This window comes from Amycolatopsis orientalis DSM 43388 (genome assembly GCF_000411975.1).
Taxonomy (GTDB): domain Bacteria; phylum Actinomycetota; class Actinomycetes; order Mycobacteriales; family Pseudonocardiaceae; genus Amycolatopsis; species Amycolatopsis orientalis_D.
The window spans coordinates 115,127-170,876 of the sequence record NZ_ASXG01000124.1 but is presented as its reverse complement, the minus strand read 5'-3'; the positions used below and the strand labels follow the sequence as shown (position 1 = coordinate 170,876).

At 70.4% G+C, this 55,750-nt stretch carries 59 protein-coding genes, 1 tRNA gene and 1 pseudogene (2 of these 61 cut by a window edge); 22 read left to right on the top strand and 39 right to left on the bottom strand.

Going from position 1 to position 55,750, the window contains the following annotated elements; all coding sequences use genetic code 11:
* The 8 genes from L942_RS24905 to L942_RS24870 all read right to left on the bottom strand — a co-directional run.
* Window positions 1–33 carry the start of a F0F1 ATP synthase subunit B gene (locus L942_RS24905; RefSeq protein WP_037364817.1) on the bottom strand. Its footprint begins 516 nt before the window's first position, so only the first 33 of its 549 coding nucleotides appear in the window; its start codon is at window positions 31–33; the stop codon falls past the left edge of the window.
* A 27-nt stretch (window positions 34–60) separates the two neighbouring features.
* The gene (locus L942_RS24900) at window positions 61–315 is read right to left on the bottom strand and encodes a hypothetical protein (protein ID WP_009082593.1); all 255 of its coding nucleotides are present in this window, start codon (window positions 313–315) and stop codon (window positions 61–63) included.
* A gap of 58 nt (window positions 316–373) precedes the next feature.
* Window positions 374–1,159 (bottom strand): F0F1 ATP synthase subunit A, encoded by a 786-nt coding sequence (gene atpB, locus L942_RS24895; protein WP_037364814.1) that lies wholly within the window; start codon window positions 1,157–1,159, stop codon window positions 374–376.
* A 383-nt stretch (window positions 1,160–1,542) separates the two neighbouring features.
* Complete coding sequence (locus tag L942_RS24890; RefSeq protein ID WP_037364810.1) at window positions 1,543–2,022, bottom strand: hypothetical protein; 480 nt, start codon at window positions 2,020–2,022, stop codon at window positions 1,543–1,545.
* 51 nt (window positions 2,023–2,073) lie between these two features.
* Window positions 2,074–3,231: a glycosyltransferase family 4 protein gene (locus tag L942_RS24885; protein ID WP_037364808.1), complete on the bottom strand. Its 1,158-nt coding sequence runs from the start codon at window positions 3,229–3,231 to the stop codon at window positions 2,074–2,076.
* Window positions 3,232–3,322: 91 nt separating this feature from the next.
* Entirely contained in the window at window positions 3,323–3,973 is a 651-nt protein-coding gene (locus L942_RS24880; protein ID WP_037364805.1) for an L-threonylcarbamoyladenylate synthase, read from the bottom strand.
* A 264-nt stretch (window positions 3,974–4,237) separates the two neighbouring features.
* Complete coding sequence (locus L942_RS24875) at window positions 4,238–5,434, bottom strand: hypothetical protein (RefSeq protein WP_037364802.1); 1,197 nt, start codon at window positions 5,432–5,434, stop codon at window positions 4,238–4,240.
* Between the two features lie 114 nt (window positions 5,435–5,548).
* The gene (locus tag L942_RS24870; RefSeq protein ID WP_051166217.1) at window positions 5,549–7,489 is read right to left on the bottom strand and encodes a M6 family metalloprotease domain-containing protein; all 1,941 of its coding nucleotides are present in this window, start codon (window positions 7,487–7,489) and stop codon (window positions 5,549–5,551) included.
* Window positions 7,490–7,517: 28 nt separating this feature from the next.
* Here L942_RS24870 and L942_RS42150 point away from each other — a divergent pair, with 28 nt between their 5' ends.
* Window positions 7,518–7,730, top strand: coding sequence for a hypothetical protein (locus L942_RS42150; RefSeq protein WP_051166216.1), 213 nt, complete (start codon window positions 7,518–7,520; stop codon window positions 7,728–7,730).
* A gap of 338 nt (window positions 7,731–8,068) precedes the next feature.
* Here L942_RS42150 and prmC read toward each other — a convergent pair whose 3' ends face one another.
* Together prmC and L942_RS24860 are read right to left on the bottom strand one after the other, a co-directional pair.
* Complete coding sequence (gene prmC / locus L942_RS24865; protein WP_037364799.1) at window positions 8,069–8,935, bottom strand: peptide chain release factor N(5)-glutamine methyltransferase; 867 nt, start codon at window positions 8,933–8,935, stop codon at window positions 8,069–8,071.
* A gap of 75 nt (window positions 8,936–9,010) precedes the next feature.
* On the bottom strand, window positions 9,011–9,355 hold the full coding sequence (locus L942_RS24860) for a MerR family transcriptional regulator (protein WP_037364797.1): 345 nt from the start codon (window positions 9,353–9,355) through the stop codon (window positions 9,011–9,013).
* Between the two features lie 56 nt (window positions 9,356–9,411).
* Between L942_RS24860 and L942_RS24855 the strand changes: the two genes are divergently transcribed.
* The 3 genes from L942_RS24855 to wsfD all read left to right on the top strand — a co-directional run bounded on the left by L942_RS24855 (window position 9,412) and on the right by wsfD (window position 12,442).
* Window positions 9,412–10,149: an alpha/beta fold hydrolase gene (locus L942_RS24855; protein WP_037364794.1), complete on the top strand. Its 738-nt coding sequence runs from the start codon at window positions 9,412–9,414 to the stop codon at window positions 10,147–10,149.
* Window positions 10,146–10,919 (top strand): TIGR03619 family F420-dependent LLM class oxidoreductase, encoded by a 774-nt coding sequence (locus tag L942_RS24850; RefSeq protein WP_037364791.1) that lies wholly within the window; start codon window positions 10,146–10,148, stop codon window positions 10,917–10,919. Before L942_RS24855 ends, L942_RS24850 begins: the two co-directional genes overlap by 4 nt.
* A gap of 95 nt (window positions 10,920–11,014) precedes the next feature.
* The gene (gene wsfD, locus L942_RS24845; RefSeq protein ID WP_037364788.1) at window positions 11,015–12,442 is read left to right on the top strand and encodes a glycan biosynthesis hexose transferase WsfD; all 1,428 of its coding nucleotides are present in this window, start codon (window positions 11,015–11,017) and stop codon (window positions 12,440–12,442) included.
* 3 nt (window positions 12,443–12,445) lie between these two features.
* Here wsfD and prfA read toward each other — a convergent pair whose 3' ends face one another.
* A complete protein-coding gene (gene prfA, locus L942_RS24840) occupies window positions 12,446–13,516 on the bottom strand; it encodes a peptide chain release factor 1 (RefSeq protein WP_037364785.1) in 1,071 nt (356 codons plus the stop codon).
* An 81-nt stretch (window positions 13,517–13,597) separates the two neighbouring features.
* The gene (rpmE, locus tag L942_RS24835; protein WP_037364783.1) at window positions 13,598–13,822 is read right to left on the bottom strand and encodes a 50S ribosomal protein L31; all 225 of its coding nucleotides are present in this window, start codon (window positions 13,820–13,822) and stop codon (window positions 13,598–13,600) included.
* A 233-nt stretch (window positions 13,823–14,055) separates the two neighbouring features.
* Between rpmE and L942_RS24830 the strand changes: the two genes are divergently transcribed.
* Both L942_RS24830 and L942_RS24825 read left to right on the top strand, forming a co-directional pair.
* The gene (locus L942_RS24830; RefSeq protein WP_037364781.1) at window positions 14,056–14,580 is read left to right on the top strand and encodes a hypothetical protein; all 525 of its coding nucleotides are present in this window, start codon (window positions 14,056–14,058) and stop codon (window positions 14,578–14,580) included.
* 181 nt (window positions 14,581–14,761) lie between these two features.
* Complete coding sequence (locus tag L942_RS24825; RefSeq protein ID WP_037364779.1) at window positions 14,762–15,097, top strand: hypothetical protein; 336 nt, start codon at window positions 14,762–14,764, stop codon at window positions 15,095–15,097.
* A gap of 57 nt (window positions 15,098–15,154) precedes the next feature.
* Here the strand turns inward: L942_RS24825 and rho are convergent, their stop codons facing one another.
* The 6 genes from rho to argS form a co-directional block, all read right to left on the bottom strand.
* On the bottom strand, window positions 15,155–17,122 hold the full coding sequence (gene rho / locus L942_RS24820; protein WP_037364777.1) for a transcription termination factor Rho: 1,968 nt from the start codon (window positions 17,120–17,122) through the stop codon (window positions 15,155–15,157).
* Between the two features lie 406 nt (window positions 17,123–17,528).
* A complete protein-coding gene (thrB, locus tag L942_RS24815) occupies window positions 17,529–18,419 on the bottom strand; it encodes a homoserine kinase (protein WP_440201339.1) in 891 nt (296 codons plus the stop codon).
* Window positions 18,416–19,471 (bottom strand): threonine synthase, encoded by a 1,056-nt coding sequence (gene thrC / locus L942_RS24810; RefSeq protein ID WP_037364775.1) that lies wholly within the window; start codon window positions 19,469–19,471, stop codon window positions 18,416–18,418. The genes thrB and thrC overlap by 4 nt, the downstream gene beginning before the upstream one ends.
* Window positions 19,472–19,553: 82 nt before the next feature.
* Window positions 19,554–20,894: a homoserine dehydrogenase gene (locus tag L942_RS24805; protein WP_268745744.1), complete on the bottom strand. Its 1,341-nt coding sequence runs from the start codon at window positions 20,892–20,894 to the stop codon at window positions 19,554–19,556.
* A 12-nt stretch (window positions 20,895–20,906) separates the two neighbouring features.
* Entirely contained in the window at window positions 20,907–22,337 is a 1,431-nt protein-coding gene (gene lysA, locus L942_RS24800; RefSeq protein ID WP_037364772.1) for a diaminopimelate decarboxylase, read from the bottom strand.
* 3 nt (window positions 22,338–22,340) lie between these two features.
* Window positions 22,341–24,005, bottom strand: a complete 1,665-nt coding sequence (gene argS / locus L942_RS24795) for an arginine--tRNA ligase (protein WP_037364770.1) — start codon at window positions 24,003–24,005, stop codon at window positions 22,341–22,343.
* A gap of 202 nt (window positions 24,006–24,207) precedes the next feature.
* Between argS and L942_RS24790 the strand changes: the two genes are divergently transcribed.
* Together L942_RS24790 and L942_RS24785 are read left to right on the top strand one after the other, a co-directional pair.
* Window positions 24,208–25,044, top strand: coding sequence for a DUF3105 domain-containing protein (locus L942_RS24790; RefSeq protein WP_037364767.1), 837 nt, complete (start codon window positions 24,208–24,210; stop codon window positions 25,042–25,044).
* 146 nt (window positions 25,045–25,190) lie between these two features.
* Window positions 25,191–25,841: a DUF305 domain-containing protein gene (locus tag L942_RS24785; protein ID WP_106965012.1), complete on the top strand. Its 651-nt coding sequence runs from the start codon at window positions 25,191–25,193 to the stop codon at window positions 25,839–25,841.
* Window positions 25,842–25,879: 38 nt separating this feature from the next.
* Here the strand turns inward: L942_RS24785 and L942_RS24780 are convergent, their stop codons facing one another.
* From L942_RS24780 to L942_RS24770, 3 genes are all read right to left on the bottom strand, one after another.
* A complete protein-coding gene (locus tag L942_RS24780; protein WP_037364764.1) occupies window positions 25,880–26,476 on the bottom strand; it encodes a flavin reductase family protein in 597 nt (198 codons plus the stop codon).
* Window positions 26,477–26,486: 10 nt separating this feature from the next.
* Window positions 26,487–27,407: a cation diffusion facilitator family transporter gene (locus L942_RS24775; protein ID WP_037364761.1), complete on the bottom strand. Its 921-nt coding sequence runs from the start codon at window positions 27,405–27,407 to the stop codon at window positions 26,487–26,489.
* A gap of 133 nt (window positions 27,408–27,540) precedes the next feature.
* Window positions 27,541–28,662, bottom strand: a complete 1,122-nt coding sequence (locus L942_RS24770; protein ID WP_037364758.1) for an epoxide hydrolase family protein — start codon at window positions 28,660–28,662, stop codon at window positions 27,541–27,543.
* A gap of 104 nt (window positions 28,663–28,766) precedes the next feature.
* Here L942_RS24770 and L942_RS24765 point away from each other — a divergent pair.
* A tRNA-Arg gene (locus L942_RS24765) sits at window positions 28,767–28,839 on the top strand.
* A 586-nt stretch (window positions 28,840–29,425) separates the two neighbouring features.
* Here the strand turns inward: L942_RS24765 and L942_RS46205 are convergent.
* The 6 genes and pseudogenes from L942_RS46205 to L942_RS24735 all read right to left on the bottom strand — a co-directional run.
* A pseudogene (locus L942_RS46205) lies at window positions 29,426–30,484 on the bottom strand (recombinase family protein); the annotation flags it as partial.
* Window positions 30,484–30,948, bottom strand: a complete 465-nt coding sequence (locus L942_RS46200) for a recombinase family protein (protein WP_037364754.1) — start codon at window positions 30,946–30,948, stop codon at window positions 30,484–30,486. The gene L942_RS46200 and the pseudogene L942_RS46205, both read right to left, overlap by 1 nt.
* Window positions 30,949–31,041: 93 nt before the next feature.
* Complete coding sequence (locus L942_RS24750) at window positions 31,042–31,242, bottom strand: hypothetical protein (protein ID WP_037364751.1); 201 nt, start codon at window positions 31,240–31,242, stop codon at window positions 31,042–31,044.
* Window positions 31,239–32,003, bottom strand: coding sequence for a recombinase family protein (locus L942_RS42140; RefSeq protein WP_051166214.1), 765 nt, complete (start codon window positions 32,001–32,003; stop codon window positions 31,239–31,241). The genes L942_RS24750 and L942_RS42140 overlap by 4 nt, the downstream gene beginning before the upstream one ends.
* A gap of 328 nt (window positions 32,004–32,331) precedes the next feature.
* Complete coding sequence (locus tag L942_RS24740) at window positions 32,332–33,345, bottom strand: TRM11 family SAM-dependent methyltransferase (protein WP_037364748.1); 1,014 nt, start codon at window positions 33,343–33,345, stop codon at window positions 32,332–32,334.
* Window positions 33,345–33,959: a hypothetical protein gene (locus L942_RS24735; RefSeq protein WP_158684536.1), complete on the bottom strand. Its 615-nt coding sequence runs from the start codon at window positions 33,957–33,959 to the stop codon at window positions 33,345–33,347. Before L942_RS24735 ends, L942_RS24740 begins: the two co-directional genes overlap by 1 nt.
* 235 nt (window positions 33,960–34,194) lie before the next feature.
* Between L942_RS24735 and L942_RS44440 the strand changes: the two genes are divergently transcribed.
* The 10 genes from L942_RS44440 (at window position 34,195) to L942_RS24680 (ending at window position 46,288) form a co-directional block, all read left to right on the top strand.
* Window positions 34,195–34,401 (top strand): hypothetical protein, encoded by a 207-nt coding sequence (locus L942_RS44440; protein WP_158684535.1) that lies wholly within the window; start codon window positions 34,195–34,197, stop codon window positions 34,399–34,401.
* Between the two features lie 808 nt (window positions 34,402–35,209).
* Window positions 35,210–36,067, top strand: coding sequence for a hypothetical protein (locus tag L942_RS24730; RefSeq protein WP_235079384.1), 858 nt, complete (start codon window positions 35,210–35,212; stop codon window positions 36,065–36,067).
* Window positions 36,068–36,251: 184 nt separating this feature from the next.
* A complete protein-coding gene (locus L942_RS24725; protein ID WP_037364740.1) occupies window positions 36,252–36,623 on the top strand; it encodes a pilin in 372 nt (123 codons plus the stop codon).
* Window positions 36,624–36,992: 369 nt separating this feature from the next.
* On the top strand, window positions 36,993–38,687 hold the full coding sequence (locus L942_RS43875; RefSeq protein WP_063695801.1) for a conjugal transfer protein TrbL family protein: 1,695 nt from the start codon (window positions 36,993–36,995) through the stop codon (window positions 38,685–38,687).
* 23 nt (window positions 38,688–38,710) lie between these two features.
* Window positions 38,711–39,706, top strand: a complete 996-nt coding sequence (locus L942_RS24705) for a PrgI family protein (protein ID WP_063695800.1) — start codon at window positions 38,711–38,713, stop codon at window positions 39,704–39,706.
* A gap of 4 nt (window positions 39,707–39,710) precedes the next feature.
* Complete coding sequence (locus L942_RS24700) at window positions 39,711–41,591, top strand: VirB4 family type IV secretion system protein (protein ID WP_037364729.1); 1,881 nt, start codon at window positions 39,711–39,713, stop codon at window positions 41,589–41,591.
* A complete protein-coding gene (locus L942_RS24695; protein WP_037364726.1) occupies window positions 41,588–42,826 on the top strand; it encodes a hypothetical protein in 1,239 nt (412 codons plus the stop codon). The genes L942_RS24700 and L942_RS24695 overlap by 4 nt, the downstream gene beginning before the upstream one ends.
* A 26-nt stretch (window positions 42,827–42,852) precedes the next feature.
* Window positions 42,853–44,274 (top strand): type IV secretory system conjugative DNA transfer family protein, encoded by a 1,422-nt coding sequence (locus tag L942_RS24690; RefSeq protein ID WP_051166213.1) that lies wholly within the window; start codon window positions 42,853–42,855, stop codon window positions 44,272–44,274.
* 54 nt (window positions 44,275–44,328) lie between these two features.
* Window positions 44,329–45,270, top strand: a complete 942-nt coding sequence (locus tag L942_RS24685; RefSeq protein WP_051166212.1) for a replication-relaxation family protein — start codon at window positions 44,329–44,331, stop codon at window positions 45,268–45,270.
* Window positions 45,271–45,280: 10 nt separating this feature from the next.
* Complete coding sequence (locus L942_RS24680) at window positions 45,281–46,288, top strand: M23 family metallopeptidase (protein WP_051166211.1); 1,008 nt, start codon at window positions 45,281–45,283, stop codon at window positions 46,286–46,288.
* Window positions 46,289–46,314: 26 nt separating this feature from the next.
* Here the strand turns inward: L942_RS24680 and L942_RS24675 are convergent, their stop codons facing one another.
* The 4 genes from L942_RS24675 to L942_RS24660 form a co-directional block, all read right to left on the bottom strand.
* Window positions 46,315–46,815, bottom strand: coding sequence for a hypothetical protein (locus tag L942_RS24675; protein WP_037364724.1), 501 nt, complete (start codon window positions 46,813–46,815; stop codon window positions 46,315–46,317).
* A gap of 10 nt (window positions 46,816–46,825) precedes the next feature.
* Window positions 46,826–47,629, bottom strand: a complete 804-nt coding sequence (locus L942_RS24670; protein ID WP_051166210.1) for a hypothetical protein — start codon at window positions 47,627–47,629, stop codon at window positions 46,826–46,828.
* Between the two features lies 1 nt (window position 47,630).
* Window positions 47,631–48,137 (bottom strand): hypothetical protein, encoded by a 507-nt coding sequence (locus tag L942_RS24665; protein WP_037364722.1) that lies wholly within the window; start codon window positions 48,135–48,137, stop codon window positions 47,631–47,633.
* A gap of 160 nt (window positions 48,138–48,297) precedes the next feature.
* Window positions 48,298–48,729, bottom strand: coding sequence for a hypothetical protein (locus L942_RS24660; RefSeq protein ID WP_037364719.1), 432 nt, complete (start codon window positions 48,727–48,729; stop codon window positions 48,298–48,300).
* A 776-nt stretch (window positions 48,730–49,505) separates the two neighbouring features.
* Between L942_RS24660 and L942_RS24655 the strand changes: the two genes are divergently transcribed.
* The 3 genes from L942_RS24655 to L942_RS24645 all read left to right on the top strand — a co-directional run bounded on the left by L942_RS24655 (window position 49,506) and on the right by L942_RS24645 (window position 50,734).
* Window positions 49,506–50,090: a hypothetical protein gene (locus tag L942_RS24655; RefSeq protein WP_037364717.1), complete on the top strand. Its 585-nt coding sequence runs from the start codon at window positions 49,506–49,508 to the stop codon at window positions 50,088–50,090.
* 90 nt (window positions 50,091–50,180) lie between these two features.
* Window positions 50,181–50,438 carry a hypothetical protein gene (locus tag L942_RS24650; RefSeq protein ID WP_037364715.1) on the top strand — a complete coding sequence of 86 codons (258 nt, stop codon included), beginning with the start codon at window positions 50,181–50,183 and terminating at the stop codon, window positions 50,436–50,438.
* Window positions 50,435–50,734, top strand: coding sequence for a hypothetical protein (locus tag L942_RS24645; RefSeq protein WP_158684534.1), 300 nt, complete (start codon window positions 50,435–50,437; stop codon window positions 50,732–50,734). Before L942_RS24650 ends, L942_RS24645 begins: the two co-directional genes overlap by 4 nt.
* A gap of 180 nt (window positions 50,735–50,914) precedes the next feature.
* On the opposite strand, the gene L942_RS42135 is transcribed toward L942_RS24645, so the two are convergent.
* The 8 genes from L942_RS42135 to L942_RS24610 all read right to left on the bottom strand — a co-directional run.
* Complete coding sequence (locus L942_RS42135) at window positions 50,915–51,661, bottom strand: hypothetical protein (protein WP_051166209.1); 747 nt, start codon at window positions 51,659–51,661, stop codon at window positions 50,915–50,917.
* Window positions 51,662–51,737: 76 nt separating this feature from the next.
* A complete protein-coding gene (locus L942_RS24635; RefSeq protein ID WP_037364711.1) occupies window positions 51,738–52,181 on the bottom strand; it encodes a hypothetical protein in 444 nt (147 codons plus the stop codon).
* Between the two features lie 407 nt (window positions 52,182–52,588).
* The gene (locus L942_RS24630; RefSeq protein ID WP_037364708.1) at window positions 52,589–52,945 is read right to left on the bottom strand and encodes a hypothetical protein; all 357 of its coding nucleotides are present in this window, start codon (window positions 52,943–52,945) and stop codon (window positions 52,589–52,591) included.
* Window positions 52,942–53,106 (bottom strand): hypothetical protein, encoded by a 165-nt coding sequence (locus L942_RS44435; protein WP_158684533.1) that lies wholly within the window; start codon window positions 53,104–53,106, stop codon window positions 52,942–52,944. Before L942_RS44435 ends, L942_RS24630 begins: the two co-directional genes overlap by 4 nt.
* Window positions 53,107–53,148: 42 nt before the next feature.
* A complete protein-coding gene (locus tag L942_RS24625) occupies window positions 53,149–53,391 on the bottom strand; it encodes a hypothetical protein (RefSeq protein ID WP_037364706.1) in 243 nt (80 codons plus the stop codon).
* A 40-nt stretch (window positions 53,392–53,431) separates the two neighbouring features.
* Window positions 53,432–53,848 carry a hypothetical protein gene (locus L942_RS24620; RefSeq protein WP_037364704.1) on the bottom strand — a complete coding sequence of 139 codons (417 nt, stop codon included), beginning with the start codon at window positions 53,846–53,848 and terminating at the stop codon, window positions 53,432–53,434.
* 27 nt (window positions 53,849–53,875) lie between these two features.
* Entirely contained in the window at window positions 53,876–54,223 is a 348-nt protein-coding gene (locus tag L942_RS42130) for a hypothetical protein (protein ID WP_051166208.1), read from the bottom strand.
* Between the two features lie 767 nt (window positions 54,224–54,990).
* A protein-coding gene (locus tag L942_RS24610) for a LysM peptidoglycan-binding domain-containing protein (RefSeq protein WP_051166207.1) crosses the window boundary here: on the bottom strand, window positions 54,991–55,750 show its end. The gene runs 2,201 nt beyond the window's last position; the window shows 760 of its 2,961 coding nt (coding positions 2,202–2,961); its start codon lies off the right edge, out of view — the gene reads right to left on this strand; it ends in the stop codon at window positions 54,991–54,993.

Sequence of the window (55,750 nt, the reverse complement as noted above, 5' to 3'; positions counted from 1 at the left end):
CTCTGATGCGAGCACCACTTGGGTCTTCAGCACAACGTCTCCTTAGCGAGAGCGGACGACTCAGGCGGAGGCGATGAAGTAGATGACGATACCGATCAGAGCCAGCACCTCGGTGAGCACGAAGGTGGCGTAACCGATGCCCTGCAGCTTGCTCTGGGCCTCCGGCTGACGCGCGGTGCCGTTGATCACCGCGGCGAAGATCAGGCCCACACCGATGCCGGGGCCGATCGCGCCCAGGCCGTAGCCGATCGCGGCGAGGCCCTTGTTGAGGTTGATGGTCTCGGCGGCGGCCTGGGCCAGAACGATGTTGCTCACGTGCGTTTCCCTTCACTTCGGTCCGCGCACTCACGCGGATCGGGGTCTTTAGGTGTTCTCAGTGCTCCGACGCCAGCGCGGCGCCGATGTACCCCGCGGACAGCAGGGCGAAGATGTACGCCTGGAGGCACTGGATGAACGCCTCCAGGAACGTCAGGCCGATGGCGAAGATCCACGCCACCAGCGACACCGGCTTCAGCGCGATGCTCGAGGTCTCGGTCAGCAGGAAGGTGCCGCCGAGGGTGAAGACCGCCAGGATCAGGTGTCCCGCGAACATGGCGGCGAAAACCCGGATGGCGAGCGTGAGCGGGTTGAGGAAGAACTTCTCCGCGAACTCGATCAGGGCGTACAGCGGCAGCACCGGGCCGGGGACGCCGGCCGGGGCGAGCTCCTTCTTGAAGTACCCGCCGAGGCCGTGCCTCTTGATCCCGACGTAGTGGTAGACCGGGTAGACCACGAGCACCGACAACGCGATCGGGAACCCGAACCGCGCCATGGTGGGGAACTGCAGGAACGGGATGACCCCGTACAGGTTGTTCAGCAGGATGAAGGTGAACAGCGCGAAGATGACCGGCACGAACCGCTTGAAGTCTTTCGAACCGATCTGCTCGCGGGCGATGTTGTTGCGCGCGAAGTCGTAGATGCCCTCGGCCACGAACTGGCTTTTGGTCGGCACGATCTTCAGCTTGCGCGTCGCCAGCAGGAAGTACCCCGCGATGATGATCACCGAGAGCACCACCAGGAGCATCGGCTTCGTGACGAAGCCGAACAACGGCGGCAGCTCAAAGCTTTCGGCGCCAGGGGGCGCGAAGGTCGCACCCTCGGTCAGTACCAGCGCGGCCACTGGGCTCCTCCCGGTTCTCCCGGCCGGCGTTCACTCCGCCGGGGGAATCGTCACGATCTGGACTTAACGTACCCGATACGCATCGGGACGCCGGAGGCGGCGGTACCCACCGCGCGCGGAGCCCATTCACCGGTCCGTGCACGAGGGATGTCTCGCGTGAACACTGCCCTGCGGTCTACTTCGGACCAGCTGGAGAGAGGCGGAACCATCCGGTCGCCACACTGCTGATCGCGGTTCGTCGTCGGGAGTGCGCGGCCGAGGCCGCCACCCATGACGCGGACCATACCAGCAGGTCAATCACTGCCGTACAGGCGTACTCCTTACCAGCCGAACGGTCCAGGACCTAAGTCCCGGATCCGGCTGGGACCCTTGTCCCGAACCCGTCAATTCGCGGCGGGAATGATGGTCGGAATACGCGCTTTGCGGAATGCGGCGAACTCCGCGGCGGCGGCCACGAGAATGGCGACGATCATCGTGATGCCCAGCGAAAGCGGGTGCAGCACGGTGACGCCCTTGAGCAGAGTGAGCGCGAGGAACAGCAGGATGACCTTCGCCGCGTACCCGCCGAGAGCGATGAGCATCACGAGCGAGGGGTCCTGTCCGGCGGATACCTTCATCATGCCCAGCGTCGACAGCGAGGCGATCATCGCCAGCACGCCGCCGACCAGGGCGCCGAGGAAGCCGTGCAGTCCGTTGAGGACGGTGAAAAGCACAATGCAGACCAGGATGAACGGCGGGGTGAACAGCAGCGAGGCCCGCGTCATGGAGCGCGCGAGCCGGCGCACCGGAGCGGCGTGCGGGTTCTCCGGAGCTGTGGCCTGAGCCGGTGCCTGGGACGTCTCGGGCGTCTCGGTGTCGCTCACTGCATTCGCTCCTCGTTCGGTTCGACCCGCCAGTATAGACCGCCCGCGGCCTCAGACGCCCGGGCGGTGCCGGGAACGCAGCCTCGGCACCAGGGAAACCAGCACCGCGACGAGCAGCGCGGCGCCAATGGCCCAGAACACGACCGGACTGTCGAAAATCGTGATGGAGACCGCGCCGAAAGACAGAATTCCGGCCCACAAATAGATCAACAGCACCGCGCGCCGTTGCGAATGGCCGATTTCCAGCAACCGGTGGTGCAGATGCATTTTGTCCGCGGCGAACGGGCTCTGCCCGCGCCGCGTGCGCCGGACGACGGCCATCACGAGGTCGAGCACCGGCACGAACAGCACCGCCACGACGACCACCAGCGGGGACAGCAGGGCCAGCGCGTCCGAGGCGGAGAACCGGGTGTAGTTGACCCGGCCGCTGGCCGAGGTGGTGGCCCCGGCGAGCATCAGCCCGATCATCATCGATCCGGAGTCGCCCATGAAAATTTTGGCCGGCTGGAAGTTGTACGGAAGGAAACCGAGACAGCCCCCGGCGAGCGCGGCGGCGATGAGCGCGGGCGGGTACGAGCCGAAGTCGCCGCCCGCGTTGTCGAGCAGGCCGAGCGAGAACACGCAGGTGGCGGCCGCGGCGATGAACCCGAGCCCGCCGGCCAGCCCGTCGAGGCCGTCGACGAAGTTCATCGCGTTGACCATCACCACGACCATCACCACGGTCAGCAGCGCGCCCTGGTTCTTGTCCAGCACCAGCACCGAGCCGATGGAATCGCCGTTGCCGCCCCACGGCACCCAGAACGACACCCACTGCACGCCGAAGATCACCAGGATCCCGGCGCACATGACCTGTCCGGCGAGTTTCGTCCACGCGTCGAGCTCGAACCGGTCGTCCAGGATGCCGATGAGCGAGATGACCCCGGCCGCGAGCAGCACGCCGACCGCGTCGTAGGAGACGTCGAACCCGTGGCTGAGCGCGGGAAGCTGGTGCGCGAGCCCCATCGCCGCGGCGATCCCGAGGTAGATGCCGACGCCGCCCATCCGCGGGATCGGCTTGACGTGCACGTCGCGCGCGCGGGGGTTGGCGATCGCGCCGATCCGGATGGCCACTCGCCGCACGACGCCGGTCAGCAGGTAGGTCACCGCGGTCGCGGTCAGCGCGACGAGCAGGTACTCCCGGATCGGGAGAAGTCCTTGGACTACAGGCATGACCGCGTCACGCCCGCCGGGAGGTCGGAGTCACCGCGCCACGCTACCGCGCCCGCGTGCGGTCGCGGTGAACGGCAGTCGCTTCCCCGGCTCAGTCCAGCGTCTCCTCGGCGACGCCGATCACCTCGGCGATGGCGGCCTTGCTGACCGCGCCCTCGCGCAGCACCAGCGGCCTGTCTCCGGTCAGGTCCACGATGGACGACGCCACCGTTTCCCCGCTCGACCCGCCGTCGAGATACACCGACACCGCGTCGCCGAGCTGCTCCTGCGCGTCCTCGACCGTCGAAGCGGGCGAACGCCCGGAGACGTTCGCGCTCGACACCGCCATCGGGCCGACGTCGCGCAGCAGCTCGAGCGCGACCGGATGCAGCGGCATCCGCAGCATCACGGTGCCGCGGGAGTTGCCGAGATTCCACTGCAGACTCGGCGCGTGCGGCAGCACGATCGACAGGTCGCCCGGCCAGAACGCCTCGATGAGCGCCCGCGCCTGCGGCGGAACGCCGAGCACCAGACCGTCCACAGTGGACCAGGAGCCGACGAGAACGCCGACCGGCATGTCCGGGCCGCGGTTCTTCGCCCGCAGCAACGCCTGGACGGCGCCGGAATCGAACGCGTCGGCGCCGATGCCGTACACCGTGTCCGTCGGCAGGACGACCAGCCGGCTCGACCGCACCGCGGCGGCCGCCGCGGACAGGCCTTCGGCTCGGGATTCGCGCTTGCCGCAGTCGTAGACCGCACTCATGGCAGCAGCCTATCCCCCGGCGCGGACTCTCTCGGAGCGCCCCGAGGCGGGTTCTTTCGCCGGCTAGGGGCGCTGACCGACCCATGACCGGCTGGCTGGCTCGGCGGCCTGCCCCAATGCCGCATTGGGTGCGTGAGATGCGCCCAATGCGGCATTCGGTGCGTGGTTGTCCCGAATGGCGGGGTCAGCAGCGCCGCGTTGAGCGGGTTCGCCGCCGCGCCGTGCGGCAGGCGATGCGGTGCACTGGCGCAGCCCGGCGGCGACTCAGCTGCCGTAGCTGGCCTGCTTCACCGCGAACACGTTCCGGTTCCCCTTCCCCTCCTGCAGGGACCACAGCAGATCCGCGTCCTTCGGGTCCTCCCAGTACGAGATGCTCTCCCCGCTGCTCACCCAGGCGTGCGTGGCCGGGCCCGCGGCCGGGGTCCAGTAGTAGAGCTGTTTCTGCGCCGAGGAGTTGAACCACCAGCGGCCGTTGTGCGAGGCGACGCCGTTGAGGTTGTACCAAGGCAGTTTCAGCGCCTGGCTCGCCGTCGTGGAGGCGGCGAACGTCGTCGCTCCCGACGCGAACGGGAAGCGCACCGCGCGCGGCGCGCGGTTCGGGTAGTCGGTGCAGTCGGCCTTGCAGGTGTACTCGGTCATCACGATCGACTTGCTCACCCGGTCCAGCGAGATGCTCGACCAGGCCAGGTTCGTCCCGGACGTCGTGTGCGCGGCGATCGTGCCGACCTGCGGAAGGACATAGCGGTAGTTGTGCGCGTAGTACTGGCCTCCGGAACGGCCGATCTGGTCGGCGGTGCCGCCGGAGTTGACCTCGAGGATCTTGCGCAGGTCGAAGACCCGCATGCCGCCGCCGGTGTCGGCGACGTACAGGTAGTCGCCGTACCACGAGACGCCGCCGGCGTGGATCGGGATGTCCCGGTAGTTCGGCGAAGCGCTCGTGCCGGTCGGTTCGACGAGCAGGATTTTGCGGTACTTGTTCGGGTACGTCGCGTCCCAGTCGGCGAGCGTGATCCGGCTGCGGACCTGTTTGCCGCCGCAGGCGTCGCGGGTGTACCAGCTGACCGCGACGAGCTGGTGCCCGTCGTAGTTCCCGCCGTTGTCGCCGCCGACTGCGTCGCGGCTGGTGGTGATGCCCTGCGGGTAGCTGGTGCAGTCGTCGTTGTCGCCGTCGTCGAACCGGAAACCGCCGGTGAGCCCAGCCGGTTGGAAGCTGGACGGCAGCGGTTTGCGGTCGTGGTTCGCGTTCTCCATGACGGTGTGCACCGGCACGGCGTGCAGCTTCGAGGAAAGACCGGAGTAAATCGCGTCGTACTTGTGGTAGTCCGAGGTCAGCGTGTACTCGCTGGCCGGGAGGGTGGTCGGGCCGGCCGCGGCGGACGCGCTGGTCGCGCTCGCGGTGAATGCGCTGGCGGCGATGAGCGCCGCGCCGCAACCGGCGGTGATCCGATGACGCAAGTCCATGACTCCCCCAGAGTCTGATCGTCGGCCGCCTCAAGGTAGGGGCTGGCTCGATAGCGGGCAACCCAGTCAAAAGGCGCCATCCGCCGTTCGGGACGGACGGCGCCTTTCCCGGTTTCAGAACCCGATCGCGGTACAGGCGGTCGTCGTGGTCTTCGTCGGGTCAGCGATCGACGTCGCGGTCAGCCGCACGCGAGCGGTGTGCGGTGCGCCTGCCGAGCGTTTCGCGTACGCCTGGACGTGCGCCGAACCGCCGAATTTCGCGGTGGCCAACGCGTTCGGAAGGCGGACTTCCCAGCCGCGGGTGTCGGTGGACGCGGTCAGCCGGTAGGTGTCCTGGTCATACGGGGCTGTCGCGCCGCGGGCCGAACCCGGGTTGGCGAGGCGGAAATCGCAGGTGGCGAGGCCGCTTTGGGCGAACGCGGGCAGTGCGGGCCACAACCACGCGCCGCGCGCTTGCGGTCCGGCACCGTCCAGCGACGCGACGGTGATCGTGTACGACAGCACGCCGCGGCTGTCCCGGTCGAGGTCGGTGACGAGGAACCGCAAGCGGTTGGCCTCGTCGGTGTACTCGTAACCGCTGGAAGCTCCGGTGCCCGCCTTGAACGTGGCGTCGTTGAGCTGCCGGTAGTCGCCGACGGTGATCTTGACCGGCGTGCCGTCCGGGCGGACGTAGTCGGTGAGGCCGATGTCCTGCGGGTTCGCGTCCACGATCCATTCGAACGGCGCGGCGTCGCGGTTTTTGGTCTTGGCAAGCAGGACACCGGAATCCGGCGCGAACGAGTCCGACCCCATCCGGTCGACGACCTCGACGCTGTAGTGGTCGTACCCGCCGCCGTCGCACTTCGGGTCCTTCGCCGGATCGCACTGGGGTGATCGGTCACCGCCGGTGAGCGCGATCGTGATGCCCGCGTACGCGCCTTGCTCCGGCACCGCTTCCCGCGCGGTCACGCGGGCGGTGACGGGACCGGTCGTGGCGAGTTGGTCGCGGTCGAGGTTCAGCACGGACTTCGGATCGACGATGCCGAGCTTGAGTTTGTTGCGCAGCATGTGGTGCGCGCCCATCGAACCGCCTTCGGTGGCCGGGATCTGCCACCGCGTGTGCGGGCCGCCGGGACCGTTGAAACTGCCGCGCGACAACATTTCCCACGGCCCGGTGTAGGACCGCCGCGGCGGATTGCCGAACGGGTTGTTGTAGTTGTCGCCGATGCCGAGGATGTGGCTGAACTCGTGCGCGAACACGGCCTGGCCGGAGCTTTCCGCCTGGGTCGAGGAGCCGTTGGCCGCGTTGGGCCAGATGCTCGCCGCCGAGGCCCACGACGTCCACGGCACGTAGCGGGTGTGCGCCCAGTTCCTCTCGCCCGGTTTGCTGCCCGGCGGGCCGAATTCGGCGGGCACGTTCTCCTTCGAGCCGAATTTCATTTCGCCGAATTCCTGCCACGTCGAGCTTTCGTCCTGGCCCGCGGAAAGGAAGAAGACGAAGTCGAACTGGCCGGCCGCCGGGCCGACGTCGGCGCGCCACGCGTCGCCCGCGTCCTTGCGCAGGTCCCGCGTGCAGTCGGCGTTCGCGGGGCAGTCCTGCGGTTGCATTTCCATGCCGTACTCGAAGGATTTGCCCGGCATCCGGTAGGGCCCGAACGCGGTGAGGTCGACGCCGAACCGGCCGCCGGAGTCTTCCATCCAGTACTCGTTGATGGTGTGGCCGTGGTTCAGGGTTCCGGGTTCGTTGAGGAATTCCTGGTAGTGCCGCGCGACTTTCTCCCGCGGCAGATTGCTCGCCGACGGCGACGGATTGCCGAAGACGGTCGAACGCGCCGGCTTGGTGACGACGAAATCCTCGTCCGGGTAGTCGGCCAGCACGACGGCGCCCTTGAACTTGCGCACGGTCGGCTTCAACGACGGATCGGCCCAGTTGGTCCCGGGCACGGCGCGGTAGTCGTGCCAGGTCATGCTCGCCTGGTCGGCCCAGCGCGCGGCGTCCAGCGGCGCGGGCCAGCCCGGGGTGACCGGATCGGCCGCGGCGGTCCCGGAGAGCAACGCGGGCCCCAGCGCCGCCATCGCCACGACGACAGCGAGTCTGGCGCGGGTGGTTCTGGCGCGGGCGATCCGGGTGCGGGTGGTCCTGATGCTGGTGTTCCCGGCGCGAGTGATCCGAGTGTGGGCGGCCCCGGTGTGGGCGATCCGCGTGTGGGCGATCCGAGTGTGGGCGATCCGAGTGTGGGCGGTCCGGGTGCTGGCGGCTTTGGTGCTGGCGGCTTCGGTGCGGGTGGTCTGGACATGGGTGGCCCGGGTGCGGTGATTCCGGCGGGGTAAGGGGGATCTCATCCTCGCTCCTCACAGTCCGCCGGTCCGCCCGGCGGTCCCGAGGCCCGACGCTAACGGTGATCGTTAGGCGAGCGAACGAAATCCACCCCGCTGCCGCACGACGAAAGTCGGGCAGGAGGAAGGAAAAGGTGCGAATGGCGCAGTGCTAGCGCGGCGCGGGGGGGGGTTCCGTGAGGGCCACCTTCACCGCGGCTGATTCCTTCAGGGTTCCCCCACGACCAACCAGCCAGCCGTGAGGGGCCCCTTCACGGACCTGAATTCCCCCAAGGAGCCCTTCACGACCCTCCACAAGGCAGGGAGAGCAGCGCGAGATCAGCCCAGCCGACGGGCGGTCACGAACCGGGCTCGGCCGCTGTAGTCCGGGTGGTCCTCCACCCCGGTCAGCACCCGCCGGGCGCGGACCAGCGCGGGGACCGCCGAGCCGTGCGTGTCGTCGTGTTCGATCGCCAGTCCGCCGCCTGGGCGCAGCAGCCGCGCGCCGGCCGCGATGGCGTGCCGGATCACTGCCAAGCCGCTTTCCTCCGCGAAGACCGCGCGCGCCGGGTCGTGTTCGCCGACTTCCGGCGGGACCGGCGTGCCCTCCGGCACGTACGGCGGGTTGCACAGCACCAGGTCGACGAGACCGTCGAGTTCGGCGAACATCGTCGGGTCGGCGATGTCCCCGGAATAGAGCCGGATCGGGGTGTTCCCCGCCGCGCTGTGCACGTCGGCGTTGTGCCGGGCCCAGGCGAGCGCCTGCGGGTCGACGTCGACCGCGTAGACCACCGCGTCCGGGCGCTCGTGCGCCACCGCCAGCGCGAGCGCGCCGGAGCCGGTGCACAGGTCCACCACCACCGGGTATTCGCGGCCCTGCAGGAATTTCACGCCCCATTCCAGCAGCAGTTCGGTCTCCGGCCGCGGGACGAACACGCCGGCGCCGACGTTGACCGTGATGTTGCCGAGGGCGGCCCAGCCGGTCAGGTACTGCAGCGGGATCCGCTTCGCGCGCTGGGCGACCAGCTGGCCGATCGCCTCGATCACCGGCGGGTCGACCAGCGGCACCATCGGCAGCCTGCCCCGGTCGACGCCGAGCACGTGCGCGGCGATGAGATCCGCGTCCGACCGCGGCGATTCCACGCCCGCCTCGGTGAGGATCCGGGTGGCCTCCATGATGGCCAGGCGCAGCGGCTGCCGATTCACTGGTCGTCCTTCACTCGTCGAAACTCCCCCCGGCGGGGGTGCTGCCCAGCGTATCGACCCCCGGCCGCGCGGGGGTCACGCCTGGCCGAGATACCCGGACAGGACTTCGCGCCGCTGAGCGAGATCCCCGATCCGGCGCTCCACCTCGGCCAGTTCCCCGCGCAGCCGGCGCACCAGGTCCGGGCACAGGTCGAGGTGTGCGGCGGGTCCGCTCGCACAGTCCAGCATCCCGGCGATCATCTCCGTGGTCAGGCCCGCGGCCAGCAGTTTCCGGATCTGCGCCACCCGGACGACGGCCTCCTCGTCGTACACCCGGTACCCGCTCGAATTGCGCGTCGAGGTCAGCAGCCCCTGCTCGCCGTAGTACCGCAGCAGCCGTGGCGCGACGCCGGTGCGCTGCGCGAGTTCGCCGATCAGCATCCGATTTTCCCCTGCTTCTGGCCTTCACACTGGTGTCAATCCTTAACGTCGCGCCCATGACAGAACATTTCGCTCCCCTGGTCCTCGGGCAGGGCCCCGGCCTGCTGCTCGCGCACGGCGCGGGCGGCGGCGTGACGGCCAACTTCGGCCCGCTTCTGGACGACCTCTCCCGCACGCACACCGTGGTCGGGGCCGACTACCCGGCCGAGGGCGGCACGCTCGACGAACTCGCCGACGGACTGGTCGCGACCGCCGTCGACGCCGGGGTCGAGAAATTCACCGTGCTCGGCTACTCGCTCGGCACGGCCGTCGCGGTCCGCGCGGCCACCCGCCATCCGGACCGCGTGACCGGGCTCATTCTCACCGCCGGTCTCGCCCGGCCGGACGCGCGGACGGAACTGGCGCTGGACCTGTGGGCGCACCTGCTGGAGGGCGACCGTACGCTGCTCGCCAAGTACCTGCTGCTGGTCGCCGCCAGCGAGCCGTTTCTCGCCGCGCTCGCGCCGGACCAGCTCGCCGACGCGGCCGCCGGGCTGGCCGAGTCGGTACCCGAGGGCACGGCGAAGCAGGTCGAGCTGGTCCGCTCCGTCGACACCCGGGCCGAACTGGCGTCGATCGCGGTTCCGACACTGGTGATCGCCACGACGCTGGACTCCCTCGTGCCGCCGCGGCATTCGCGCGAGCTGGCCGATCGCATTCCCGGCGCGGAGCTGGTCGAGATCGCGTCCGGGCACGGCATCGCCGACGAAGCGCCGGAAGCCTGGCTCACCGCGATCCGGAAGGGGCTGCGATGAGCCGCCAAGTGGTTCTGCCGAACGAAACGCCCGACCTGACCCCGCGCCGTCTCGCCGACCTCGCCCGGCTGGCCGAGGAGCTGGGCTACGAATCCGTCTGGCTGCCGGACCACGTGCTGCCGCCGGAACCGTTCGGCGAGGTCTTCGGCGGCGTGTACGAACCGCTGGCGACGCTCGCCTACCTCGCCGCGGCGACTGAACGCGTCCAGCTGGGCACGTCCGTCGTGATCGTGCCGCTGCGCGAACCGCATCTGCTGGCCAAACAGGCCGCGACGATCGACCGGCTGTCCGGGCACCGGCTGATCCTCGGCGTCGGCGCGGGCTGGAACGAGCCGGAGTTCGCGGAGCTCGGCGCGGATTTCTCTCGCCGCGGCGCGATGCTGGACGACACCCTTGCGCTGCTGGACCAGCTGTTCACCACCGGACGGGGCCGGGCCGGCGGGTATTTCGAGCCGCGACCGAGGGGGCGGATTCCGATTCTGGTCGGCGGGAACTCGACGGTCGCGCTGCGCCGGGCGGTGCGGGCCGGGGACCAGTGGCTCAGCGCGGGTCTCTCTCCGGAGGCGTTCGCGGAACGGGTCGCGAAGCTGGATCAGCTCGATCCGCAGCGCAGGGTGCGGCGGATCGCCCGGCAGCAGTTCGACGAGAAGACTGCCGCCGAGACCTACCGCGCTTATCGAGAAGCGGGCGCGGACGCGGTGGCGGTGCACTTCGGCGCGGACGAGGGCTACGAGAAGCGGATGACCGCGTTCGCGGCGGCGACCGAGTGAAGTCTCGGGAGCGGCGATCCCGGTCAGCGCCGCGATCGCCGCTCACCAGGCCGTGTGCCCCAAGGCCGTGCCGTGCTCCCCTCTAGACTCGCCCGGTGAGATCCAGGGACCTCCGCTTCGGCCTCGGGGTATTCGTCGCTTCGCTCGGACTGTTGCTGCTCCGCTTCCTGGTGCCGCGTCCGGTCGGCATGGCCGACAACGGCGACGGCTGGCGGCTGCTGTGCCAGCTCGGCGGGCGGCAGCTGGACCGGCCCTCGGAAGGGTTCGTGCGGTTCAGTTACGGGTCCGCGCCGCCGTGCGATTCCGCGTACGTCTCGAGCCAGGCCTGGCTGGACTGGGCGGCGGGCAAGATCGGCACGCTGTTCGGCGCGGCCGGGGTGCTGAACCTGCTGGTGCTCGGCGCGCTCACCTGCGTGCTGGTCGCCGGCGCGATCACGGTCACCGTGCTCGGCCTCGACCTGAACCGGCGCAACCGGCTGATCGCCACGGGGTTGCTGCTGCTCGTGATGGGCGACTCGGCGTTCTTCGGCTATTTCGCGTCGGTGCTCAGCGAAGGCGCGGCGTTCCTCGGCATTCTGCTGATCTGCGGCGGCCTGTTCCTGCTGCACCGCCCCGGAAAACTGCGCTGGGCCGGGGCCGCGGTGACCGTCCTCGGCGGGCTCGTCGGGATCAACGCCAAATCGCAAACCCTGTTGCTCATCCCGCTTTTCGCGCTCGCGCTGCTGCTGACCCGGCCGTCCGGCGCGCGCGGGCGGAAACGCTGGGCGCTGCCGCTCGCCGTGCTCGCGCTCGTGAGCGCGGGCACCCTGGCGGTTCAGTCCCAGGGCGACCCGGCCAACGCGGAATACCGCGAGGCCAACATGTACCACGCGATTTTCAATTCCATTGTGGACGGAAAGCACGACACGAAGGCCGACCTCGCCGCGCTCGGGCTGCCGGAATCGTTCGAGCAGTACATCGGCACCGGCTGGTGGGGCGAGCACGCGGCCTGGCACGACCCGGTTTACGCGCAGTACCGGGACAAAATCAGCCGCCGCAACGTGCTGCACTACTACGCGACGCACCCAGGCCGGACGGCGGAAATCCTGCAGCAGGGCGGCGTCGACGCGCTCACCGCGCGGCCGGAAAACCTCGGCAGCTTCGGCGAACTGTCGGGCCAGCCGCGACTGTCCAAGGAGTACCGCGTGCCGGTGTTCTCCGGGCTCGCCGCGTTGGTCGCGCCGCTCGGGCTGTTCGTGCTGGTGCCGATTTGGGTGCTCGTCGGCTGGGCCGGGGTGCGCGCGTTCCGCCGGGACCGGCGCGAGTACGGGATTGTCGCGTTCCTGCTGGTGTTCTTCGCGGCGGGACAGCTGGGGCTGTCCGCGTTGGGCGAAGGCATCGAAGGCGTGAAGCACCAGCTGCTGACGCTGTTCCCGACCGTGCTCGCCGTGGTGTTCGCGGCCCTCAGCCTGCTTCCCCGCGCGGAAACCGCGCCGGAGCGGACCGAGGACCCGAGCGTCGAGGAAATCCCCGCTGCCGTTTGAGAATCAGCCCGCCTGCGCGGCGAGCCGTTCCTCCCGGTCCGCGGCGGCCAGCGCGTCGAGCACGCCGTCCAGATCGCCGTCGAGCACCTGGTCCAGGTTGTAGGCCTTGTAGTTCACCCGGTGGTCGGAGATCCGGTTCTCCGGGAAGTTGTACGTCCGCACCCGCTCCGAGCGGTCCACGGTCCGCACCTGCGAACGGCGCGCGTCCGACGCCTTCGCCGCCGCCTCTTCCTCGGCGATCGCCTGCAGCCGGGCCTGCAGCACCTGCAGCGCCCGCGCGCGGTTCTGGATCTGCGACTTCTCGTTCTGGCACGACACGACGATCCCGGTCGGCAGGTGCGTGATCCGCACCGCCGAGTCGGTGGTGTTGACGCTCTGCCCGCCCGGGCCGGACGACCGGAACACGTCGATCCGCAGGTCGTTCGGGTCGATTTCGACCTCGACCTCTTCCGGCTCCGGGTAGATCAGCACGCCGGACGCCGACGTGTGGATGCGGCCCTGCGATTCGGTCGCGGGCACGCGCTGCACGCGGTGCACGCCGCCCTCGAACTTCAGCCGGGCCCAGACGCCTTCGACGTCCGCGGTCTTGCTCTTGAGCGACAGCGTGACGTCCTTGTAGCCGCCGAGGTCCGACTCGGTCGCGTCGAGCACCTCGGCCTTCCAGTTGTGCCGCTCGGCGTAGCGCAGGTACATCCGCAGCAGGTCGCCGGCGAACAGCGCGGATTCCTCGCCGCCCTCGCCGGATTTGATCTCCATGACGACGTCGGAACCGTCGTACGGGTCGCGCGGCAGCAGCAGTTCGGTGAGTTTCGCTTCGAGCTGCGGGATTTTCGCCGACAGCTCCTCGGCCTCGGCGGCGAACGCCGCGTCCTCGGCCGCCAGTTCCCTGGCCGCGGAAAGGTCGTCGCGGGCCTGGTCCAGCTCGCGCACCGCGCGCACGACCGGGCTCAGCTCGGCGTAGCGGCGCCCCAGTTTGCGGGCCCGGGCCTGGTCGGCGTGCACCGCCGGGTCGGCCAGCTCCTGTTCCAGCCGCGCGTGCTCGTCGAGCAGCCCCTTGAGCGAACTCGAATCCACTTCGCCGTCTTCCTCTCGCGAACAGGCCCGGACAGAACAACGGCGCCCACCCGGGCGTGCGGGTGGGCACCGTCGAACGAGCTACTTGGCGTCGGTCTTCTGCCGCTTGCCGTAGCGCTTCTCGAACCGGGCGACCCGGCCACCGGTGTCCATGATCTTCTGCTTGCCGGTGTAGAAGGGGTGGCAGTTGGAGCAGATCTCGACGTGGATCTGACCCGACTCCTTCGTGCTGCGGGTGACGAAGCTGTTCCCGCAGTTGCACGTGACGGTCGTGGTCACGTATTCGGGGTGAATACCGCTCTTCATGGTGTCCTCTCTCGTTGGCCCCGGGTCCCCAGTGCGGGGTGAACCGGTGCCGGACTTCAGCGGGTCATTCTGCCAGACGCGCTGGCAAGGGCTTCAACACACCCCGGTGACCAGGTATTCCGCCGCCGTTCGCGACGGTGGGTAGTGAAGGACATTCGCATTGTACGGATTTTGTACCCGCTGACGAGACGCTGGCCGAGTTCGTGAATCGCTCACTCACTGGAGGTCCGGACATGCGCACGACCGACCTGCTCACCCGGCTCGCGAAGCCGGCCGCGGCGGTGGCACTGGCCGCGTCCGCCGCGGTCTTCGCGCCCGCCGCGAACGCCGCCGACGGGATCACCGCGGCGGACGTCAACCCCGCCGCGGGCACGTTCACCGAGCTGTCCGAGGCGAACCTGGCCGGAGCCGGCGACGGCACCCCGGCCGGCGCGGTCGCCTGGTACAAGGCGCACGCCGGAAGCACCGGGTGGGAGCACTACTGCGAGAAGGCCGCGGAGAACTCCTACGGCGTCACCGGGGTGTGGGCGTCCGCCAACGCGCACTGGAACGGCGCCAGCCCCAAGCACACCAGCGGCAAACCGCCCGCCGGTTCGTTCGTGTACTGGAACATCAGCGCCTACGGCCACGTCGGCATCGCGGACGGCAACGGCGGGTTCTACGCCACGAGCGTCGGCGGCAAGATCGGCCACGGCAGCTCCACGAGCTACTTCAACAACTACCGCGGCTGGACGCCGGCGGCTGTTCCCCGTCACTGAGCCGGGGCTCGTGCCCGCCATCCCCCGGCACGAGCACCCTGAACCGACGGAGCGTTCCTGGCCGCGCCTGGGGTCGGCGAGGAACGCTCCGTCGGAGGGAAAGCCTTACTGCAGCACGATTACCGTGCACCGGTCACGCAGCCGTGGCCGTCTGCGGACAGCGGCCGACATCGTGCGGGACATGCGCATTCGATCTTCCGCGTTGCTGCTCGGCACCGTGCTGGCCGCCACTGTGGTCCAGGCCAGCCCGGCTTCCGCCATCGGTGTTCATCGGCGCGCCAACACACCTGCCGGCGCGACCACCGCGGCTGGAACGTCCGCGTCGGATCGCTGGGACACGAAGTCCGGCGGAGGCGAGATTCCGTTGTCGTTCCAGCATTGCCGCAACGGCTGCACGACAGTGTCAGCTTCCGGGCAGCAGGTGGCGGCGATCGGAGGAGGCCTGGGTTCGGGCAACCGGCTTGACCTGGACCGGCCCGGCTGCCGGTTGACCGGAAGCCGCGCCGGAGCGGCGTAAAACGAAAGCGGCCCGCCCCGGAAAACCCGGGGCGGGCCGTTCGCGTCGAACCGAGACTCAGTCGTCGTCTCCGCCGCCGAGGGCGGTCTTCGAGACCTGCATCAGGAATTCGATGTTGGTCTTCGTCTTGCGCAGCCGCGAGATCAGCAGGTCGATGGCCTGCTGGGAGTCCAGCGCGTGCAGCACGCGGTGCAGCTTGTGCGTGACGGCCAGCTCGTCCGGCGAGAGCAGCAGCTCTTCCTTGCGGGTGCCGGACGGGTTGACGTCGACCGCCGGGAACACGCGGCGCTCGGAGATCTTGCGGTCGAGCTTGAGCTCCGCGTTGCCGGTGCCCTTGAACTCCTCGAAGATCACCGTGTCCATCGTGGACCCGGTCTCCACCATCGCGGTCGCGAAGATGGTGAGCGAGCCGCCGTTCTCGATGTTGCGCGCGGCGCCGAGGAAACGCTTCGGCGGGTACAGCGCGGTCGAGTCGACACCACCGGACAGGATCCGGCCGGACGCGGGCGCGGCCAGGTTGTACGCGCGGCCCAGCCGGGTGATCGAGTCGAGCAGGACGACCACGTCGTGGCCCATTTCGACCAGGCGCTTGGCCCGTTCGATGGACAGCTCGGCGACCGAGGTGTGGTCGGACGGCGGGCGGTCGAAGGTCGAGGCGATGACCTCGCCCTTCACCGACCGCTGCATGTCGGTGACCTCTTCCGGACGCTCGTCGACCAGCACGACCATGAGGTGCGCCTCGGGGTTGTTGGTCGTGATCGCGTTCGCGATGTCCTGCATGATCGTGGTCTTGCCGGCCTTCGGCGGGGACACGATCAGCGCGCGCTGGCCCTTGCCGACCGGCATGATCAGGTCGATCACGCGGGTGGTGAGCTTGTGCGGCTCGGTCTCGAGGCGCAGCCGCTCGTTCGGGTACAGCGGCGTCAGCTTGGTGAAGTCCGGACGGCGCTTGGCCTCCTCCGGCTCCAGGCCGTTGATCGAGTCGACGCGCACCAGCGGGTTGAACTTCTGCCGCTGCTGCTCGCCCTCGCGCGGCTGGCGCACGACGCCGGTGATCGCGTCGCCGCGGCGCAGGCCGAACTTGCGGACCAGCGACAGCGACACGTACACGTCGTTCGGCCCGGCCAGGTAGCCCGAGGTGCGCACGAACGCGTAGTTGTCGAGCACGTCCAGGATGCCGGCGACCGGCAGCAGGACGTCGTCCTCGCGGATCTCGGTGTCCGGCGCGCCGCCCTCGGCGCGGCCGCCCCCGCTGCCCCGGCGGCGGCGGTCGCGGAAGCGGCGCCCGCGGCGGCCGCCTTCCTCGTCGTCGTCCTGCGGGCCGTTGTTGCGGTTGTCCTGCTGGTTCCGCTGCCGGTTGTCCTGGCGGTCCTGGCGGTTGTCCTGGCCGCCGCGGTTGTCCCGGTTGCCGTCGCGGTTGTTGTTGTCGCGGTTGTCGCGGTTGCCGCCCTGGCGGTCGCCGCGCTGGTCGCGCTGGCCGTCGCCCCGGTTCGCGCCGCCCCGGCGACGGCGGTTGCGGCCGCCTTCCTCGGATTGGCCGTCGGACGGGCCCTCGGACCGCTCCGGGCGCTCCTGCGCGGGCTTCGTGTCCTGCGGGGTCTCCGCCTTCGGAGCCTCAGCCTGCGGAGCCTCCGCCTTGACCGGCTCGGCCTTCGGCTCCGCCTGGGCAGCCTCGGACTGGGGAGCCTCGGCGGCCTTCGGGGCGTCGGCCTTGGCCCGGCGGGCGGGCTTCTCGGCTTTCTCCGCCTTGACCGGCTCGACGCCGTCGAGCGGCAGCGTGTCGGCCGGCGCGGAGGCGCGCTTCTTGCTCTTGCCCTGCCGCTCGCGGATCGCGGCGATCAGGTCCCCCTTGCGCATGCCGGTGGTCTCGCCCACGCCCAGTTCGCCCGCCAGCTGGCGGAGCTCGGCGATGACCATTCCGGACAGGCCCCCGGTGCGGCGCTTCGGAGCTGCCGCGGCCCCATTGGTCTCAGCGGCCGCGGCGGGGGTCTCCACGTCGCCGCTCAACAGATCGGTGTTGCTCACACATGTCCTTCCTGACCGATCCACGTTCCAGGTGGATCAGCGGACTGCCGCCGGTAGCGAGACGGCTTCTGCCTCCGATGCGGACGGCTCGCGCCCAGCCGTGCGAAACACAGCGAAGCGCCGCCAGCACAGGGTGTTTGCCCCCTCCGGACGGAGAAAGCGGAATTCGGCACCGCCGGAACCGGAAACCCGCCTGCGTCCCTCCGCCTCCCGCGTGCCAGGCGGTGCGGAATCGGCGGATCGACGAAGGATGCGGACCGGAGCCGCCGCTAGGGGCGAACAGGCCCGGCATCGGGTGCGGAAACGCACGGTGATCGAACGCCCCCGAGGGTAGACCGCGCCCTGTCCGGGTGCAACAACCACCCCCCGCGTGGCGCACGCTGCCGTCCAGCCTGTGACCAGGTCGTCACCTGGGCACTACCTGCACGCCATCGCGGTCCACGGGCAATTCGGAGACGTCGAAACCCGTAACGTCGACACCGGCCGGGAGTATTCCCGTGAGCGTGAGAGCGAGCACAGTCGGCCCGGCCCCGGAAATGGTGGCAGGCACTCCGCGGGCACGCAGCGTACGCACGAGTTCGGTGCTCGCCGGGTACGCCTCGGCGCGGTAATCCTGGTGCAGCCGGTCCTCGGTGGCGGCCATCAGCAGTTCGGGCCGCTCGGTCACGGCGAGCACCGCGAGCGCCGCCCGTCCCGCGCTGTGCGCCGCGTCGGCGTGCGGCACCCGCGCCGGCAGCAGCCCGCGAGTGGCGTTGGTGGACGACTTTTCGGCCGGCACCGCGACCACCGGCCGGATCGCCGCGTTCGGCTCCACGCGTTCGGCGCGGAACCGGCCGTCCTCCGCCCACGCCACCACGAGGCCGCCGAACAGGCTCGCCGCGGCGTTGTCCGCGTGCCCCTCGAACTCGGCCGCCAACTGGAGCGCGTCGGCGTCGAGCGGACGCCCGGCCAGCACGTAGCCCAGCGCCACGCCGGTCACCACCGCGGCCGCCGACGACCCGAGGCCGCGCGCGTGCGGAATGCTGTTGTGACACCGCAGATGCAGGCCGGGCGGCCGGACGTCCAGGTGCTCGCACGCCCGCCGGAGCGCACGGACCACCAGGTGTGATTCGTCGGTCGGCACGTCCTCGACGCCACCCGCTCCCGCGTCGAGCACCTCGATCTTCAGTCCGCCCTCGGTGACCTGCAGTTCGACCACGTCGTAGCGGGCCAGCGCGAGGCCGAGCGCGTCGAATCCCGGGCCGAGGTTCGCCGTCGACGCCGGGACCGTCGCGCGGAACGCCGGCAGCGCGGTCACGGCAGGTCCAGCGCCGCCGCGACGGCCGTCGGGTCGACCGCGAGCGGTTCCACCTCGACGTTGCCCTCCAGCGCCGTGGCCGGGTCTTTCAGGCCGTGTCCGGTGACCGTGCAGACCACCTTCGCGCCCTTCGGCAGCCGGCCGTCCGCCGCGGTGGTCAGCAGCCCGGCGACGCTCGTCGCGGACGCCGGCTCCACGAAGACGCCCTCGCGACGGGCCAGCAGCCGGTACGCCTCGAGGATCTTCTCGTCGGTGATCGCGTCGAACAGGCCGTCCGACTCGTCGCGCGCGGAAACCGCGCCCGCCCACGACGCGGGGCTGCCGATGCGGATCGCGGTCGCGATGGTGTCCGGGTCGGAGACCGGTTCGCCGTGCACCAGCGGCGCGGCGCCAGCGGCCTGGAACCCGAACATCCGCGGGGTGTTCTTGACCACACCGTCGCTCGCGTACTCCGAATAGCCCTTCCAGTACGCGGTGATGTTGCCCGCGTTGCCCACCGGGAGGCAGTGCACGTCCGGTGCCTCGCCGAGCACGTCGCAGATCTCGAACGCCGCGGTCTTCTGCCCGGCGATGCGCACCGGGTTGACCGAGTTGACCAGCGTGACCGGATAGTCCGCCGCGGTCTTGCGGGCGAGTTCGAGGCAATCGTCGAAATTGCCGTCGACCTGCAGGATCCGCGCGCCGTGCAGCACCGCCTGGGCGAGCTTGCCCATCGCGATCTTGCCCTGCGGCACCAGCACCGCACAGGTGAGCCCGGCCCGCGCGGCGTACGCGGCGGCCGAGGCGGAGGTGTTGCCGGTGGACGCGCAGATCACCGCTTTGAGCCCGCTCGCGAGCGCGTGCGTGATCGCCACGGTCATCCCGCGGTCCTTGAACGAGCCGGTCGGGTTCGCGCCCTCGACCTTCAGGTACACCTCGGCACCGGTCAGCTCGGACAGGTGCGCGGCGGGCAGCAGCGGGGTGTTGCCCTCGCCGAGCGTGACCACGCGCGCCCCGTCGGGGACCGGAACCCGGTCGCGGTACGCCTCAATGATCCCCGGCCAGGAACTCATGCTGCCGCCTCGTTTCGGAGTTTCCCCATGCTAACCGGCGAGGCCGCGGCAGGAAGGTCCATGGTTGCCCTGCCCGCGGCGCTCACGCGTCTTCGCCTTCCACCCGCATCACGCTGACCACCTCGTGCACCACGTCGAGTTTCGCGATCTCGTCCACAGTGGACTGCAAAGCCGCGTCCGGGGCGAGATGAGTGACCACGACGAGGCTCGCCGTGTCGTTCGCGTCGCGCTGGCGCACCGCGGCGATGCTCACGCCGTGCGCGGCGAACGCCTGCGCCACCTGGGCGAGCACGCCCGCGCGGTCCGCGACGTCGAGGCTCACGTGGTAGCGGGTGGGCGTCTGGCCCATCGGCCGCACCGGCAGCGCGGCGTGCGCCGATTCGCGCGGGCCGCGTCCGCCGAGCACCTGGTTGCGCGCCACGGCAACGAGATCGCCGAGCACCGCGCTGGCCGTCGGCGCGCCGCCCGCGCCCTGGCCGTAGAACATCAATTCGCCGGCCGCGTCCGCTTCGACGTAGACCGCGTTGAACGCGCCGCCGACGCCGGCCAGCTGGTGGCTGCGCGGAATCATCACCGGATGCACGCGCGCGGAAACGGATTCCGTGCCGTCGTCCGCGGTCACGCGTTCGCAGATCGCCAGCAGCTTCACTGTGCGGCCGAGCGTGCGCGCGGCGGCCAGGTCGGACGCCGTGACGTCGGCGATGCCTTCGCGGTGCACGTCTTTCGCGGTGACCCGCGAGTGGAACGCCAGCGAGGCAAGGATCGCGGCCTTCGACGCGGCGTCGTAACCGTCGACGTCCGCCGTCGGGTCCGCTTCGGCATATCCGAGCCGGCTCGCCTCGTCGAGCGTTTCGGCGTAGCCCGCGCCGGTGGCGTCCATCGCGGAGAGGATGTAGTTCGTGGTGCCGTTGACGATCCCCATCACGCGGGTGATCCGGTCGCCCGCCAGCGATTCGCGCAGCGGGCGCAGCAGCGGGATGGCCCCGGCGACGGCGGCCTCGAAGTAGAGGTCCGCACCGCTGTCGTCGGCCGCCTCGAACAACTCGGCCGAATACTCGGCGAGCAGCGCCTTGTTGGCGGTGACCACGGATTTGCCCGCGTTCAGCGCGGTGAGCAGCCAGCTGCGCACCGGGTCGATCCCGCCGACCAGTTCGACCACCACGTCGACGTCGTCGCGGGCCACGAGCGCCGCGGCGTCGTCGGTGAGCAGTTCGGCGGGCAGTTCCGGGTGCTTGTCCGGACGCCGCACGGCGATGCCGACCAGTTCCACCGGCGCGCCCGCGCGGGCCGCCAGCTCGCTGGCCTGTTCGGTGAGCAGCCGGGCGACCTCGCTGCCGACGGTGCCGCAGCCCAGCATCGCGACCCGGACGGGCGCCCGGTCCGCGGGAGACGGGCTTTTCGGAGACGGGCTTTTCGGAGACACAGTGGACACTTCTCAAACCTCCAGGCGCAGCATGTCGTCCGTCGTCTCCCTGCGCAGCAGCAGCCGGGCGGAGCCGTTGCGCACGGCGACCACCGCGGGCCGCGGCAGCCGGTTGTAACCACTGGCCATCGCGTAGCAGTAGGCGCCGGTCGCCGCGACGGCCAGCAGGTCGCCGGGAGCCAGCGTGTCTGGCAGCCAGCAGTCTCGGACGACGATGTCGCCGGACTCACAGTGTTTTCCCACCACGCGAGACAACGCCGGGGTCACCGGCTCGTCGCCGTCGGCGGCGGACCGGGAAACCACCCGGCAGTCGTACACCGCGTCGTAGAGCGCCGTGCGGATGTTGTCGCTCATGCCGCCGTCGACGCTGACGTACCGGCGCGCGGACTCGTCGCCGAGCGCGACGTCCTTGATCGTGCCCACTTCGTACAGGGTGAACGTGCCCGGACCGGCGATCGCACGGCCGGGTTCGCCCGCGATGCGCGGCACCGGGAGTTCGGCGTACGCGCATTCCTTGCGGACGATCTCGCGAATCTGCGTGATCATCTGCGAGGGCGGCGGCGGGTTGTCCTTTTCGGTGTAGGCGATGCCGAAACCGCCGCCGAGGTCGACGACGTTCATCTGGTCCAGCAGTTCCCGGCCGTGTTCCTTGGCCAGGTCCGCGAGCAGTCCGACGACGCGGCGGGCGGCGACCTCGAAACCGTCGGCGTCGAAGATCTGCGAACCGATGTGGCTGTGCAGGCCGACCAGCTTCAGCGACGGCGCGTTCAGCACGCGGCGCACCGCTTCGGCGGCATCGCCGGAAGCCAGCGAGAACCCGAACTTCTGGTCCTCGTGCGCGGTCGCGATGAATTCGTGGGTGTGCGCCTCGACGCCGACCGTCACCCGGACGAGCACCTTCTGCTCGACCTCGTGCGCGGCGGCGATTTCGGCGAGCCGGGCGATCTCGTAGTACGAGTCGACCACCACGGTGCCGACGCCGGCCTCGACGGCCGCGTCCAGTTCGGCGACCGATTTGTTGTTGCCGTGGAACGTGATCCGCTCCACCGGGAAGTTCGCGCGCAGCGCGACGGCCAGCTCGCCGCCGCTGCAGACGTCGAGGCTCAGCCCCTGTTCGGCCACCCACCGGGCGACCTCGACGGACAGGAACGCTTTCGACGCGTAGTGCACGAGCGCCGGGTCGTCGAACGCCTCGGCGTAGTCCGCGCAGCGGGACTTGAAGTCCGCCTCGTCGACCACGAACAGCGGCGTGCCGTACGTCTGCGCGAGGTCGCGCACGTCGACTCCGGCGATCCGCACGACACCGTCCGCGGCGCGATAAACGTTGCGCGGCCACACTTTCGCGGGCAGCTGGTCGAGTTCGCCGGCACTCGCGGGCGGGAACCCGGAGGCGTCGGCATGGGGGTAGACGTCGGCGTGGCGGGGGCCCGCGGGGTGCGCCATTGTTTACATCCGTTCCGGAGCGGAGACACCGAGCAGCGACAGGCCGTTCGCCAGCACCTGGCGCGCGGCTTCACACAGAGCGAGCCGGGCGTACGTGAGGGGAGTGGCCTCCTCGTCGCCCTGCGGGAGGACCCGGCCCACGGTGTAGAACTTGTGGTACGCGCCGGCCAGTTCCTCGAGGTAGCGGGCCACGCGATGCGGTTCGCGCATCTCCGCCGCCCGCCGCACCACCGCCGGGAATTCGCCGATGGTGCGGATCAGGTCGCCTTCAGCAGGCAGGGTGAGCAGCCCGAAGTCGACGTCCGCGCCGGACTCGTCGGTCTTGAGCCCGAGGTCCGCCGCGCCGCGCCGCAGCGACGACAGCCGGGCGTGCGCGTACTGCACGTAGTAGACCGGGTTGTCGTTGGAATGCTTGCGCAGCAAGTCCAAATCGATGTCCAAAGAGGAATCGACGGAGTACCGGATCAGCTCGTAGCGGGCCGGGTCGACGCCGACCGCCTCGACGAGGTCCTCGAGCGTGATCACGGTGCCCGCGCGCTTGGACATCCGCACCGGCTTGCCCTCGCTCACCAGGTTCACCATCTGGCCGATCAGCACCTCGACCGTCGCCGGGTCGTCGCCGAACGCCGCGGCGGCCGCCTTGAGCCGCGCGATGTAGCCGTGGTGGTCCGCGCCGAGCATGTAGATGCACAGGTCGAACCCGCGGTTGCGCTTGTCCTTGAAGTAGGCCAGGTCGCCCGCGATGTAGGCCGGGTTGCCGTCCTTCTTGAGGACGACCCGGTCCTTGTCGTCGCCGTACTCGCTGGAGCGCAGCCACCAGGCGCCGTCGGCGAAGTAGAGGTTGCCGGAGTCCTTGAGCTGCTGCACCGCCGCCTCGACCGCGCCGGACTCGTGCAGCGAGTTCTCGTGGAAGTAGACGTCGAAATCGGTGCCGAACTCGTGCAGGCTCTGCTTGATCTGGCTGAACATCAGCTCGATGCCGATGCGCCGGAACGTCTCGTGCCGCTGCGCTTCGGGCAGGCTCAGCGCGCTCGGCTCGGCCTTGAGCACCTCGGCCGCGATGTCGCTGATGTACCCGCCGGAGTAGCCGTCCTCCGGGGCGGGCTCGCCCTTCGCGGCGGCGATCAGCGAGCGGACGAACCGGTCGATCTGCGCGCCGGCGTCGTTGAAGTAGTACTCGCGGGTGACGTCCGCGCCCTGCGCGGCGAGCACCCGGCCCAGCGCGTCGCCGACCGCGGCCCAGCGCGTGCCGCCGAGGTGGATCGGCCCGGTCGGGTTCGCCGAGACGAACTCCAGGTTGATCCGGCGCCCGGCCAGCGCGTCGCCGCGGCCGTACTCCGCGCCCGCGGCCAGCACCTGGCGCACGACCTCGCCCTGCGCGTCCGCGGCGAGCCGGAAGTTGAGGAAGCCCGGGCCGGCGACCTCGGCCGCCGCCACCCCGTCCGCGCCCGCGACGACCTCGGCGAGCGCCTCGGCGAACTCGCGCGGCTTCAGCCCGGCTTTCTTGGCCACCTGCAGCGCGAGATTGGTCGCGTAGTCTCCGTGGTCCGGGTTGCGCGGGCGTTCGATGGTCACGGTCTCCGGCAGCACGGCGGCGTCGACGCCGCGTGCGGCGAGGACCTGCACGGCGGAGCTGCGGACCAGATCGGCGAGAGCGGCGGGAGTCACTCGCCGGATTCTAGGTGCGCTTCAGCAGCGCGCTTCCGGCGGTACGCGCTGGCGAGACGGCGGGCACACCGGAGGCGGATGTTCCGCTCGCCGGGGCGCCTCGCGGGTGTTCACGGTGATCGCACGCCCGGTCTCTACACTGGGCTACCGGCAGGGTCCGTCCGGATCCCTCCCCCGCTCTCACGAGGAGATCTCGGCAATCATGGCCAACGGGACCACCAAGAAGAAGGGCTCGTCCGCGGCCGCGGTGAAGGCGGCGAAGAACCGCTCGGTCGTGGCGGGCAAGCGTACGCCCTGGGGCACCATCATCGGCGTCGTCGTGGTGGTCGCCCTGCTGGCCGGCGTCATCGTCTACTACCTGCAGGCTTCCGCGCCCAAGCGCGAGCAGGCGTCCCGGGACGAGGCCGCCGCCGCCTTCGCGCCGACCGCGAGCAACCCGGACCCGTCGAAGAAGATCCCCGGCGTGGTCATCAAGCAGTACCCCGGATCGGTGCACATCCTGCCCACCGAGCGGGTGGCCTACGACCAGAGCCCGCCGTTCGGCGGCCCGCACGACGGCTACTGGGCCGCGTGCACCGGCATCGTCTACCCGGAAGCGGTGCGCAACGAGAACATGGTGCACTCGCTCGAGCACGGCACGGTGTGGATCGCCTACAACCCGGACAAGGTGAAGGGCGACCAGGTCGCGCTGCTCGCGGCGCGGGTCAAGGGCAAGCCGTACACGATGATGTCGCCCTACCCGGGCCTGGACAAGCCGATCTCGCTGCAGTCGTGGGGCCACCAGCTGAAGCTGGACAGCGCCGACGACCCGCGCATCGACCAGTTCATCGCCGCGCTGCGGACCAACCCGAACGGCGTGTACCCGGAGATCGGCGCCTCGTGCGACGCGCTCGGCAAGGGCATGTTCGACCCGAGCAACCCGCCGAAGTTCGACCCGAGCAAGCCGGGCAAGGACGCGAAGCCGATGGACTACAAGGGCAGCACCGGGGCGCAGACCGAGCAGGGCGGCATGCCGGGGACGCCGCCGGCCGGGCAGTGACCGTGCGCGGCTCCGGAAACCACTCGGACGAGGCCGGGACGGGCGGCGTCGAAACCGCCCGGTCCGCCGAAGCCGGTGCACCCGCCGAGACCGCCGAGGTCGCCGAGGAGTCCGCTCCCGCGGAACGGACCGGCTGGTCCCGGTGGGTGGTCATCGGCGGGACGCTGATCGCGGTGCTGCTGGTCGGGGCCGCGATCGGGGTGTTCGCGACGCGGCTCACCGACGGCGGCGACGCGGTGCCGGCGACGCCGGGAGCGGGTTCGGTCGAGGTCGGCTTCGCCCAGGACATGTCGGTGCACCACCTGCAGGCGGTCACCATGGCCGGCTGGGCGCGCGACCATTCGACCGACCCGGAGATCCGCCAGCTCGCGTTCGACATCGAGCGCACGCAGACCGAGCAGGTCGGGCGGATGAAGGGCTGGCTCATGCTGTGGGACCAGCCGGAGCAGGCGACCGGCGCGTACATGACGTGGATGACCGAGCCGATGGGCCACGCCGGCATGCAGATGCCGACCAGCAGCCCGGCCGGCGGCGCGCCGATGCCCGGCATGGCCACCGACGCGGAACTCGCGAAGCTGCGCACGCTGTCCGGCCGCGCGCTGGACGTCGACTTCCTGCAGCTGATGCTCCGGCACCACCAGGGCGGGGTCGCGATGGCCGAGTACGCGCAGGACCACACGTCCATCGACGCGGTGAAAGCGTTGTGCCGCAGCATGTTGACGTCGCAGGGCGCGGAAATGGACCAGATGAAGAGCATGCTGAAGGCGCGGGACGCGCAGCCGCTGCCCGCCCCCTGACGCTCTTCCCGGACGAAAGCTCGTGAGCGCCTGGGCGCTCACGAGCTTTTGTACGTGGGCCGCGCCAGTTCCTTGATGTCGCCCAGCGTCCCCCACTCGTCGCGTCCCAGCCGGGACAGCGGCCGCAGCCGGTCGATCAGCGGGTGGTCGCCGTCGAGGACGTCCTCGTTGACCGCCAGGTGCACGACCCGGCCGAACACCACCGTCGAGTGTCCGAAACCGACCGTGCTGTGCAGTTCGCATTCGAACGCCACCGGCGATTCCGCGACCCGCGGCGGGCCGACCTTCAGGCTCGGCTCGCGGGTCAGCCCGGCTTCGTCGAATTCGCTCAGCTCCGGCGGGAAATCCGCACTGGTGGCGTTGATCTGCTCGAACAGCGGCTCGGGCGCGAGGTTGACCACGAACTGGCGGGTCGCCTCGACGTTGCGCAGGGTGTCTTTGCGGCCGACCGAGGTGAACTGCAGCACCGCGGGCGCGGCCGAGGCCACGGTGAAGAACGAATGCGGCGCGAGATTGTCCACTCCGTCGCGGGACGTGCTCGAAACCCAGGCGATGGGCCGCGGCACGACGGTGGCGGTCAGGAGCCGGTAGAACGCGTGCGGGGCCAGCTGGGCGGGGTCGAAGTTTTTGCGCATAGCCCCCGGTCTACCAGGACAGCTCCGCGCACCGGCGGGCGCATTGCGGTCCCTCGACCTGAAGCGTGGCGTGGTTGATCTCGTAGCGGGCCGCAAGCAGGTCCTGCGCCCTGGTGAGCACGGTGGCTTGCTCGGCGTCGGCCTTGACCGTCAGGTGCGCCGAAGCGACCTCCATGCCCGAGGTGAGGGTCCAGACGTGCAGGTCGTGCACGTCCGCGACGCCCGGCAGCGCGGCGAGTTCGCTGCTGATCTCGCCGACGTCCACGCCGGCGGGCGCGTGCTGGAACAGGATCCGCAGCGCGCGGCGGGCGAGCGTCCAGGTGCGCGGCAGCACGAACAGTCCGATCGCGACACCGATGATCGGGTCGGCGTACCGCCAGCCGGTGGTGAGCGTGATCGCGCCGCTGAGCAGGACGCCGACCGAGCCGACGAGGTCAGCCAGCACTTCGAGGTACGCGCCGCGGACGTTCAGGCTCTCCTTCGCACCCGCGCGCAGCACGAGGAACGACACGACGTTGGCGACGAGACCCGCGGCCGCAGCGAGCAGCACTGGCAGGCCAGGCACCTCCGGCGGGTCGGTGATCCGCCCGATCGCCTCGACCGCCACATACCCGGCGACCCCGAACAGCAGCACCGCATTGGCAAGCGCGGCAAGGACTTCCGCCCGGTACATGCCGAAGGTGCGGCTGGGCGTCGGCCCGCTGCGGCGGGCGAGCACGATCGCGGCGAGCGCCATCCCGACCCCGAGCACGTCGGTGAACATGTGCGCGGCGTCCGAGATCAGCGCGAGCGAACCGGTCGCGAAGCCGACCGCGAACTCCAGCACCATGAACCCGGCCCCGACCGCGAGAGCGATCAGCAGCGCGCGGACGTAGCGGCCGGACGCGCTCGCCGGAGCGGCGGTGTGCCCGTGGCCGTGCCCGTGTCCCATCGCTCGCCTCCCAGGTTCCGGTCTCGAGGGCGAATATATAGTGACATGCGCATATGTGCAATACAGGGTAGCCTAACTTCACTCTAATGCCTGGTGGAGCGTTTCCCCAGCCCTGTTCCGCGGGGTGGGAAGATCAGCGCACGAGCCGGAAGAAGCCGCGGATCTGCTCGACGAGCGACGCGGGCTGTTCCATCGCCGCGAAGTGCCCGCCGCGAGGAAGCCGCTCGAACCAGCGCAGATCGAGGTACTTGAGCTCCGCCTGCCGCCGCGACGGCCGGACGATGTCGCGGGGGTAGACCGAGATGCCGGAAGGCGCGGTGACGCGATCGCCGAAGCTGCGGTAGCTCTCCCAGTACAGCCGTGCGGACGACGTCGCCGACGCGGTGAACCAGTACGCCGAGATCGCGTCGAGGAGCTGTTGCCGGGTGACTGCGTCCTCCGGATGCCCGTTGTTGTCGGTCCAGGCCCAGAACTTCTCGGCGATCCAGGCCGCCTGCCCGGCCGGCGAGTCGGTCAGCCCGTAGCCGAGAGTCTGCGGGCGCGTGCCCTGCTGGGCCGAATACCCCTGACCCGTGCGCCGGAACTCCGCCGCCGCCCGCGCGCCTTCGCGTTCCTCCTCGGTCTCGTCCGGGAACTCGCCGCGCGGCGCCGCCGCCATGTTGACGTGCACCCCCGCGACCCGCTCGCGCGCCACCTCGCCGAGCGCGCCGGACACCGCTGAACCCCAGTCGCCGCCCTGCGCGCCGTAGCGTTCATAGCCGAGCGAGACCATCAGCTGGTCCCACGCCGTTGCGATTTTCCGGACGCCCCACCCGGCTCGGCTCGGTTTGTCGCTCCAGCCGTACCCCGGCAGCGAAGGCGCGACGACGTGAAACGCGTCCGCCGGATCGCCGCCGTGCGCCCGCGGATCGGTCAGCGGGCCGAGGATCTTCAGGAATTCGAGCACCGAACCCGGCCACCCGTGCGTGATCACCAGCGGGAACGCGTCCGGCTCCGGCGAACGGAGGTGCACGAAGTGAATCCCGAGGCCGTCGATCTCCTGCCGGAACTGCGGGAAGACATTGAGCCGCTCGCCGAACCCGAAGTCGTAGTCCTCGGCCCAGCTGCGGCACAGCTCCCGGGCGTACGCGAGCGGCACCCCTTGCGACCAGTCGTCGACGGTCTCCGCCTCCGGCCACCGCGTGCGCCGCAGCCTCGCCCGCACGTCCTCGACGTCCTCTTCCGCCACCCTGACCTGGAACGGCTCGGCGCCCACCGCCGCCTCCCTCCGCGTCGACGCTCCGACGCTACCGCGCTAAGCCCCCTCTGTGCGCGGCCGGAAAGGGGCATGCGCTAGGCTCTGTTCAGTCGCGCAAGCGAGCCCTCGTAGCTCAGGGGATAGAGCACTGCCCTCCGGAGGCAGGTGTCGCAGGTTCGAATCCTGCCGAGGGCACCGATCCAGCCAGTGTGCGAACCTTTCGCTCCGTAGTCATACGGGCGGAAGGTTCGTCACATTGGCTGGTTACTGCTGCGTTGCCGGGGATGACGAAGGTGGGTTGCGCTGTTTCCCTGCCTGTGATGTCGACCCGGTGGACGAAGGTCTGCATGACGCGGCGGAGGGCTTCGACGCTGCCGGTGTCGGCCGCGGCCTCGATGTCAGCGCGGAGGGTCTCCAGGACGGTGGTGTCGGGCATTTCGGGCGCGGTGGCCTCGTCCACCAGCAGTCCGAGTTCGTCGCGGCGGGCGCGTTGTTCGGTGAGCTTGGTGGCGAGTTTCTGGACGCGCGGCGAGCACGTTTCCTCGTCCATCGTGCCGTTCTCGAACGCGGTGAGGTAGCGGTCGATGGCGTCCTCGTTCTTGGTGATGTCGCGTTCGAGGGCGGCGAGCTCGTCGGTGTAGGTGGCGCGTTGGTCGTCGACCTCGCTGGCGGTGTTCGCCAGCCCCTGCTCGATGAGGTCGCTGCGGGTGAGGGTGTCCAGCAGCGAGGTCAGTACGGCGTGTTCGAGTTGGTCGGCGGGCAGCCGGTCGGCGGAGCAGTATGCGGTGCCGTAGCGGTGCTTGGTGAAGCAGGTGTAGTAGCGGTAGCGATACTTGTTGCCCTTCGCGGCGGTGCCGAGGTACCGCTTGCCGCAGTGGCTGCAGAACAGGCGCCCGGCGAGGATGTAGTCGGAGTTGGCGACGGCACGGTGTCCGGCTTCGTCGCCGCGGGTGTCGAGGATGTCCTGGGCGTCGTTGAACAGCTTCTCGCTGATGATCGCCGGGTGGTGGTCCTCGGCTTTGTACCAGCGGTCGCGGAACCAGATCTCGCCGAGGTAGGTGCGGTTACGCAGGACCGTGAGCACGGCGGCCTTGGACCAGGGGTTCCCGGCCTTGGTGCGGTAGCCGTCGGCGGACAACTGCTTGGCGACGAGCTGAGTGCCGAGCTTGTCATTGACGTACATGGTGAAGATGCGTTCCACGACGGGCTTCTCGTCCTCGACGATGACGAGCTTGCCGCCGTCGTGACGTTCGTAGCCGTGGGGGCGGTAGCCGCCGGGCCATTCGCCGCGGGCGGCTTTGCGCTCCATGCCGTTGATGACGCGGTCGATGATGGTGGCACGCTCGAACTCGGCGAACACCGCCAGCATCTGCACCATCATGCGACCGGCGGGGGTGGCGGTGTCGAAGGGTTCGGTCGCGGACCGGAACGCCGCGCCCGCGTCTTCGAGGTCAGCGAGGATCTCCGACAGGCCCCGGATCGATCGGGACAGCCGGTCCACGCGGTAGACCAGCAGCACGTCGAACTTCCCGGCCCTGGCGGCAGCCAGGGCGCGTCTCAGGGCGGGCCGGTCGGTGGTCGCCCCGGATTTCTCATCGATGTAGGGCTTGCCGACGAGTTCCCAGTTGTCCTGCGAGGTGACGTAGTTGCGCAGCTTGAGGTGTTGGGCTTCCAGCGAGAAGGGCTGGTGCAGCTCATCGGTGGAGATCCGGAGGTAGATCGCCACCCGCAGCGGTGGGCTGTTCTCCTCGGCGCCGATGGTCGCCTGGGGCTGGGTGGCCTGGTTGGCCCGAACCCGGGGGCGACGCTGGCGGCGTTTGGGTGCAGTGGGCGCCGACATCACCGCACCGCCCGGCGCGCCCGTTCGCGGCGCACCTGTTCGCGGTGCTCCTGCTCGTACTGGGCGAAGGCGGCCATCAGCCGCGTGACCATCAGCCCGGTGATGCTGGTGGCGTCGAAGTGCGATTCGGTGGCCAACCGGAACGCCACACCCGCGTCGTCCAGCTCGGTGAGGATCTCGCTCAGCTCGTTGAGGTTGCGCGAGACCTGGCTGGCGCTGTGGACGAGAAGGAGGTCGAACTCTCCGGCGCGGGCGTCGGAGAGCGCGCGCCGCAGCTCGGGGCGGGTGGCCAGCGGGCCGGGTTGGGGGTCACGGTAGGTGCGCTTGATCTGCCGCCAGGTGGGGTGTGCGCTCAGGCAGGCGCGGATCGCGGTTGTGATGCCGGTGCCGGCGAGGTAGACCGCGACGCGGGTCCGCGAGGTGTGCGGTGCCGGATCGGATTGCGGCGCGTAGTTGTTGCTCATGAGACCGTCCTTGGTTACGTCGTTGGCCCCAGGCCGGTCGGCCTGGGGCCAACGACGAACGCTCGACTCCTCGGTAGAGGGCAAGCTGCTTGATCAGGTGCTTCGGCGGTGGTCACCGCGCTCGGCGAGGCGCTGCTGATGGCGCTGCTGGAACGACTCGTCCGCCAACACCTCGGCGAGCCATTGCGCGAGGACGGCGACCGCAGCAGGCCGGTCGGCCTCGGGCATCGGCAGCACGGTGGGCGTCTCGACGGTCACCTCCGGGCGGCGGTAACCGCGTCGTCCGCCGCTCACTGAGGCGGCCCGTCGTGGTGGACCGCGCCGCAGCCGGTGGACGCCACGCCTGGCCGCTGCGGTCCGGCTTCTGCTGGCCGCGCTCGGTGCCCCGGGTGGAGTCGGTGGTACGTGCCCCAGAACTGCGCGGGGCCGACCAGCGCGGGGTGGGCTTGATCGAGCGACCAGGTCCACTGCCGCGGGGGTTGCGGGACTCCGTGGTGGGTGCGGCCGTGGACGACGTAGCCGAGATACACCGGATTGGTGAGCAGCCCGCGCACGACCTTGGCCGTCCACCGTCGCGGCGGCGGGTAGAGGTCGGGCTCGGCCGCCAGGCGTGCGGCGATCGCGGATGGCCCGTGTCCGTCGAGGTGCCACCGGAAGATCACCGGAACAACGCGGGCGCAGTCCTCGTCGGGCACGAGACGCCGGAGCGTGCGGGTGCGTCCCTCGTCATCGGTGACGCGATGGAGGTGCACCTGGTAGCCATACGGTGGCGGCCCCGCCCACCATCCGTCGATCGCATCGAGGTAGCGGCGGTACCACGCGCGGAAGGCGAGTTCGCGTTGGTAGCCGCGGATCGCCGCGGTCTCCAGGCGGTGCCGTTCTTGCACGAAGACCGGCCACGCGACCTCGCACACGAAACGGTAAAGCCAGGTGCGCACCGGGCGGGGCTTGTCGGTGACGGACTCGCTCCACGGTGCCCACCCGTCGTCATGTTCCACGACGACGGGGGCGTCGTAGTCGGTGCCGGTCAGCCGTGCCTGCGGTGTAGTCGACATCAGCCCAACGCTCCCGTCAGGTCGCCTCGGTGGACGAGGGGCTCGTGAGTGAGGTGCCAGCACCAGCAGTGGTGACAGCGGTAGGCGCGGCATTCCAGACGCCGACCCGGACGCGGGCGGGACCAGATGTGGCCCAGCACCTGGTCGGCCTGCGCGCGACTGCCGTACGCGCGCTTGCCGGAAGCACACTGCACGCGCCGCAAGAACCGCGGGAGCCGCTGCCGGGAAAGCCGCTGGCGACGGCCACCGCGCGGTCGTTCCCGCTCGTCCCGCACGCCCTGGGCAGGCGGCGAGACGCGGTCGAGACCGACCGCCGTCTCCACGCCCATCACGACCGCGTCCCGGCCGACCCCTCGGCGCCCCCACCGTCCACACCGTCGGTGTCCAGCGTTGGCCGAGATCCGCTCCCAGGTTCGGCGCGACGGTGCTTCAGTTTTCCTGAACCCACGGAGTTTCGGCCGACCCTGAGAACCAAAATGTCCTCGTGCGCTATGACCCAGGCGGGCACGCCGCGGTGGCGGAGCTTGCGCACGTAGTCCAGTTGGAAGAACGACGAACGCGGGACGAGCTTGCCGTCACGCAGTCCCGCGAGGAGACCGACGCAGCGCTGGACGGGATCGAGTCCCGCGTTGATCGCCGCGTCCAACGTGAGCGACGGGAAGTCGATGAGTTCGCCGTCGACGCGGAACGGTCGGGTGGTGATGGCCACGACTCCGCCGGGCCGCAGCAGCGGTACCGCGCGGCGCAGGATGTCGGTGAATCCGCGCAGCAGGGTGGGCAGGCTGCGGTGGGCGAGGTTTGCGCGATCGCGGCTGTAGCGGTTGTCGTGCTTGCGCACCGGGCGGTGCCCGGGTGCGTGCACCTGGCCGTGGACGCTGGACCCGTAGGGCGGGGAGGTCACCAGTAACCCGACCCGCCCGGCGTAGCGGTCGGCGAGATCGGGCAGGACCTGGCGGGCGTCGCCGACGTGCACCTCGCCCCGGCCGGTTCCGCCGTCGTTGGCGGCGAGTGCGAGGTTGGCTTCGGTGACGTCGGCCCACCGGTTCTCGTACTCGATCCCGAGGGCGTCGCGGCCCTTGTGGACGGCTTCGACCAGGGTGGTGCCGACCCCGCACATGGGGTCGAGCACGAGGTCGCCGGGCGCGGTGAAGGTGTCGATGGCGTGGCGGACGATGGCGGGCAGCATCTTCGCCGGATGCGCCGTGCCCTCGGGCACGTACCGGTTGCCGCGCTGGGTGCGCGGCGCCTGCTGCGCGGTCGGCCACACGGTCACCGGAAGCTCGACCAGGGCGTCGCTGCCGCGGGTCAGCGCCTGCTGCGGAATCGGCTCGTAGGTACTCATCAGGCGGCGCCTCCGAAGTCGTTGTGGAACACGAGCAGGTCCGTGTGGGCGTCGGCGTGCACCGCGTCGGCGGGCAACGTGACCGAGGCCGACGGACTCGAGAGGAGAAGCCGGTCGCCCTGGACGTGGGCGAGCACGGCGATGATGTGCTGGAGGTAGGTCAGCCCGGCGTTGGTCGCGGCGGTGACCACCGCCCCGGTGTGGTCGGCGAACCGGCCCTGCCCGGCCGGGTTACGGGTGGCCACGGCGAGCACCCCGCCGGGCGCCAACCAGCGCGCCCAGATGGTGTAGGGCTGGCCATCGGTGTCGATCCACGGAGCAGGCAACTCGGCGGCCAGCAGCAGGTCCACCGAACTGGGTTCCGGCGTCCTCGCCCCACCGCCGACCCGGTCACGGCGGCCACCGACGGTGACGGTCTCGGGGTCGACGCAGACAACTCGGCGGTCGCCCACGGAGTCGGCGACCGCGGCGATCCGTGCGGCGTCCGGCCCGGTCACCGCGACCGTGTTTCCGCGGCTGGTGAAGGCGGTCACGGCCTGAGTGACCAGGCTGCGGGTGAGCCCCTCGATCAGCGGCGGCAGGCCGTGCTCATCGGCTGGGGCGGGTGCGCACAACCAAATTCCCAGCGGCACGGCTGCGCTTTTCCACGGCCGTGACTGCGGGTGCTCTTCGACTTCTTTTTCGGATTCCGGCGAGACAGGAACAACGCCCATCGTGAGTGTCCTCGCAATTCGCGGTTGCGGGCTCTTACATAGTTCTAAAGGGGGGTTTTCGTGCCGGATTTTGCAGACGAGTCCCAACTTTTTCTCCCGAGCTGCGAAGGCTCGGGGCCGGCGTGGTACCCCTGCCATGGCAGCACCGTCGCCGCTCGCTCGTGTCGTCGCGGTCGTTGCTGACCGTCCGGTGATCGAGACCGAAGGCGCCGTGCCAGCTCGGCGCGAAGCGGTGACCGGCGTCGTGGTCCGCGGGCAGCAGAGAGGTGTCGGCGTCGTCGAGTCCTGGCCACCCACGCGCCGCGGCACGCCGGTGCGCGCGCCGCAGCGGCCGGGTCGATGACTGCGCCGGGCTCGGCCACCGCCGACTGCCTCTGGAGCCGGTGCGAGCTCGACGCGGTGCACGCCGAGCGCACTCGCGCTGCGGGACACGAGGAGCGGGCCTCGACACCCAACACCTCCAGGAGCGGCCCGTGCGGTGCGCGGCGCCCGGGACGCGAGCGTCTACCCGGCGTCATCCGGTCGCCAACACGCGGCGTAGGGGCGCCCGCAGTGCGCCGGCGGCGCCGAGGGGTGCGCTGGCCGCGAACCCGAGGTGCTGGCTGGCAGCGCCACACCCGACGCAGCCGGGGCCGCGCACGCGGTCGGAAAAGCGCGGCGTCGGCTGCGCGGCGGGCTCGTGCGCGGCCTCCGCCGGGTACTCAGCGCGGCGCGGTCACCGGCTCGACCGACAGTGCTGCCGACGCGGACCGCGGGGTGCCGGGCGAGCGGTCGCGGGGGTCGTTGACCACCCGAGCTTGACCACCCGCGGCACCACTTCAACCGCGGCCCGACCGCTTGCCCGCATACGAGTGCAACCGGTCTGCACGCAGCGCGGCAACCGAGGTAGTCAAGATTTTTTCGTGGAGCTGGTCGCTCACTCAGGCACCGCGCGACACACCCTTACAGATTCCTTGCACCCCAGGTCAGACGGCTATTTGAGTCCGGGTACACAGCGGTCGGGGTGCCCCCTTGCGGATTCCTTGCACCCTCGATTTCAAGATCAACAGGGAAGGTTTGCGCAAGCGGTCTCCGGCGGCATGGACGGCGTCACGTTCACGCCGTTCCCGCCCCTGTATCGGGTGGATCGGCTCGCACAAGGGAGTCCCCCGATGCCGACCACACCACCCCCGGACGCCCCCCGCCCCGGGCCATCCCGTGTCGACCGCCGCCGCACTCGTGACACCAGCGACGAGTCGGTCGAGTCCACCTCGGCGATGAACGCCGCGGAGTCGGCGTTCCAACTGTTGTGCACCGGCCCCGACCCGCTCGCCCTCAACTGCGCCCGCATCGGGCACGGGCTTCCGCGGCGACGGGTGCCGTTAGTCGAGCTGCGCAACGTACTGCTGGCTCGGGCGACCCCGAAGACCGCGCGGGAGGCGGTATGGCGTCAACTCGTGATCGCCGCCCAGACCGACGGCGCGGCGTGGGTGCTCGGCGCGGTCGGCGTCGCGCTGCCCGGTCTGCGCAAGGCCGCCGGGAAGCTGATGAAGGACTACACCGGCGACCCTGACGACATCGACTCCGAGGTGCTGGCGGGGTTCACCGCCCGGCTCAAGACGATCGACCCGGACGCGGGGTCGCTGGCCCGAAGGCTGGTGCGGGAAGCCCAGATCGCCGGTGCCACGGTGCGCGCGGCCGAGTGGGACTACGCCACCCGCACGAGGCCGCAGTGGGAGTCGCTCGAACCACGCCAGCCCGATCAGGGACACGAAGATCTGGTGCTCGCCGAGGCGGTGCGCGAGGGCGTGCTCACCGCCGACGAAGCTTCCCTGATCCTGTCGACCCGCCTGGAGGACATGCGCCTGCACGAGGCTGCGGACGAACTGGGCGAGTCGTATTTCCGAGTGTTTCGCGCGCGGAAAAGGGCCGAGTCCGCGCTCATTTCCTGGCTCGACGCCAAGCGTGCGCCAAAAAAGTCGGAACATCCGCGAACAAAGTCGGACTCCGCCTGCAAAAAATCGGCCTGAAACCCCCCTTTAGAACAGTGTGAGGGGAATCAGGTCGAGAACCGGGCAGACGCGCACCACGGCAGGTGTCCGCCACCGCCGCATCCGCTGGGCACAGCAGGCCGCTGGGCCGGTGACCGGCTCCCTGATTCCCCTCACCGCCACCGCGCCCACCCGCCACCGGTGTCCTCGGGAGGGATCCTGGATGTCTCTGCGATCGCCGCGCCACCCGCGCGAGACGCCCCCACGCACGCTACGCACCGTCACCCTCCTCGGCGCCGTCGTTGTGGTGCTGCTCGTCGCCGCCACGCCCGCGTCAGCCGACACGCTCGTCGTCGCCGCGCCCCCGGGCTCGCTGGATCAGGTCATCACCAACCTGCGCAACTTCCTGATCGGTCTGCTGGTCGGTCTGGCCACCTTGTTCCTCACCGTCGGCGGTGTCCGCTACCTGTCCGCGGACGGCGATCCGGGCGAGGTCGAGCGAGCGAAGAAGAGTCTGCGCAACGCCTTGATCGGCTACGGCCTGGCGATGCTCGCGCCGCTGATCGTCAACATTCTCCAGGGCTTGGTGGGCTGACCGATGACGACCATCACCTCGGCCACCAGCGTTACTCGACGCCGGGCTCGGTGCGTGGCCGCACGGCTGCGCGTCGCGGTCCTGGCGGGGCTGGTGTGCGCGTTCGTTGCGGCGCTCGTGGGTGCCTCGGCCGGGCAGGCGCACGCGCAGCCACCGGTGCTGCCCCTGCCGCCCGTGTCCACCCCCGGGCCGGAGATCCCGCTCCCGCCCCCTCCGCCCACACCGACGCCGGTAACGCCGACGGTGGACCCGTCGGTACCGCTGCCGCTGCCTCCCGGGTCGGACTGGCCGAGCGAGATTCCCCCACCGCCCACCCCCGGTGGGCCGCCCCCGACGTGGAACCCGCCGATCCCGCCGCCGTCGACCCCGGTGCAACCGCCTCCGATCGTGGTCGACCCGGCGCACCCGGTGGCACCACCACCACCGCCGCAGCAGCAGGGACCGCAGCCGCAATCCGGGTCGACCGACTGCGGGTGGCTCGACGTCGTGTGCAAGGCCGGGCAGGCGATCAACAAGTGGTTCACCAACCTGGTCACCTCGGCGATGGACCCGGTGCTCGACCTGGTCGGCCGAACCTCGATGACCACCCCGGACCTCGCGGGCAACCCGCAGATCTCGCAGCTGTGGGACATCACCCGGTGGGTGGCGAACTCGCTGTTCATCTTGTTCGTGGTCGTCGGCGGGATCGTCGTCGCCAGCCACGAGACGCTGCAAACCCGGGTCACGCTCAAGGAGACGCTGCCGCGGATCGTGGTCGGCTTCATCGCCGTCAACGCGAGCTTGTCGCTGATCGGACTCGCGATCACCTTCGTCAACGGGATCGCCACCGGGATCCTGGCTGGCGACTCGTCAGGCGGCATCACCAGCGGAGTCAAAGACGAGATCCACCGCCAGCTCGAACAGGGCGGGATCTTCATGATCCTCGTCGCCCTCGTCGTGCTCATCCTGGCCGTCGTCTTGCTGGCCCTGTACGTACTGCGGCTGACCATCACGATCGTCATCGTCGTCGCCGGACCACTCGCCTTGGTCTGCCACGCATCCCCCTACACCGAAGGCATCGCCAAGCTCTGGTGGCGAGCGCTGTTCGGCGTGCTGGCCATCCAGATCCTGCAAGCGATCACGCTGATCGTGTTCGTGAAGGTGTTCTTCGTCCAGGGCACCTCCGGCCCCGGCAACTCGGACCTGCTCGGTGTGTCGGGCGGGCTGATGAATCTGGTCATCTCCTGCGTCCTGCTGTTCATCCTGATCAAAATCCCGTCCTGGGTGATGCAGCAGGTCGGCCTCGGCGGTCGCTCCACAATCGCCTCGATCGTGAAGTACGCACTGCTCGCCAAGGGCCTGGGAATGCTCGGCGTCGGCAAGGGCGCGGGTGCCGCCGCGGCGCGTGGCAGGTCCGGTCGTCGCGGTTCCGGCGGCGCACCGGCACGGCCGCGGGGTCGTGGCCCAGCCCCTGGCCCGCGTCCCGGCGGCGCGGCGCCCCGTCGCCGTCCTGGCGCGGCGGTCGGCTCGGGTGCGCAGCGGTTGGCGCACGGTGCCGCGCGGGCGGCGCGGCAGCGGGCGGCCCAGGCGTGGGCCGCGCCCGCCCGCATGGCCCGCGACGCACGCGACCGCAAGCAACCGCTCAGCGATGGCGGGTTCACTCCGACCTCCGGCGCGTACGTACCCGCACCAATGTCGACCACGCCGACCGTGGCCAGCGTGGCGCCACCGATCGAGTCCACCCGCTGGGGCTCGCCGGACTCCCGGCGCCGCTCTGCCACCGCAGGGACGCGGTCGCCGGGGTCGTCTCGGGCGCCACGCCCGGCGACCGCGAGCCAAGCCCGCGACCGGACCATGCCCCGCGCACAGGCGCGCAGCACCGGCCCGGCCCCGGCGGCACGCCGGAACCCATCGCCCCACGTGCACGCGCCAACGTTCCAAGCACCCGGTGCCGCGCCGTCCACCCCGAGCGCGGGAGGCCGCGGCGCACGCGCGGGCAATGGCGCCGGTGCGGTGCGGCAGCCGGGCGCGCCGCGTGCCGCAGCGAAGCCCACACCACGGAACCCGAAGAAAGGGGGTCGCTGATGCGCAGCGATGAGGAGGTACCGATGTCGGCGCGGGTGCCCGCCGATGTGGAGAAGCCAGACAAGATCGTGTTCGGCCTGACCGCGCGGCAGACCGCGATCCTCGCCGTCACCGGACTGGTGTTGTGGGGGTTGTACCAGTCCACGCACACCCTGGTGTCGCCGGTGGTGTTCGCCGCGGTGGCGATCCCGATCGCCGGGCTGGCGTTCGCGGTGGTGACCGTGCGCCGAGACGGACTCACCTTGGATGCGTGGCTGCTGGCCGCGCTCAAGCAGCGGCGCAGTCCGAAGCGGCTGGTGCCCGCTGACAGCGTGCGCGGTGACACCGTGCCGGACGCCCCGGCGTGGGTCGCGGCGAAGGCCGGGCCACTGCCCGCGCCGCTGCGACTTCCCGCGGAGGCGATCTCGACAGAGGGCGCGATCGACCTCGGCCCGCAGCATGGCACCGCGCACGCCGCGGCTTGCTCCACGGTGAACTTCGGGCTGCGCACCGCCGGGGAACAGAACAGTCTCATCGGCGGCTTCTCCCGCTGGCTGCACTCGCTCTCGGGTCCGGTGCAGATCGTGGTCCGTGCCCAGCGCCTCGACCTCGACCCGTATCTCGATGTGCTCGCCGACGAGGCCGGCGGGCTTCCCCACCCCGCGCTGGAGCAAGCCTGTCTCGGGCACGTGGACTTCCTGCGCGAACTGTCGGCCAGCCGGGACCTGTTGCGCCGCCACGTCACGGTCGTTCTCCGCCAACCCGCCACCGGACGGCACGGCCGCGACACGAGCGCGGCGCAGACCGTATCGCGGCGCGCGCAGGAAGCGGCTCGCGCGTTGCGGGGCTGCGAGGTCGTGGTGGCCCCGCTCGACGGTGCCCAGACCCATGCCGTGCTCGGCGCTGCCGCCGACCCCAACGGCGGGCCGCAGGCCACCCGGGCGGGCACCGCCTCCGGCGTAGTCACCGCCCACCCCGCCCTACTTCACCCCGCCGAGAGCAACACCGCCGCCAATGCGGCCGAGGACGTGGAGGTCTAAAGCGATGAGCCCACAGAACACGCTCGCCCTGCTGCATCGCGCCGCCCGCCGCGCGCTCGGCCGCACCCCGTCGTCCGGCTCGGCCGGGACCGGTGCGGGTGCGGTGGCGGGGCCGGACGCGGTCGAGGTCGGACCGCGGTGGCTGCGCGTCGGCGACGGCTACACCGCCACCCTCGCCATCACCGGCTACCCGGCCGAAGTCGGCGCCGGGTGGCTCGAGCCCCTCCTGTCCTACCCGGGACGACTCGATGTCGCGCTGCACATCGACCCGCTCCACCCGGCCACCGCGGCGAAGCGGCTGCGCAAGCAGCAGGGCCGCCTGGAGTCCGCGCGCCGCTCCGCGGCACGGGACGGCAAGCTGGACGACCCGGAGACCGAGGCCGCCGCAGCCGACGCCGCGGACATGGCCTTCGCCCTCGCCCGCGGCGAGTCGAAGCTGTTCCGAGTCGGGCTGTATCTCACGGTGCACGCCCCGACCGCGGAGGACCTCGACGCCGAGGTCGAGGAGGTGCGGTCGCTGGCGTCGTCGCTGCTGCTGGACGCGCAACCGGCGGCGTGGCGGTCGGTGCAGGGCTGGACCTCCACCCTGCCGCTCGGGGTGGACCTGCTGGGGATGCGCCGCACCCTCGACACCCCCGCGCTCGCCGCGAGTTTCCCCTTCACCAGCCCGGACCTACCCGCTGCGGACCCGTCGCCACACGCCCCGCTCACCGGCCGGTTGTACGGCGTCAACGCCAGTTCGAACGGCCTGGTGTTGTGGGACCGCTGGGGCCAGGACAACTACAACTCCGTCACGTTGGCGCGCTCCGGCGCGGGAAAGTCGTACTTCACCAAGCTCGAAGCCCTACGCAGCTTGTACCCGGACCCGCACCGGCCCACCCCGGAAGGCGAGGTCGGGGTGCAGGTCTTCGTCATCGACCCCGAAGACGAATACCAGCGCCTGACCGAGGCGGTCGGCGGCACCTACCTGCACCTCGGCGCACCCGGCGTGCGGTTGAACCCGTTCGACCTTCCGCCCGGCGCGCAGCGGATCCCGGACGCGTTGACCCGCCGGTCGCTGTTCATCCACACGCTGCTCGCGGTCATGCTGGGCGAGCCGTTGACGCCGCAGGAGCGGGCGGTGCTCGACCGCGCGGTCACCGCCACCTACGCCCGGGTCGGCATCACCGCCGACCGCCGCACCTGGACGCGCCCGGCGCCGCTGCTCGCGGACCTCGCCGACGTCCTCGCCGACGACAGCACCGAGACCGGCGACCCGGCCGGGGCCGACCTGGCGGCGCGGCTGGCGCCGTATGTGTCGGGCTCGTTCTCTGGCTTGTTCGACGGCCCGACCACGCGCTCTCCGGACGGGCATCTGGTGGCGATCTCGTTGCGGGACTTGCCCGACGAGTTGAAGTCGGTCGGGACGCTGATCGCGCTGGATGCGGTGTGGCGGCGCGTGCTCGATCCGCACCACCGGCGTCGCCGGTTGGTCGTGGTGGACGAGGCGTGGTTGTTGATGCACCAGCCCGAAGCCGCGAAGTTCCTCTACCGGCTGGCGAAGTCGGCGCGCAAGTACTGGGCCGGGCTGGCATTCGTCTCCCAGGACGCCGGGGACGTTCTCTCCAGCGACTTGGGCAGGGCGATCGTGTCCAACGCCTCCACGCAAGTCCTGTTGCGACAGTCCCCCCAGGCCATCGACACCATCGCCGACGCCTTCCGCCTCAGCGATGGGGAACGCGCCTACCTACTCGCGGCGGGACCGGGCGAAGCGCTCCTGGTCTCCGGCACCAACAGAGTTGCCTTCCATGCCTTGGCTTCCGATGCCGAAGACGAGCTGATCACGACAGACCCACAGGCTCTGGCCGAACTGGACGCTGACGAGGAGGACGACCTCGAACCATGAGCACACCATCGAACACTTTCGCCTCGATCACCAACCCTACGTCCGGGATTGCCGGCGCGCTCGTCACGGTCTGGGAACGCGCCTGTGCGTGGGCGACCCAGCATCTCGCCCTGCTGATCGCGCTCGTCGTCCTCGCCTCCGCCTGCGCCGCCGTGGTGGTGAGGTTGCGGCGCACGGCGCGACGCCGCTGGTACGTCGGAGCGCGGGTGGTGACTGTGCTGCCCCCGGCCGGACTCGACCCCGCTGCGGCGGTGGCCGGGGCGCGCCGGTTGTGGTGGGACCTGCCCGGCCTCGCCCCGCCCCGCTGGAAACGCCTATTCGCGGGGGTGCCGCACCTGGCCGTCGAGTACCACCTCGCCCCGGGCGAGGATCTCGCTGTTCGCCTGTGGCTGCCGGGGCCGGTGCCGACCGCCCGGATCGACGCCGCGCTGCGCGCCGCCTGGCCCGGCACCCTCGTCCTCGACCACGCCCCGACCACGCCTACGCAGAACGGCGAGTCGGCGCCTGCGGGCAAGACGGGGCTGGTGGTCACCGGGGGCACCGTGCGCCCGGAACGGCCCGAGCATCTGCCGCTGCGCGTACCCGACCCGCGCGACGAGTCGGTCGATCCTTTACGGGCACTGGAAGCAGTGACCGGCCAGCTCGCCGAAGGCGAGTCGGCAGTGGTGCAAATCCTGGCCCGCCCCGCAGTCGGGCAACGGCTCCGCCGCTACCGCCGCACCGTGGACCGGTTGCACTCCGCTCGCCCGGGACGTCGCTCGGCGCTGGCCAGCTTCGTGTCGGTGCTGGTGCGCGAGTTGATGGAGATCGTCACCGGCAGCACGTCCACCGCGGCCACCCACGGCACCAGCGAACGGTCGCCGCGGCGGCTTGATCCGCAGCAGACCGAGGAACTGCGCGAGATCCGGGCGAAGAAACTGCAGCCGCAGTGGGAGGTCGCGCTGCGCTACTACGCCGCCACCACCGCCCACGGGCCGCAGGCCGCCGACCGAGTCCGGGGGATCGCCGACTCGCTCTTCGGTGCCTTCGCGGTGCTGGCCGGGCGCAACGCCCTGGCCCGCCACCGCCTGCCCAAACCCCGGGTCGTGATCGCGGCGCGGCGGCTGCGCCGCGGGGCGCTGCTGTCCGCCGGGGAGCTGGCGGCGCTCGCGCACCTGCCTGCCCGCACCGAGGCCCTGGCCAGCGGCCAGGCCCGCAGCGTGCCCGCGCCCCCGCACACCACCCGCCGCCTCTGACTCCCCCGCAGCGAGAGGAGTTGTCGTTGCCCACCAACAAGAAGCCCGCATCGACGGTCCGAGGCACGGACTCCGCGGAGGTGGCTGGCCCGGCGCGGCTCACGCTGCGCCCGGCCAGTGACCGGAGCCGCCGCACACCGAAACCTCTCGGCATCACCGACGCCGGACCAGCGCGCAAGGTCGTGCTGCCCGTGGTCGACGCCCGCCACCACCTGCACATTGCAGGCACCACCGGCAAAGGCAAGTCGACCGAGCTGCTGCACCTCGCACTCGCCGACATCGAAGCCGGACGCGGGGTCGCCGTCATCGAGCCCCGCGGCGACCTCATCCGAGACCTGCTCGACCGGATGCCCCACGAGGCCGGCGAGCGACTCGTGCTCATCGACCCCGACGAAGAGGTCGCTCCTGCGGCGCTGAACGTGCTGGACCCGGCCGGGCTTGGCGGGGAGACCGTCGCCGAGCACCTGGTGTCCACACTGCACCGCATCTACTCCTCGTGGTGGGGGCCGCGGGTCGAAGACACGCTGCGTGCCGCGGCCTACACCCTCACCGGGCGGCCAGGCTCCACCCTGGCCGACATTCCACTGCTGCTTACCAATTCCCGCTTCCGCAACGAGGCCACCCGCCGCATCAAGCGCAGCGACCCCACCGGGATCGGCGCGTTCTGGAGCGCCTACGACAAGCTCACCCCCTCGGCCGCGGCCCAGCAGGCGGGTCCGGTGCTGTCCAAGTTGCGCGCGGTCACCGCCCGCCGGTTCGTCGCTGACCTCTTCGGCACCGCCACATCGAGTTTCGATCCGGCCGACGTGCTCGACGGCGGGATCCTGCTTGCCCGGCTACCGAAGGGCGAGCTCGGTGAAGACTCCGCGCGGCTGGTCGGGTCGCTGCTGGTGGCCTCGCTGTGGCAGACCGCGATCGGCCGTTCACACCAACCCGAGCACACCCGCGCCGACGCCACCATCCTGATCGACGAGGCGCAGAACTTCCTGAACCTGCCGACCCCACTCGGGGACGCACTGGCCGAATCCCGCGGCTACCACGTCGGCTGGGTGCTCGCCCACCAGCACCTCGACCAGCTCACCCCCAGCCTGGCCAAGGCGCTGGACGCCAACGCCCGCAACAAGCTGTTCTTCGGCGTGAGCCCGGACGACGCGCGGCATTTGGCCGCGCACGTCGGCCCGCACCTCGACGCGGGCGACCTCACTCGGCTGGCCCGCTACCAGGCCGCGTGCCGGCTGTCGGTCGACAACCGCGACACCACCGGCTTCACGCTGCGCACCCAACCCCCGCCCCCGGTCATCGACGGACGGGCCGACGAACTGCGCGCCGCGGCCCGCGCCCACGGCATTGACCGCGCGACCCGCGACCGCGCTCGCAGCCGCCGCACCTTCGCCACCCGCGCCCCGCACGAAGACACCGACATCGATCTCGACGGCGACCTCGACTGACTGCACCCCCACGTCGCCGGTCGCCACCCCGCAAGCCGTTACTGGAGGATTCCTATGTCGGACAACGGAAAGATGCCCGAGACGAAAGCTCGAGCGCCTCGGCGGATTCGCCACCGGGGCGGGGTCGCCGACCCGGTCGAGCTGGCATCCCGGCTCACCGAGCGGGACCGGACCCTGTTGCGGTTGCTGGACGAGCACCGCGTCCTCACCAGCGGCCAGATCGCCGACCTGTTGCCGTATCCGAACCTCAACCGGGCGCAGCGACGCCTACTCGCCTTGTGGCACTGGCACGTGCTCGACCGGTTCCGTCACCCTGCCGCGAACGGGGCGCTCACCGGCTGGCGCTACACCCTCGGCGTGGCCGGGCACGGCGTGCTCGCCGCCATGCGCGGGCTCGCCCCGCCCCGGCCGAACAGCGTCCGCGAGCAAGTGCTGCGCCTGGCCACTGACCCCCGGCTGGCGCACCTGCTCGGCATCAACGACGTCGTCGCCGCACTCGCCGCACACACCCGCGACAGCTACGAGTCCGAGCTGCGGCTCTGGCACAGCGAACGCTCCGCCACCACCGACTGCGGCGGACTCGCCCGCCCCGACGCCTTGCTCGTCTACCGCGAGCACGGCGTCCAGCTCGTGGCCTGCTACGAGCACGACACCGGCACCGAACCCCTCACCCGCGTAGTGGAGAAGCTCGACGGCTACGCCGAACTCGCCCGCGCGGGCGGCCCCCACCCCGCGCGGAAAACCCAGCAACGCCAAGGGTTCTGGGTGCTGTTCGGACTCCACTCGCCCGCCCGTGAAGCCAACCTGCGCGACCGGCTGGCCGCCGCCGACGCAACTGGCCCCGCGCTGGCGGACGGGGACGTCCCGTGGCACATCGCGACCGCCAGCGCCGACGACCTACGCACCCCGGCCGGGCCGATCTGGCTGCCGCTGCACGCCCGCCAGCGCCAGCACCTGGCCGACCTCGCCCGCACCCGAGCCCCCGCCGACCGATGAGGAGGACCGCGTGAAAGCCAGCGTGAAAATCGCCGTGGCCGCAGGCTGCGTGGCCCTCGCGCCAGTACTGCTCCTCTCCGCCACCCTCGGCGCGGTCCTGGGCACCGACGGGGCCAGCGGCGGCGAAGGCGGGGTCATCGCCTGCGCGACGACCGGCACACCCACCGGCAGCGTGGCCGGGTACGGCGCCGACCAGATAGCCAACGCCGCCACCATCCTCGCCGTCGGCAAACAGCTCAACGTCCCCGAGTATGGATGGGTGATCGCGGTCGCTACCGCGATCACCGAGTCCCAGCTCCGCAACCTGAACTACGGCGACCGGGACTCCTTGGGGCTGTTCCAGCAGCGCCCTTCGATGGGCTGGGGCAGCGCGCAGCAAGTCACCGACCCCACCTACGCCGCCACCCAGTTCTACCGGCACCTGCTCGCGCTGCCGAACTGGCAACAGATGGGACTCGCACCCGCCGCGCAAGCCGTGCAAGCCTCCGGCTTCCCCGACCGATACGCCAAATTCGAGCCAGTCGCGCGGAAGATGGTCGGCGCGCTGACCGGCGTGGCCTGCGCCCCTGCCCCAGTTCCACCGAGCAGCGGAGGGTGGGTGCCCCCGGTCGCGGGGCGCTGCACCTCGGGCTTCGGGCCACGGGGCGGGGAATTCCACCGTGGGCAGGATATCGCCGAACCGATCGGCACCCCGATCGTGGCCGCCAGCGGCGGGCGCGTGATCGCCTCCGGCCCGGCCAGCGGCTACGGCCTGTGGGTTCGCATCGAACACACAGGCGGGGTAATCACCACCTATGGCCACAACAACCGCAACCTCGTCGCCGTCGGCCAGCCCGTCCAAACTGGACAGCCAATCGCCGAGGTCGGCGACCGCGGCGAGTCCACCGGCCCGCACCTGCACTTCCAAGTCGAGCCCGGCGGACAACCCGTCGACCCGGCTGGCTTCTACCAGCAGCAGAACGGACCACCGCTGTGTGCCCCGCAAGCGACACAGCGAGATCCGGGCGGCATTCGATGAGCACCCATGATCCGCCTGACACGAGGTCAGCCTGCCGCGCGTCGGTAGCGTTGTTCGTTAGGCCGACGAAGGTCGACGCCGAGTCCGGCCAGCTCGTGGGCGGCGTTGCGCAGGGCGCGGTGGTCCGACGCGGTACACGGGAGGGTGTAGGTCCGTCCGCCGGGCAACGCGACGCGCCAGTGCTTTCCGCGGCGGGTCAGCCCGCATCCGGTCGCCCGCAGCCGGGCTCGGAGTTCGCGCCAGGTGGTGGGCCAGACGGTTCCGGCGCCGCCGCGTCGGCGTCGGCGTGCCGGTGCGGCCCGCACGCGCGCCGGGCGCGGCCTGGCGGGTTCGCTGGCGGTGCGGAACGCGACGTAGCACACCACCCCGTCGGAGGCACGCACGCGCAGTTCGCAGTCGTGGCGCCGATGGCGGAGCAGGCCGGGCGCCTCACGAACCGGGGCGGTCCAGTGCGGATGGTGGAAGGTGGCGAGCACGGCCCGCTTCGCGTCCGGTGTGGACACTCGGCAGGCCGCGCCCGGGGTCATGCGGGGCACCTCATCCCGCGGCACGGCGTCCGTCCATAGTGGACCTGTATTCGTTGCGGAGGTCGAGAAGGGTCCGGCCGTCGCGGGCGCGGCACCAGAAGGCCCACCCGTTCTGGTGCGGGCTGCCAAGCGCGGTGGTCGCGGCGGAGGGCGTGGTGAACAGGCGGCCGTCGTCCAGTCGCAGCATGCCCTGCGCAGTCACCTGGCCGGTGCGGTGCACGCCGAGACCGGGCCGCCGGTAGACCAGCTCGTCACCGGCGTCCAGCAGGCCCGCGTCGAGCAGGTCACGCACGCCGACTCGCGCCACCGACCGGTTGCCGAACACCCGCATCGGGCGCGGCGCGGGCGGGTCGGCTTCCGCGGCGTCGATGTAGCTGCCCATGATGGCGGCGGCGGCAGGGGCCACCACGGCGGGCCAGTCGCCGCCGAGGCGAGGCCACATTCCCGCGGGCATCCACCGGCCGTGGTCGGCCAGCGCGAGCCGCACGGCCACCGCGTCGTCGGCATCGGTCGTTGCGGGCGGGGCCAGCCGGAGGACGAGGTCGCCATCGCACCCGGACGCCGGGTACTCGTGCTCGCACCATTGCCCGGCGAACAGCACCACCTCGCCGTTGGCAGCCCGCCGGTCCGCGGCGGTGACCAGCAGCGCCCAGGCGCCGGGCGGCATCCGCATCGGGACCGCCTGAATGCCGCCATCGGCGATCAGTACCGCGGCCTCGTGGCCCAGCGCCTCGGCGACCCGTAGGTCCGCGAGGCTGCGTGTGCTGTCCGCCGGTACGGGTGCGGCGGGGGCGACCTCCAGCCGGACGGTCACGTCAGGCCACCTCCTCGGCCATGCCCGGCGCGGTGTCCGGCCCGGGTGCCACGGTCGCCACGGGGACCAGGTCGGTGCGGCGCAGCGGGTGAATCCGCAGCCCCGCCCGGTACGTGCCCGACCGCGAGGCACCCGCCGCCTTGGCGATCCAGGCCCGCGCCGACGTGACGGTGGCGAACGGGCCGACGAACAGCGCCAGCCGCCGGGCGGGCGGGTCGATCAGCAGCGACACCACCACCGCGCCCGCGGTGTCCGGGTCGGTGTCGTGGGCGGCGAGCAGGTCGGCGACCACGGTGGGCAGCTCGATCACGTCGCCGGTCATGTCGGCGGTGGCGTGGGTGGTCAGCGGGTCGGCGTCCGGCCGGTGCAACACGAGGGGGCGCGCGAAGGTGTCCTCGTCGGTCAGCCAGTCGGCGGCCACCGCCGCGTCGCCGTGCGAGCCGAACGTGCCGTGCACGTCGAAGTCGCCGGCGCGCACCGTCAAGGTGGCGAACAGGGGTGCATTCATGGGTCGGTGTTCCTTCCGTGTCGTGGGCGCCGGGGTGTTCCGACCACCGAATGGACGGTCGACTCGGCCCGGAATGTCAAGCGTCGCAACGAAACGCGGGCAGTAGGCGCCGGTAGTCGCCGTTCGCCTCGAACGGCGACCACCGGCACGCGGAGTCGGGTCACCAATCGTGGAAACGCATGGTTCCGATGAACCCGCCGACGATGCCGTCGCAGTCGGACATGACGTCGACCGCGAGGATGAACCGGCACTGGTCGGGCCGCAGGCGCTCGACCCGGTTGTAGTTGCTAGCCAGCTCGAACACACTCTGGATCGTGTCGCAGATGACGTCGCTATCGGTCCCGGCGGACGCGGCAGCGGTCGCCAGCCCGGACACCGCGACGCGCACGACGCCATGCGGGCCGGAATCCGCGGCCGTGACATCAAACGCGGCCTCGCGGACGATCAGGTCATCGCCCTGCACGTCGAGGATGTCGCGTTCGAGCCGTTTGGCCACGTCGGACAGCGGCAGGGTCGCCGTGTCGTCGAAATGATCGCCGATCACGTAATCCACGGGGTGTCCGTTCTCGGTCGCGGGGGCGGTGTCCAGCATGGTTGCGGTGTCCTTTCCGTGGAGGTGTTGCGCGGTTCCCGCGCGGTCAACATGGACGCTCGACTCGTGCCGGAATGTCAAGCAGCACAACGGAAACCTGGTGTGCCAGGTCGCCATATTTCGCGGAGCTTGGTCACGGCAGTTGGCGGACGAAGTCCATCGAATCGATTCTCGCGTGGCGTGCTGTCACCGGACGCCGCATGAAGGTTCCTCGGCGAGCGGGCCATGCAGCTTCGTCAACGTGGCCCAGCCGACACACAGGGCACCGCCCGAATCGGACTGGTCAAGATGCCAACCCGCTGGACACGAGACCCATTTGCGCCCTTGGCGGTCACGAAGGTCCGGCCAGGGGTACGGCTCCGGATCGCCACAGGTCCAGGTACGTAGCTTGATCATCTGTTGCCTCCGCAAGGTGTTCGGCTTTACATCGACTCTCGTTTGCTGGGTCTATTGGCTCGACTAGGAACCGAGCCGCGATGCGTTGCGGGTTCCATCCACGCTCGATCTGCGGGTAGATGTCAAGCATGCCTTTGTCTTTGGCCGCCGCACATGCCATTCGCCAACCGTAGTGACCAAACGTCGCCAACTACGGCGACCGGTCACAAACGGGCGCCACAGGAAGACGTCCGTCTTGTTTGGACGGACCCGTTGACTTCGCCCGGGGATCGAGCGTTGATGGACGCGTGGCCCGAACAACCCCGGTAGCGCGCCGGAGGGCTACAAGCCCCCGGGGGCATGACCATCACAACCAACCCGATTCAAGGGAGTGCATCGTCATGCCACGCACCACCAAGACGGCGAAGGCCACCACGAACGGCAGCAGCGGCCCGTCAGCCGCGGACAAGCTGCGCACCGCGCTGCGCCGCAACCCGGGCAAGACCGCCCGAGAGCTGGCCGACCTGGCAGGCATCGGCGGGTCGACCGCGACCAAGCTCCTCGCGGTCTGGGCCACCGACGGGCAGGCCGTGCGGCTGACCGACGAGGACAACGACGGGCGCAAGGCCGCTGCCCGCTGGGCACCGCCGGAGCCGGTCGAGGACACCTCGAAGCCCCGCAAGCGCGACACGACCGCGCCGCGGCGGAAGAAGGCCGACACCGCCGAAACCAAGGCCGCTACGGCGAAGTCGGTCACCGACGCGCCGCCGAGCGGCAGGCTGCCCAAGGGCGCGCTGCACGGCCTGGTCGAGGACTTCCTGTCCGAGCCGGATCGGCGCGACAACGCCTACACCGCCGGCGAGATCGGCCGCAAGCTGGTCCGATCCTCCGGCGCCGTGCGCAACGCGCTGGACAAGCTCGCTGAGAACGGCACGGTCGCGCTGACCCAGGGGGAGCCGCGCCGCTACCAGCTCGCCGCCGACTGACCCGCCGCCCGGACCGGGGCGCCGCCGACGACCCGGCGGCGCCCCGGTCCGGCATTCCAGTCGATACCCCGTCGAAGGAGGGACTTTCCTATGCAGCTCACCCCGCCCTACCCGCTGTCCCTGTTGCGGGCGGCCCACCGCGGTACCGACCGCGGTGACGAACTCGCCGTCGTGGCCACGATCCCCGAGGCTCACCGTGCCGCAGACGTGCCGCGCCGGGTGTCCGGGCCGGTGATCGGGATCGGGTCGCGGATCAGCGTGCACGACCGCGAGACCGGTCGGCTGGTCGAGGACATCCGCAGCGAGTGGATCACCTACGCGACTGTCGAACGGGGGTGGCAGCGGTGACCCGCCGCACCTACCGGCGCGGCGACACCACCACCGAGCCCGCCGTGCTCTTGCGCCGCAACAGGATCCGGTACGCCGTGCTGACTTACCCGTGCTGCGGGTGCCGGACCTGGGTCGACGTCGCCCTGCTGGCTTACCATTGGCTGGTACCCGACCGTTCCCTGACAATGCGCTGCGGGCGCCGTTACGACCACCGCAAGCTGCCCGGCAATGTGGGATGCGACTGGCTCTGGACGATCACCATCATCCCGACCGAGGACGGTGACAGCCCCGCCAGCTTCACCTGGACCGCGTAAAGGCGAACCGTTACCCCGACGGCCCACCGCGGGCCGTCGGGGTAGCAGCACGTCTACCGACACGCGAAATGCGACCGTGACCGGTAACAGGGCAAGGGCAAGCACGGCCACACCTGGAGCCCACGGTCCATTATGGATGCCAGGCGTGGCCGCGTTGCACGACGCGCCATCACAGCCGGGTCAGACCTCCACCAGTGCGCGGAGCACGCCGAAGGAGTCGGCCAGCTCATCGATCAGCGTCTCGAACTCACCGCCGGGAACGCTCAGCTCGGCCAGGGCATCCACGGCCCGGCCGACACGGGCGAAGGTTTGCGCGTGCTCGCGCACCGGCACATAGCGGGGCCGGTCCAGGTAGCGCAGCCCCACGCAGTGCCGGTGCAGGACGTACCGCTCTTCCGGCGCGGCGACCTCGCACACCCGCACCACCACCTCACCCCTGGTGAACGCCCGTCCGCAATCCCAGCAGCCGTCCACACTGCCGGGGCCGACGGACTCGACCGCGACTACAGTCACGCCACCGGGCACCGGATCACCCCGCTGCACGCTCGGCAATGTCGCGTCGGTGTCGGCCGTGGTGCGGTCAGAAACGGGCGACGACGTCGAAGCGCCGTGTGCCGGTTCCCACGGGTCGGTGAGGGTGCGGCGGGTCCATACCTGGCCGTCGTCGAAGGCATACGCGAGGTCGGCCAGTTCGCTGTAGTCGTTCGGGTCGGACTCGTCGGGCACGTAGGCATGGTCGACCCACTGTTCCCATACCCGCAGGAACGCGGCGACCGCAGCGCGGTAGGCGGTCTCGCTGGTGGCGTCGAGGGGCTGGTGCCCGGCCTCTGCCGCAGCCAACCCACCGGGTACGCCGTCGCCCCGCACGGTGCCGATCCACTCGGCGTTCTCACCCCTGCCGACGTAGAAGGCGGCATAGTTCGTCATGGCACATCACGCCTTTCTGTCCACTATGGACATACAAAGGATTGCGGAGTTGGTACGTTCGGCGCCGCGCGGTGCGCTAGCGGCAGGCTTCTTCACGGAGCAATACCTCGCAGGGGTCGCCCGGGACACCTTCGAAGAACGCGAGCACGCGGTTGAAGTCGTCGCAGGTTTCGGGCGACCCGGCCGGGTCGGTGGTCGCCCGGTGCCAAGGGTCGGTGCCGCGCCGGACCCAGGTGCGCCCGGCGCCGTAGGTCAGGCTGTAGGTGGGCTGCCGGGATGACAGGACGGTGCAGGCGGGAAAGTCGACGGAGCCGTACCGGTCACGCCATTCGTCTGCAAGGCTGGTGACACCGGCGAGATAGGCGCCGAGGTCGGTGGCCTCCAGCGCGTCTCGGCCGGAGTCGAGGGTGGCGACCAGGAGCGACACCCGCTCGGAGTGGATGTTGGCCGCGTACATCGTGTCCAGCCAGATGGTGTCGACCGGGTCACGCCCGAGGTAGATCGCTGCACTGCGGATCATGGAGACCTCCTAACGGTTGCCCACTGTGGACCTACGGCTACGGCTACGGATTGCGATTGCGCTACACGTCCCGGGGCGGTCGAGGTCGAGATCGCGCGGGAAGCCGAGCGCGGCGAAGGCGCCCTCATAGGTGTCGGCGGTCACCTCGTGACCGGGAACCTTCCACCGGCCGTGCGGACCGGGCTGATCGGGTCGGAAATCGGTCATCGGCCGCGCGACCCACGAGCGGCCTGCGTAGTAGGCGACGGCCGCCGGTTGGCCGTAGGCGGCGCGCAGGTACCCCCGTGGGGCACGAAACATGGATGCCGTAGTCCTGCGGAGTGATTTCCTGGGTGGTGGTGTTTGTGGTCACGTGGTCGCCCTCCAGTGGCGGTCAATGGTCCACTGTGGACGCATGTGGTTGGCGACTAGCGCGCTGGCGTGCCGGGTTCGATGACGTACCATTCCGAGTTCCAGCAGCCGCTGTTCGCGGCGCCCCAGTTCTCGTCGGCCGGTTCGGCGTAGTGCACATTGACGAGCAGCTCGTCGTGCTGGTTGACCATGCCGTTCTCGGTGACACGGGCGACGGTGCGTACCGGGCGCCCGAGGTCCACAACGTGTGGCAGCAGGAGCTGCATCCCGCGGCGCAGGTCCCGGGTTGGCACGCGCCGGGTGCGCGGCAGCGGAGCCCCGCACGGGTAGACCCCGGGTGCGTGATCGGTCGCCGGTGCGTTGTGCACGGCAGCGATCCGCGGTTTGGTGTCGCCGGTCGGGTCGCACGTCACACAGCGCCATGCCACGCCGATTCGCGCGAATCCGGAATCCGCCAGCGTTCGGTAATCCGGTAGCGAAACTCGTGCCCGCACAGCAGGCGCACGGTTTGGATGACGGTGTCGGTGATGTCGGCCGCGGTTACAGGTGCGCCGCTGCTTTCCGCGGTAGTCATCGGTGCCGCCCCTTCTAGCTTTGGTCCACTGTGGACTCTTATCTAGTTGTCGTCGTCGGCGTCGCAGCCGGGGCACGAATCGGTCAGATAGTAGCCGTGCCCGCAATCGTTCCGGCTAGCGATATCCCGACCCGGCCCCCAAATGAAGTAGACGTCGTACTGCCGGACGTCGCGCCGGGTGATCGTGCGGGCGAGCACGTCGTCCGGTGGCACGGGCGCCTTCTCGACCTCGCGGGCCATGTGCTCACGGAGCGCCTTCATGCCGGCCTTGAACGCCTCGTTCATGGTTACTACACCTCGTTCTGTCCACTGTGGACATATAGGTTCAGATGCCGTGCGCTGAAATCTGTCCGGTTGGGTCGGCGGGCGGACGGGGGTGCGCACGCGGGTACCTGCGGTCGGCAATCCGGGTCAGCGCCGCCACGATTTCCTGGTTGGTCCAGTGTCGGCCGGGGCGCGCGGACGCTGTCGTCCGTCCACTATGGACGTAGTTGGCTAGTTCGGGTTCGGCCGCGCGCAGGGTGGCGTCGAGCACCTCGGCGGGCGCGCCGCTGATCAGGGTGGTCCAGCGGATCAGCCGGGCGCGGTCGCCGGTGAGCGCGGTCACGGTGAGCGAGCCCTCGCGGTCGGTGATGGTCACCGACACCTGGCCGCCGGGGCTGCGGAACGTTTCGCCGTTGTCGTCGGGCTCGAATTCGTAGCCTTCGAGTACCCGGAAGTAGTCGAACATGATCTTCGTCATGACTTCTCCTAACTGTCCACTGTGGACTCACTTGCGACCTAGTGCGGCCTTGACGCCGGGGTGGTCAGCAGCGAGGACCCAGGTGTGGTCCGGTTTCCGGATCCAAACCTTCGCGCCGTCGAAGGCGTAGGCGTAGTCGGTGTCGAGCGGCGGGGTGTCGTCACGATGCCGCGGGTAGATCGCGGCGCCGTGCCCCTCGTCTTCCCACACGGCCAGGAGGTCTTCGACCGCGTCGCGGAAGGTGTCGGGGTCGGTAGCGGTCAGGGCTAGCCGCCCGGGGCCGACCGCGGCCACCCCCGCGGGGTAGCTGTCACGTTGCAGGGTGCCGAGCCAGGTGCCATTGAGCCCGGTCAGAAATTGGGCGTATGTGCTCATGTGTTTTCCCGTTTGTCGTTCGGGCATATTTCGGGCGGATGCGGAGTTGTTCGGTTTTTGCGGTTTCCGTTCCCGCTGATATTTCCACGCTAGCTCGGTGTGATAGGGCACGCAATAGCCCGGCGCGGACTTTTTCGGGGTTTTTTGCCTAGCCGCGCCGGGCGCGTGACGTGCGCGAATGCGCGCGCAGGCGCGCGCAGGCGCGCGCAGGCGCGCATAGGAGGCGGGTGGACAGCAGGAATGGCCGCACAATTCCGCCATTTTTCGGCGGAATTGTTTTGTGTCGCATTATGCGACACAAAACAACGGCGAAAGCCGCAGGGAGGTGAGCAGCATGTCAGGTGAGAGGTCCATACGGAGTGGTTATCGTGACCAGTCTGGCTCGTCGGCCTCATGGCGCAAGGCGGGCTGAGCTGCGGTGTTGTGGAGTGCAAGGGGGTCGGTGGGGGGGTCATCCTTAAGATGACGTGCCTTCGACGTCCCGGACGACGTCCCGGATGACCCCCCACCGACACCGCCCCTTCGCGGCTGCACCGCCCTCGAATGGGCTCCTGCGGGTGCAGCTGGCCGCCGGAAAACCTGGCCTCGTTGCAATGAGGTGAATTGCGGGCGCGTGAGCCCTTTTCGTCCGCCGGTGCGGTTTCATGTGATTGTGTCGACGGAACGTGTGCTTACTCATTGCGGGGCCTGGTTGTCGGCGTTTGGGTCCTTCGTTGTGGTCTGGACCGGAGTGGAGCACACCTTTATGTAGAGCGGAAGCGGCCGATTTATCGCTGCGGGACAGGTGCTTTATCGAGCAGCGCGGTGGTGTCGGGATCGGGTTCGAGGTCGATATCGCGGAGATTGGCTTGCAGGCGCCGGTAGGTGGTGTGGGCGGCGTCGAGGCGGCCGAGGTCGCGTTGCAGGGCGATGGTGCGCCGGTAGAGGGCTTCGGTGTAGGGGTCCCAGGTGGTGGCGACGGCGAGCGCGTCGAGCGCCTCGTCGGGGTTGGTCTCGCGGACCTCGCCGGCGAGGGCGACCAGGGCGTCGACGGTGTGGCTGCGCCAGTGCTCGGCCACGGGTTCGGCCCACGAGTATGGTGCGCCCTGAAGCGGTGCTCCGGCACGGCACACGCGGACGAGGCGGCGTAGAGCGTCCAGGCGGGTGCCGGCGTCGCTGGTGGTGCGGGCGCGGGTGAGGCTGTCTTCCACGGTCCACACGTCGGCGGTGATGATCTCGGGGTCGAGGCGGTAGCGACCGGATTCGGCGACCACGAACACCGCTTCGTTCTCGCCGGTGGCTTTCCGCAGGGCCGATCGGGCGTAGGAGATGGCCTCGTGCAGGCGCGCGGCGGGCTGGTCGGGCAGGACGGCCTCGCGCAGCGTGTCCGCGGTGGTGCCGTGCTGGTGGGCGGCGAGGTAGGCCAGGATTTCCCGGGCTCGGGCACGCAGCCCACGGACATGGCTGCCGCAGGCGTGCACGCGCACACCGCCGAGCAACTGCACCACCACAGCCGGTTGATCCTCGTACGCTGTCGTGGCGTGTCCC

Bases quoted from the DNA above. Each gene is read 5' to 3' on its own strand.
- L942_RS42140 (WP_051166214.1), bottom strand. From the start codon at position 32,003: ATGTCGACTACACCGCAGGCACGGCTGACCGGCACCGACTACGACGCC.
- L942_RS24875 (WP_037364802.1), bottom strand. From the start codon at position 5,434: ATGGACTTGCGTCATCGGATCACCGCCGGTTGCGGCGCGGCGCTCATC.
- L942_RS24685 (WP_051166212.1), top strand. From the start codon at position 44,329: ATGTCGGACAACGGAAAGATGCCCGAGACGAAAGCTCGAGCGCCTCGG.
- L942_RS24780 (WP_037364764.1), bottom strand. From the start codon at position 26,476: ATGCGCAAAAACTTCGACCCCGCCCAGCTGGCCCCGCACGCGTTCTAC.
- L942_RS24665 (WP_037364722.1), bottom strand. From the start codon at position 48,137: ATGAATGCACCCCTGTTCGCCACCTTGACGGTGCGCGCCGGCGACTTC.
- L942_RS42130 (WP_051166208.1), bottom strand. From the start codon at position 54,223: ATGAGCACATACGCCCAATTTCTGACCGGGCTCAATGGCACCTGGCTC.
- L942_RS24860 (WP_037364797.1), bottom strand. From the start codon at position 9,355: ATGCTGATCGGCGAACTCGCGCAGCGCACCGGCGTCGCGCCACGGCTG.
- L942_RS24625 (WP_037364706.1), bottom strand. From the start codon at position 53,391: ATGAACGAGGCGTTCAAGGCCGGCATGAAGGCGCTCCGTGAGCACATG.
- L942_RS24730 (WP_235079384.1), top strand. From the start codon at position 35,210: ATGCCGACCACACCACCCCCGGACGCCCCCCGCCCCGGGCCATCCCGT.
- L942_RS24850 (WP_037364791.1), top strand. From the start codon at position 10,146: ATGAGCCGCCAAGTGGTTCTGCCGAACGAAACGCCCGACCTGACCCCG.
- L942_RS24650 (WP_037364715.1), top strand. From the start codon at position 50,181: ATGCAGCTCACCCCGCCCTACCCGCTGTCCCTGTTGCGGGCGGCCCAC.
- L942_RS24620 (WP_037364704.1), bottom strand. From the start codon at position 53,848: ATGACGAAGATCATGTTCGACTACTTCCGGGTACTCGAAGGCTACGAA.
- L942_RS46200 (WP_037364754.1), bottom strand. From the start codon at position 30,948: ATGAGCAACAACTACGCGCCGCAATCCGATCCGGCACCGCACACCTCG.
- L942_RS24700 (WP_037364729.1), top strand. From the start codon at position 39,711: ATGAGCCCACAGAACACGCTCGCCCTGCTGCATCGCGCCGCCCGCCGC.
- L942_RS24655 (WP_037364717.1), top strand. From the start codon at position 49,506: ATGCCACGCACCACCAAGACGGCGAAGGCCACCACGAACGGCAGCAGC.
- L942_RS24660 (WP_037364719.1), bottom strand. From the start codon at position 48,729: ATGCTGGACACCGCCCCCGCGACCGAGAACGGACACCCCGTGGATTAC.
- L942_RS24830 (WP_037364781.1), top strand. From the start codon at position 14,056: ATGCGCACGACCGACCTGCTCACCCGGCTCGCGAAGCCGGCCGCGGCG.
- thrC (WP_037364775.1), bottom strand. From the start codon at position 19,471: ATGAGTTCCTGGCCGGGGATCATTGAGGCGTACCGCGACCGGGTTCCG.
- L942_RS42135 (WP_051166209.1), bottom strand. From the start codon at position 51,661: ATGACGAACTATGCCGCCTTCTACGTCGGCAGGGGTGAGAACGCCGAG.
- rpmE (WP_037364783.1), bottom strand. From the start codon at position 13,822: ATGAAGAGCGGTATTCACCCCGAATACGTGACCACGACCGTCACGTGC.
- lysA (WP_037364772.1), bottom strand. From the start codon at position 22,337: ATGGCGCACCCCGCGGGCCCCCGCCACGCCGACGTCTACCCCCATGCC.
- L942_RS24825 (WP_037364779.1), top strand. From the start codon at position 14,762: ATGCGCATTCGATCTTCCGCGTTGCTGCTCGGCACCGTGCTGGCCGCC.
- L942_RS24695 (WP_037364726.1), top strand. From the start codon at position 41,588: ATGAGCACACCATCGAACACTTTCGCCTCGATCACCAACCCTACGTCC.
- L942_RS24705 (WP_063695800.1), top strand. From the start codon at position 38,711: ATGTCGGCGCGGGTGCCCGCCGATGTGGAGAAGCCAGACAAGATCGTG.
- L942_RS24775 (WP_037364761.1), bottom strand. From the start codon at position 27,407: ATGGGACACGGGCACGGCCACGGGCACACCGCCGCTCCGGCGAGCGCG.
- L942_RS24880 (WP_037364805.1), bottom strand. From the start codon at position 3,973: ATGAGTGCGGTCTACGACTGCGGCAAGCGCGAATCCCGAGCCGAAGGC.
- L942_RS24885 (WP_037364808.1), bottom strand. From the start codon at position 3,231: ATGCCTGTAGTCCAAGGACTTCTCCCGATCCGGGAGTACCTGCTCGTC.
- L942_RS44440 (WP_158684535.1), top strand. From the start codon at position 34,195: ATGGCAGCACCGTCGCCGCTCGCTCGTGTCGTCGCGGTCGTTGCTGAC.
- L942_RS24870 (WP_051166217.1), bottom strand. From the start codon at position 7,489: ATGGCGGCGCTGGGGCCCGCGTTGCTCTCCGGGACCGCCGCGGCCGAT.
- L942_RS24725 (WP_037364740.1), top strand. From the start codon at position 36,252: ATGTCTCTGCGATCGCCGCGCCACCCGCGCGAGACGCCCCCACGCACG.
- L942_RS24635 (WP_037364711.1), bottom strand. From the start codon at position 52,181: ATGATCCGCAGTGCAGCGATCTACCTCGGGCGTGACCCGGTCGACACC.
- L942_RS24790 (WP_037364767.1), top strand. From the start codon at position 24,208: ATGGCCAACGGGACCACCAAGAAGAAGGGCTCGTCCGCGGCCGCGGTG.
- L942_RS44435 (WP_158684533.1), bottom strand. From the start codon at position 53,106: ATGACTACCGCGGAAAGCAGCGGCGCACCTGTAACCGCGGCCGACATC.
- L942_RS24740 (WP_037364748.1), bottom strand. From the start codon at position 33,345: ATGAGTACCTACGAGCCGATTCCGCAGCAGGCGCTGACCCGCGGCAGC.
- L942_RS24675 (WP_037364724.1), bottom strand. From the start codon at position 46,815: ATGACCCCGGGCGCGGCCTGCCGAGTGTCCACACCGGACGCGAAGCGG.
- L942_RS24855 (WP_037364794.1), top strand. From the start codon at position 9,412: ATGACAGAACATTTCGCTCCCCTGGTCCTCGGGCAGGGCCCCGGCCTG.